47 protein-coding genes, 1 other RNA gene and 1 pseudogene (2 of these 49 cut by a window edge) are annotated in these 57671 nt (G+C 43.9%); 26 read left to right on the top strand and 23 right to left on the bottom strand.

Annotation, left to right across the window (positions count from 1 at the left end; all coding sequences use genetic code 11):
• Together ACYFDN_RS07150 and ACYFDN_RS07145 are read left to right on the top strand one after the other, a co-directional pair.
• Positions 1 to 85 carry the 3' portion of a hypothetical protein gene (locus ACYFDN_RS07150; RefSeq protein WP_483510564.1) on the top strand. 263 nt of this gene lie to the left of the window's left edge, so only the last 85 of its 348 coding nucleotides appear in the window; its start codon lies off the left edge, out of view; it ends in the stop codon at positions 83 to 85.
• A gap of 24 nt (positions 86 to 109) precedes the next feature.
• Positions 110 to 463, top strand: a complete 354-nt coding sequence (locus ACYFDN_RS07145; RefSeq protein WP_483510562.1) for a hypothetical protein — start codon at positions 110 to 112, stop codon at positions 461 to 463.
• 214 nt (positions 464 to 677) lie between these two features.
• Here the strand turns inward: ACYFDN_RS07145 and ACYFDN_RS07140 are convergent, their stop codons facing one another.
• Complete coding sequence (locus ACYFDN_RS07140; protein ID WP_483510560.1) at positions 678 to 1964, bottom strand: DEAD/DEAH box helicase; 1287 nt, start codon at positions 1962 to 1964, stop codon at positions 678 to 680.
• Between the two features lie 282 nt (positions 1965 to 2246).
• Here ACYFDN_RS07140 and dgt point away from each other — a divergent pair, with 282 nt between their 5' ends.
• Both dgt and ACYFDN_RS07130 read left to right on the top strand, forming a co-directional pair.
• On the top strand, positions 2247 to 3758 hold the full coding sequence (gene dgt / locus ACYFDN_RS07135; RefSeq protein ID WP_483510558.1) for a dGTPase: 1512 nt from the start codon (positions 2247 to 2249) through the stop codon (positions 3756 to 3758).
• A gap of 279 nt (positions 3759 to 4037) precedes the next feature.
• Entirely contained in the window at positions 4038 to 6977 is a 2940-nt protein-coding gene (locus tag ACYFDN_RS07130; protein WP_483510556.1) for a COR domain-containing protein, read from the top strand.
• A gap of 220 nt (positions 6978 to 7197) precedes the next feature.
• Here ACYFDN_RS07130 and ACYFDN_RS07125 read toward each other — a convergent pair.
• The 4 genes and pseudogenes from ACYFDN_RS07125 to gcvT all read right to left on the bottom strand — a co-directional run.
• A pseudogene (locus tag ACYFDN_RS07125) lies at positions 7198 to 7317 on the bottom strand (IS91 family transposase); the annotation flags it as partial.
• Between the two features lie 168 nt (positions 7318 to 7485).
• Positions 7486 to 10371: an aminomethyl-transferring glycine dehydrogenase gene (gcvP, locus tag ACYFDN_RS07120; RefSeq protein ID WP_483510554.1), complete on the bottom strand. Its 2886-nt coding sequence runs from the start codon at positions 10369 to 10371 to the stop codon at positions 7486 to 7488.
• 111 nt (positions 10372 to 10482) lie between these two features.
• The gene (gcvH, locus tag ACYFDN_RS07115; RefSeq protein ID WP_220720420.1) at positions 10483 to 10875 is read right to left on the bottom strand and encodes a glycine cleavage system protein GcvH; all 393 of its coding nucleotides are present in this window, start codon (positions 10873 to 10875) and stop codon (positions 10483 to 10485) included.
• Positions 10876 to 10953: 78 nt separating this feature from the next.
• Positions 10954 to 12045, bottom strand: coding sequence for a glycine cleavage system aminomethyltransferase GcvT (gcvT, locus tag ACYFDN_RS07110; RefSeq protein WP_483510552.1), 1092 nt, complete (start codon positions 12043 to 12045; stop codon positions 10954 to 10956).
• A 718-nt stretch (positions 12046 to 12763) separates the two neighbouring features.
• Here gcvT and ACYFDN_RS07105 point away from each other — a divergent pair.
• Both ACYFDN_RS07105 and ACYFDN_RS07100 read left to right on the top strand, forming a co-directional pair.
• Positions 12764 to 13492, top strand: coding sequence for a hypothetical protein (locus ACYFDN_RS07105; RefSeq protein WP_483510550.1), 729 nt, complete (start codon positions 12764 to 12766; stop codon positions 13490 to 13492).
• Positions 13492 to 13992 carry a GNAT family N-acetyltransferase gene (locus tag ACYFDN_RS07100; RefSeq protein ID WP_040307508.1) on the top strand — a complete coding sequence of 167 codons (501 nt, stop codon included), beginning with the start codon at positions 13492 to 13494 and terminating at the stop codon, positions 13990 to 13992. Before ACYFDN_RS07105 ends, ACYFDN_RS07100 begins: the two co-directional genes overlap by 1 nt.
• Before the next feature lie 182 nt (positions 13993 to 14174).
• Here ACYFDN_RS07100 and ACYFDN_RS07095 read toward each other — a convergent pair whose 3' ends face one another.
• The 5 genes from ACYFDN_RS07095 to ACYFDN_RS07075 form a co-directional block, all read right to left on the bottom strand.
• Positions 14175 to 15383 (bottom strand): FAD-dependent monooxygenase, encoded by a 1209-nt coding sequence (locus ACYFDN_RS07095; protein WP_483510548.1) that lies wholly within the window; start codon positions 15381 to 15383, stop codon positions 14175 to 14177.
• 19 nt (positions 15384 to 15402) lie between these two features.
• Positions 15403 to 16623, bottom strand: a complete 1221-nt coding sequence (gene ubiH / locus ACYFDN_RS07090) for a 2-octaprenyl-6-methoxyphenyl hydroxylase (protein WP_483510546.1) — start codon at positions 16621 to 16623, stop codon at positions 15403 to 15405.
• Position 16624: 1 nt separating this feature from the next.
• Positions 16625 to 17920 (bottom strand): Xaa-Pro aminopeptidase, encoded by a 1296-nt coding sequence (gene pepP / locus ACYFDN_RS07085; protein WP_483510544.1) that lies wholly within the window; start codon positions 17918 to 17920, stop codon positions 16625 to 16627.
• 24 nt (positions 17921 to 17944) lie between these two features.
• Entirely contained in the window at positions 17945 to 18511 is a 567-nt protein-coding gene (locus ACYFDN_RS07080) for a UPF0149 family protein (RefSeq protein WP_016403173.1), read from the bottom strand.
• 92 nt (positions 18512 to 18603) lie between these two features.
• The gene (locus tag ACYFDN_RS07075) at positions 18604 to 19209 is read right to left on the bottom strand and encodes a hypothetical protein (RefSeq protein WP_338622175.1); all 606 of its coding nucleotides are present in this window, start codon (positions 19207 to 19209) and stop codon (positions 18604 to 18606) included.
• Between the two features lie 269 nt (positions 19210 to 19478).
• Between ACYFDN_RS07075 and zapA the strand changes: the two genes are divergently transcribed.
• The 5 genes from zapA to ACYFDN_RS07050 all read left to right on the top strand — a co-directional run bounded on the left by zapA (position 19479) and on the right by ACYFDN_RS07050 (position 23596).
• Entirely contained in the window at positions 19479 to 19793 is a 315-nt protein-coding gene (gene zapA, locus ACYFDN_RS07070) for a cell division protein ZapA (protein ID WP_152780319.1), read from the top strand.
• 47 nt (positions 19794 to 19840) lie between these two features.
• Positions 19841 to 20021, top strand: a non-coding RNA gene (gene ssrS / locus ACYFDN_RS07065) — 6S RNA.
• A 637-nt stretch (positions 20022 to 20658) separates the two neighbouring features.
• The gene (locus ACYFDN_RS07060; protein WP_483510542.1) at positions 20659 to 21840 is read left to right on the top strand and encodes a hypothetical protein; all 1182 of its coding nucleotides are present in this window, start codon (positions 20659 to 20661) and stop codon (positions 21838 to 21840) included.
• Positions 21837 to 22859 (top strand): sensor histidine kinase, encoded by a 1023-nt coding sequence (locus ACYFDN_RS07055; protein ID WP_483510540.1) that lies wholly within the window; start codon positions 21837 to 21839, stop codon positions 22857 to 22859. The genes ACYFDN_RS07060 and ACYFDN_RS07055 overlap by 4 nt, the downstream gene beginning before the upstream one ends.
• On the top strand, positions 22847 to 23596 hold the full coding sequence (locus ACYFDN_RS07050) for a LytR/AlgR family response regulator transcription factor (protein WP_483510538.1): 750 nt from the start codon (positions 22847 to 22849) through the stop codon (positions 23594 to 23596). Before ACYFDN_RS07055 ends, ACYFDN_RS07050 begins: the two co-directional genes overlap by 13 nt.
• A 71-nt stretch (positions 23597 to 23667) precedes the next feature.
• Here the strand turns inward: ACYFDN_RS07050 and ACYFDN_RS07045 are convergent, their stop codons facing one another.
• Both ACYFDN_RS07045 and ACYFDN_RS07040 read right to left on the bottom strand, forming a co-directional pair.
• Positions 23668 to 25371 (bottom strand): solute:sodium symporter family transporter, encoded by a 1704-nt coding sequence (locus tag ACYFDN_RS07045; RefSeq protein ID WP_016403182.1) that lies wholly within the window; start codon positions 25369 to 25371, stop codon positions 23668 to 23670.
• A 68-nt stretch (positions 25372 to 25439) separates the two neighbouring features.
• Positions 25440 to 27542: an alpha-galactosidase gene (locus tag ACYFDN_RS07040; protein WP_016403183.1), complete on the bottom strand. Its 2103-nt coding sequence runs from the start codon at positions 27540 to 27542 to the stop codon at positions 25440 to 25442.
• Between the two features lie 265 nt (positions 27543 to 27807).
• On the opposite strand from ACYFDN_RS07040, the gene ACYFDN_RS07035 reads away from it, so the two are divergent.
• Positions 27808 to 28866, top strand: coding sequence for a LacI family DNA-binding transcriptional regulator (locus ACYFDN_RS07035; protein ID WP_483510536.1), 1059 nt, complete (start codon positions 27808 to 27810; stop codon positions 28864 to 28866).
• A 14-nt stretch (positions 28867 to 28880) separates the two neighbouring features.
• Here the strand turns inward: ACYFDN_RS07035 and ACYFDN_RS07030 are convergent, their stop codons facing one another.
• Positions 28881 to 29201: an NIPSNAP family protein gene (locus ACYFDN_RS07030; protein WP_338622181.1), complete on the bottom strand. Its 321-nt coding sequence runs from the start codon at positions 29199 to 29201 to the stop codon at positions 28881 to 28883.
• Between the two features lie 217 nt (positions 29202 to 29418).
• On the opposite strand from ACYFDN_RS07030, the gene ACYFDN_RS07025 reads away from it, so the two are divergent.
• Complete coding sequence (locus tag ACYFDN_RS07025) at positions 29419 to 30222, top strand: PEP-CTERM sorting domain-containing protein (RefSeq protein WP_483510535.1); 804 nt, start codon at positions 29419 to 29421, stop codon at positions 30220 to 30222.
• 401 nt (positions 30223 to 30623) lie between these two features.
• On the opposite strand, the gene ACYFDN_RS07020 is transcribed toward ACYFDN_RS07025, so the two are convergent.
• The gene (locus ACYFDN_RS07020; protein WP_483510533.1) at positions 30624 to 31280 is read right to left on the bottom strand and encodes a cupin domain-containing protein; all 657 of its coding nucleotides are present in this window, start codon (positions 31278 to 31280) and stop codon (positions 30624 to 30626) included.
• Positions 31281 to 31441: 161 nt separating this feature from the next.
• On the opposite strand from ACYFDN_RS07020, the gene ACYFDN_RS07015 reads away from it, so the two are divergent.
• Positions 31442 to 31906 (top strand): OsmC family protein, encoded by a 465-nt coding sequence (locus tag ACYFDN_RS07015; protein WP_483510532.1) that lies wholly within the window; start codon positions 31442 to 31444, stop codon positions 31904 to 31906.
• A 66-nt stretch (positions 31907 to 31972) separates the two neighbouring features.
• Here ACYFDN_RS07015 and ACYFDN_RS07010 read toward each other — a convergent pair whose 3' ends face one another.
• Positions 31973 to 32710: a PEP-CTERM sorting domain-containing protein gene (locus tag ACYFDN_RS07010; protein WP_483510530.1), complete on the bottom strand. Its 738-nt coding sequence runs from the start codon at positions 32708 to 32710 to the stop codon at positions 31973 to 31975.
• A gap of 500 nt (positions 32711 to 33210) precedes the next feature.
• Between ACYFDN_RS07010 and ACYFDN_RS07005 the strand changes: the two genes are divergently transcribed.
• The 9 genes from ACYFDN_RS07005 (at position 33211) to ACYFDN_RS06965 (ending at position 42674) form a co-directional block, all read left to right on the top strand.
• Entirely contained in the window at positions 33211 to 33840 is a 630-nt protein-coding gene (locus tag ACYFDN_RS07005; RefSeq protein ID WP_483510528.1) for a hypothetical protein, read from the top strand.
• Between the two features lie 9 nt (positions 33841 to 33849).
• Positions 33850 to 34536 carry an ABC transporter ATP-binding protein gene (locus tag ACYFDN_RS07000; RefSeq protein ID WP_483510527.1) on the top strand — a complete coding sequence of 229 codons (687 nt, stop codon included), beginning with the start codon at positions 33850 to 33852 and terminating at the stop codon, positions 34534 to 34536.
• On the top strand, positions 34524 to 35738 hold the full coding sequence (locus ACYFDN_RS06995) for an ABC transporter permease (RefSeq protein WP_483510526.1): 1215 nt from the start codon (positions 34524 to 34526) through the stop codon (positions 35736 to 35738). Before ACYFDN_RS07000 ends, ACYFDN_RS06995 begins: the two co-directional genes overlap by 13 nt.
• Positions 35731 to 36474 (top strand): outer membrane lipoprotein-sorting protein, encoded by a 744-nt coding sequence (locus ACYFDN_RS06990; protein ID WP_483510524.1) that lies wholly within the window; start codon positions 35731 to 35733, stop codon positions 36472 to 36474. Before ACYFDN_RS06995 ends, ACYFDN_RS06990 begins: the two co-directional genes overlap by 8 nt.
• Positions 36475 to 36675: 201 nt before the next feature.
• Positions 36676 to 37395, top strand: a complete 720-nt coding sequence (locus ACYFDN_RS06985) for a YebC/PmpR family DNA-binding transcriptional regulator (RefSeq protein WP_016403196.1) — start codon at positions 36676 to 36678, stop codon at positions 37393 to 37395.
• Between the two features lie 158 nt (positions 37396 to 37553).
• Positions 37554 to 38138, top strand: coding sequence for a 5-formyltetrahydrofolate cyclo-ligase (locus ACYFDN_RS06980; protein WP_483510522.1), 585 nt, complete (start codon positions 37554 to 37556; stop codon positions 38136 to 38138).
• A 136-nt stretch (positions 38139 to 38274) separates the two neighbouring features.
• On the top strand, positions 38275 to 38928 hold the full coding sequence (rpiA, locus tag ACYFDN_RS06975; protein WP_016403199.1) for a ribose-5-phosphate isomerase RpiA: 654 nt from the start codon (positions 38275 to 38277) through the stop codon (positions 38926 to 38928).
• Positions 38929 to 39183: 255 nt separating this feature from the next.
• Complete coding sequence (gene serA / locus ACYFDN_RS06970; protein ID WP_483510520.1) at positions 39184 to 40413, top strand: phosphoglycerate dehydrogenase; 1230 nt, start codon at positions 39184 to 39186, stop codon at positions 40411 to 40413.
• 314 nt (positions 40414 to 40727) lie between these two features.
• Positions 40728 to 42674: a hypothetical protein gene (locus ACYFDN_RS06965; protein ID WP_483510519.1), complete on the top strand. Its 1947-nt coding sequence runs from the start codon at positions 40728 to 40730 to the stop codon at positions 42672 to 42674.
• A gap of 64 nt (positions 42675 to 42738) precedes the next feature.
• Here the strand turns inward: ACYFDN_RS06965 and ACYFDN_RS06960 are convergent, their stop codons facing one another.
• The gene (locus ACYFDN_RS06960) at positions 42739 to 43029 is read right to left on the bottom strand and encodes a putative quinol monooxygenase (RefSeq protein WP_221076101.1); all 291 of its coding nucleotides are present in this window, start codon (positions 43027 to 43029) and stop codon (positions 42739 to 42741) included.
• Between the two features lie 133 nt (positions 43030 to 43162).
• Here ACYFDN_RS06960 and ACYFDN_RS06955 point away from each other — a divergent pair, with 133 nt between their 5' ends.
• The 3 genes from ACYFDN_RS06955 to ACYFDN_RS06945 all read left to right on the top strand — a co-directional run bounded on the left by ACYFDN_RS06955 (position 43163) and on the right by ACYFDN_RS06945 (position 45450).
• Positions 43163 to 44098, top strand: a complete 936-nt coding sequence (locus ACYFDN_RS06955) for a LysR family transcriptional regulator (RefSeq protein WP_483510517.1) — start codon at positions 43163 to 43165, stop codon at positions 44096 to 44098.
• Between the two features lie 96 nt (positions 44099 to 44194).
• On the top strand, positions 44195 to 44473 hold the full coding sequence (locus tag ACYFDN_RS06950) for a SemiSWEET transporter (protein WP_040307515.1): 279 nt from the start codon (positions 44195 to 44197) through the stop codon (positions 44471 to 44473).
• Positions 44474 to 44598: 125 nt separating this feature from the next.
• Complete coding sequence (locus ACYFDN_RS06945) at positions 44599 to 45450, top strand: hypothetical protein (RefSeq protein ID WP_483510515.1); 852 nt, start codon at positions 44599 to 44601, stop codon at positions 45448 to 45450.
• Positions 45451 to 45874: 424 nt separating this feature from the next.
• Here ACYFDN_RS06945 and ACYFDN_RS06940 read toward each other — a convergent pair whose 3' ends face one another.
• The 7 genes from ACYFDN_RS06940 to ACYFDN_RS06910 form a co-directional block, all read right to left on the bottom strand.
• Positions 45875 to 48148: a beta-galactosidase gene (locus ACYFDN_RS06940; protein ID WP_483510514.1), complete on the bottom strand. Its 2274-nt coding sequence runs from the start codon at positions 48146 to 48148 to the stop codon at positions 45875 to 45877.
• Between the two features lie 483 nt (positions 48149 to 48631).
• Entirely contained in the window at positions 48632 to 49093 is a 462-nt protein-coding gene (locus ACYFDN_RS06935) for a NanQ anomerase/TabA/YiaL family protein (RefSeq protein ID WP_483510513.1), read from the bottom strand.
• Between the two features lie 30 nt (positions 49094 to 49123).
• A complete protein-coding gene (locus tag ACYFDN_RS06930) occupies positions 49124 to 50602 on the bottom strand; it encodes a methyl-accepting chemotaxis protein (protein WP_483510511.1) in 1479 nt (492 codons plus the stop codon).
• Positions 50603 to 50620: 18 nt separating this feature from the next.
• A complete protein-coding gene (locus ACYFDN_RS06925; protein ID WP_483510510.1) occupies positions 50621 to 51472 on the bottom strand; it encodes a diguanylate cyclase in 852 nt (283 codons plus the stop codon).
• A 34-nt stretch (positions 51473 to 51506) separates the two neighbouring features.
• Positions 51507 to 51908: a hypothetical protein gene (locus tag ACYFDN_RS06920; RefSeq protein ID WP_016403209.1), complete on the bottom strand. Its 402-nt coding sequence runs from the start codon at positions 51906 to 51908 to the stop codon at positions 51507 to 51509.
• Positions 51909 to 51972: 64 nt separating this feature from the next.
• Positions 51973 to 54960 carry a beta-agarase gene (locus tag ACYFDN_RS06915; protein WP_483510508.1) on the bottom strand — a complete coding sequence of 996 codons (2988 nt, stop codon included), beginning with the start codon at positions 54958 to 54960 and terminating at the stop codon, positions 51973 to 51975.
• Between the two features lie 74 nt (positions 54961 to 55034).
• Positions 55035 to 57671, bottom strand: the 3' portion of a protein-coding gene (locus ACYFDN_RS06910) for a beta-galactosidase (RefSeq protein ID WP_152780377.1). The gene runs 219 nt beyond the window's last position; 2637 of the gene's 2856 nt are visible here — the last part of the coding sequence; its start codon lies beyond the right edge, outside the window; the stop codon is at positions 55035 to 55037.

The following is a 57671-nucleotide window of genomic DNA, read 5'->3' as shown; positions in this document are numbered from 1 at the left end:
AGATATTAAACTGGCTTGGTACTACAATATATCTTCTGTGATATTTTTCATTTCTATTTTTTCTATATATTTTTTAATAGGATAGTAGAGCACGTCAAAGCTCTATGAAATGATTAGCCTAGTGGAAGTGCTTAATAGTATCGTGGCAGTGGGACTACCAATCACTTTTCTAACCTTCTCGATATCGCTCCTCTTATTTGGTCGCATATCGCTAAAACACTTCGATAAGCAGATAAAAAAAGTGCATGGTGACATACCAGAATGGGATAAAGGCTTTGGTACCCGTTTACCCATGTATGCCTTAACCGTAGTAAGTAAGCGAGTTGGCAACATACAACTTTACGACGAAAAACTAGTACAACGTTCAATAAGAACTATAGACAAAGTGTTAGCTGTTATTCTTTTAACCTCATCAGTCGCCATATTATTCATTGGCCTAACCCATTACCTCATGTTTGGCTAACTTTATTCGAATCAAAGAAATAGCTAACCGAAATAATAGGTTAGCTATTCCCTTCTTCTATACAGACTATCTCGAACACCGTTTCCGCAGTGAGTTCTCAAATTGGGTAAAAAAAAGTGGACCACAAAAAAGTTCAAAACGAATAACGTTATCTTTAATGGTTGATCAAATTGCTTTCACCTAAGTCCCTAACCTAACAACAGCTATATTCCACTTACTTTGTCCGCTTGTTACTTTTAGCACTTCTGCCTGAGCTTTTCCCACTGCGGCTTCCTCGCCCTTTCGATTTACCTTTGTAATCCGCAACAGGGTTTGGCTCAAAATTGCCATACACATCGTCGTCATCGCTAGGCGGTTCTGGCTGTTTTTGAGTAGGAGCAAAGCGCGGGATAACATCCAATGTAAACTGGCGGCCAATCAGTCGTTCTATTGCCTTTAGCTGTTTAGACTCATCTTCACTAAACAATGAAATCGCCAAGCCAGAGGCTCCAGCACGCCCGGTGCGGCCAATACGATGCACGTAGTCCTCTGCAACATAAGGTAAATCAACATTAATCACACATGGCAGTTGGCTAACATCAATGCCTCGCGAAGCGATATCGGTAGCCACCAGCACTTTTATGCTGCCACCTTTAAAGCCCTCTAAGGCATTGGTTCGCGCATGTTGGGTGCGGTTTGCATGAATAGAAGCAGCCGTAATCCCCACATTCGCTAACTGAGAGACCAAAGCATCGGCACCGCGTTTAGTGCGACTAAACACCAGCACTTGCGGCCATTTATGCTTTTTAAGCAGGTGGATTAACAAGGCGTTTTTACGTGCTTTATCTACCGGATGAATACGTTGTTTAACCGTATCAACGGTGCGATTTACTGCGGTTACTTCAATAAGCTTGGGGTTATTAAGCATGCCCCTGGCTAGTGCCTTAATCGCTTGAGAAAAGGTGGCAGAGAACAGTAAAGTTTGGCGCTGTTTAGGCAGTAAGCTTTGAATACTGCGAATATCGTCGATAAAGCCTAAATCCAACATCCGGTCTGCTTCATCAAGCACTAAAATCTCAAGCTGCTCAAACTTAACAGCCTGTTGTTTATAAAGATCAAGCAATCTACCCGGCGTCGCCACCAGCACGTCTACTCCATCTCGCAGCTGAGCGATTTGCGGCTCAATCCTCACCCCACCAAATACCGCAGCAGTACAAATGTTCATATTGCTGCTGTAGTTTTTAACACTTTCGGCAACTTGTGCAGCCAGCTCTCGAGTTGGGGTAATCACTAATGCCCGCACCGCTAAGGCCTGCGGCTTGTTCCCACCCGCTAACAGCTGCACCATTGGCAAGGTAAAAGCGGCCGTTTTACCGGTTCCAGTTTGTGCTGCCGCCATTACATCACGCTGGCTTAACACAGCTGGAATCGCTTCAAGCTGTATAGATGATGGCGTGGCATAACCCTGCTCTGCAACGGCTTTTAGCAAAGCATCACACAAACCTAACGCACTAAACGACATAAACAAGCCTTATAAAACAAGGTGCTTTAATAAAAGCACTGTAATACTGGGAGTAAATACTCACCAGCTAAGCGGCTTAGTGTAACCGCCAAGGCCGTAAATACCACGCTAAAACCGTCGCCTTTATCGCAAGTAAATATAAAAACATCACTCCCACTGTTATCAACGCCAGCCACTTCTCAGTAATGATCCAACCTACTATTTTCAAAAACCTCATTAATTGATTTTCTATTGATAATACAGCAGTATAAATACTCTAATTGATAGAGAGCGGTTTAGAGTATGACAGTAAATTTCGCTAGCAAAATTCTCGGTACTAGGCCCTACCCAGCTAAGCCAGATCTTAATGCCGACCTAAAGAAATTTGAGAGCGATCGAGGCCGCATTATTAACAGCGCAGCGGTTCGGCGATTGCAGCAAAAGACCCAAGTTTTCCCCTTAGAGCGCAACGCCGCAGTGCGCAGTCGCCTTACTCACTCTTTAGAAGTACAGCAAGTGGGTCGCTATATTTCTCAGCTCATTTGCGAAGCCTTAGTTGATGAACAAAACAGCTACCAACTTAAAGGCTTAGAGCGCCAGTTAGAAAGCATTGTTGAAATGTCCTGTTTAATGCACGACATAGGCAACCCGCCTTTTGGTCACTTTGGCGAAGAAGCCTTAATTGATTGGCTAAGTGAAAACCTCAACCACCTCTACCAAAGCTCTCAAGCAACAGAACTAGATGAAGACCAGAACGAAAAACCGAAACAAAATCTGCCAAAAGCGATTCATCGAGATTTAGTCAGCTTCGAGGGCAACGCTCAAGGCATAAGGCTTATTCACTCCTTATTAAAGCTAAACCTCACCTACTCGCAAGCCTCTGGCATACTCAAATACACTCGCTGTGGAACAGAAGCCAAGCCAGATAAAAGCGCACCGTTTAGTTACTTAAAAAAGAAAGTGGGTTATTACCTTAGCGAGCAAAACTACATTCAAGACATTCGCTACAGCCTAAATATAGAGCAATACTGCCGCTCGCCGTTTTCTTACATTATGGAAGCGGCGGATGATGTGTCTTACGGCATTGCCGATTTAGAAGACGCCATAGAAAAAGGCGTGCTGAGCATTAAAGAACTAAAGCACGCCCTATTAGACACTTTTGCCAAGCTAAGCAGTGAACATGGCTGCAGCAAACCAAAAGAAATGGACACCATTCTCGACTTTGCTCACCAAAGTAAAAAACCACAGCTAAGTGATGAAGAAAGAGACGCAATGTTTTTTGTTTACCTGCGCGTAGCAGTAAACCAACGCTTACCTGAACATGCCAAAAACCAGTTTATAGAAAACTTAGAAGCGGTTTATCAAGGCAACTTAAACCGCGCACTTATCGAAGATGGCAGCGTAAACCACCTGATTGTAGAAACCTTTAAAAGTGTTGCGCTAGAGCGTTGCTTTTGCCACCCAGAGGTAGAAGCCCGCGAGCTACAAGGCTACCAAATTATCTCTGGCTTAATGGCCTGTTACCAACCGCTACTTGCGCTAAGCCAAGGCCAGTTTGAATACTTAGTAGATAACACAAAACCCAAAGAAAAAAGCTCTGCTTATATACAGCGCCTATTCAAAAAGCTGCCATCTAAGCATTTGGCGGCCTATCAAAAGGCTATGAGCGAAGCACCAGTAAGTGATGCGTTTGGCAGTGAGCAATGCCGCGAGTTTTACTACCGCACACGGCTGATTATTGACTATATCAGCGGCATGACCGATCAATACGCCTACGACGAGTTTAGAGCGTTTAATGTGATAAGTGATTTTTAGATAAGGGAGTTAAAGGGAGCAGATATTTAAAGTTACTCTGACTCCTTTTATTTCCTTTATAACATAACCTAAAGAACAGGGCGTCCCACGAGACCCGGGATCTAAAGGGCTGATGTTTAAAGGGCATAGAATATTAACGCATTTTTCAGTTGGCGCTTAAAAAGAGCAAACGTAGTCTGTGATAACTTGGAGCTCTTTAAATAACTGTACTAAATAAAAAGACTTTATTATCATCGCAGCAATTTAAATTAAAACTTACACAATTACAAAAGGATTTCCATGAATGACATTGAGCTTCCATTAAATGGAGAACACCGAAATTTCAATAAGCCTAACGAAGTCACTTCACCTGAAATTAAAAAATTACATAAAATAGCCAAAAAATTTAATCTTGAGATAGAAGAAAGTGATGAAATTGACACCAGGTTTGAGCAGAATGAAATTTCATACGTCATAAATACAGATGGAGATTTAGTCTCATTAAAAATCTTTATGATCGACACTGAAACCAGCACCTCATTTTTAAATAATCTTGAGCTTAAAAACCTATCACACTTATATATGAGAGGTTTCACCATTGACTCAATATGTGAATTAAATAAATTCAAAAAATTAAAGAAACTGGAATTTGAAAGTTGCATTTTTTTAGAGTCGAAAGAGAAGCTTACAACAACTTGCCTTGAGTATCTAAGTGTAATTGAAACCAACCTGACCAATTTATCCTTTATAGAAAATCTGGAAAAGATTGAGAGAGTGCTCTGTTGTCACTCTCCTATATCTTGTTTTAAATGGCTAGAAAAATTATCAAACATAGTAGAATTAAATATAGGAGGCTCTGATTTAAAAACTTTAAATCAATTACCTACCCTACCCAACCTTAAGCAACTAGTATTCTGGACAACACAAGTAAAAAATCTTAAAGGCATTGATAGATTTCAGAAACTAGAGCGTGTTTATTTCACAAACAACAATATAATCAGTCTAATAGAGTTAACATGTTTATCTAATCTTAAAGTCATCTACGCTAGAGATTGCAAAATAACTCAAATCCCCCTAGAAGTACTATTATTAAACTTACCTATTTGTCTTAACGGTATAGATGATGACACGGGTAATGGTATTTATTTGGAAGATAACCCCCTTCATTTCCCTCCGATTGAAATCATTTCAAGGGGTAATGAATCGATGCAAAGTTATTATAACTCTTTGCAAGGTGAAACAGGAAAGCTCAACGAAGCTAAGTTAATCTTAGTTGGCGAAGGGGCTGCTGGTAAAACATCTTTAATAAAACGTTTTATAGATGATGAATATGACGAAAACGAAAATAAGACAGATGGTATTTCTATTCGCCCATGGGTAATCTCTTCAAATGATAAGACTAAAGAGACAATAAAAGTGCACTGTTGGGATTTCGGTGGGCAAGAAATAATGAGAGCCACTCATCAGTTGTTTTTATCTGAACGCTGTTTATATCTAGTAGTTTTAAACATTCGAAAAGATGATAATCCAGAACATTGGATAAAACAAGTAATGGCAGTAAGTAGCAAATCACCTATCTTAATAATTTTGAATAAATCTGATCAACAGTTTGATGATAATTTGACTCGCCAAGTATTGTTAGAAAAGTATCCTAATATTTGTGGCTTTCACAAAGTTAGCTGTAAAAGTAATTACGGCATTAAAAAACTAAAAGAAGAGTTAATTAAACAAATATCTAAGCTAGAAATGAGAAATTTTATACTAGCCCAAAATTGGTTGAAAGTAAGACAGGATATTGAACAGATAAAAACAAACTCAGATCACATTCAGTTTCAAAAGTTCATAGAAATTTGTGAAAAAAATGGGATTTCTAACCCTGATTCACAAAGCGTGTTGCTGACATTGTTAAATGACCTAGGTCAAGTAATTCATTTTAAAGGATTAGAAGAGCTTAACACACAAGTTTTGAACCCTACATGGATTACAGAAGGTATTTATACTCTAATCAATTCAGATACCCTTGCTAAACAGCACGGTATTATTTCTAAACAAGAAGCCGAATCGCTACTTAGATCAGAGTTTGATTGTGGAAGATATAAAGGAAAGTCAGCATTTTTAATGAAGGTAATGGAACAATTCGAATTGTGTTACAAAATTCATGTAGTTGGTCCTTCTAAAGACCCAAAATACTTAATCCCCGATTTATTACCTACAGAGTTAAAACCAAACCCTAAATTAAATAGTGGAATAAATTTTATATATAAGTATCAAGGTTATTTACCACCCGAGTTAATGGCGAGATTCATCGTTAAAACCCACCAGTTGCAAACGCCTAAAAATAGTTGGCGTTACGGAGTACTGCTTCAAAGTGAAGAGTTTGATAGTCAAGCAATAGTTACATTAGATAGGGAGGAAAAAGAAATACGAATAAAGGTAGAAAGTGGAGAGCAACGAGGCTTCCTAGCGGTAATTAGAAATTACTTTTTCGAAATCCACAAATCTTACAAGACTAAAAACATTGGATTAGAGGAGTATTTAGTTCTTACATGCGAACATTCTTTGAGACAAAGCTATATAGCTTATAGTCGCCTTGTTAAGCTTGAAAAGCGGATACTGCAAAACAAAGATAATGATATTCAATACGATGATAAATTAGATGTCGAGTATTCAGTTTCAAGCCTTTTAGATGGTGTAGAGTCAGCTGAGAGTAGGCATAAAAAATATAAGTATTCAAATGGAGGAGGAGAAACAATTGTGAATAATCATATTAACATGACAGCAAGCCCGACGATAAGCCAGTCTGTAGCTCAGGATAACCAACAGCAAAATAGCCAAGAAGTTTCTATTAGTATTCAAATACAGACTTTTGCTAGCCAATTAAAAAATTGGGGAGAAGAACTTATAGAGGATTTAGGTGATTCAAGTGAAATTAAAGAGAGTCCTGAACTAGTTAAATTATTACCGCGTGCAACCAAAGAGCTGCATCGAGCAAATGATGCAATTGAAGGAATACAATCTGTAAAAGATACAAAGCAAGCGATTAGCTCAATTGACAAATTCGTTAAAATTCAAAGTTTTATTCAAGACTGTATAACAGGAAGTAACAAATTTGGAAAACTCATACAAAAAGCAGGAGAAGGAGTTGGTAAACTTCAACATTTAGGTAAGGAGTATAACAAAATTGCTAATAAGTTTGGGTTTCAGGTAGTACCTACAGTTTTACTAGGCGAGCCTGACTAAGACAGGGGGATAGTGCTAAGCCTCTACCTATTATACGTGGTGCTAAATTGTTATTATGTTTTCATTTTCGTCCTCACGTTAAGCCCTGCCACTCTCCTTATTTTATTTGCCTTTCGGCTAGCTCGTTCGGCTAATACCTGTGCTATACATAGGATGTTGGCAGTAGCCGAGTTACGCTGTTGTTGTCGGTTTGGAACGCGTTAAGGTTAACGCGTTCCGGCACTCGAAGTACTAACTGAATACGCCGCAATACCCGTTTAGCGTTCCCACGTACCAAGCTATAATCTCTCACTCGCTGTAAGCCCTTGGGCAATACAGGCTGCAAGATAAGCTTTAAGAACGTTAAGGTATAAAAGGGGGCAGAGTCTGAGGGCTCCCCACTAATAATAAATAGAAGGGGTCAGAGTAACTTTAAATTCAACTGCTTAAGTTCTATAACTATTCGAACAAAAAAGCGAAGCACCAATGCTTCGCTTTCTATCATAACACACTGAAAAGGTTTCAATTTTTACTCTTGATACGCTTCCATTGGAAGGCAAGCACAGAATAAATTTCTATCCCCATATACATCATCAATGCGGTTTACTGTAGGCCAGAATTTGTTTTGCTTAACTGCGTCACATGGGAACACGGCTAGCTCTCGGCTGTAGTTGTGAGTCCACTGAGCATCGGTAATATCATCTAGAGTGTGCGGGGCAAATACTAGCGGGTTGTCTTGCAAGGTCCACTCGCCGGTTTCTACTTTGGCGATCTCGGCACGTATCGATAACATGGCATCAATAAAGCGGTCGATTTCGGCTAGTGATTCCGACTCGGTAGGCTCAACCATTAAGGTGCCCGCTACTGGAAAGCTCATGGTTGGCGCGTGGAAGCCGTAGTCATTTAAGCGCTTGGCTACGTCCATTTCGGTAATGCCGGTGGCCTCTTTAAGTGGGCGCATATCAATAATACATTCGTGCGCAACGCGGCCATTTTGTCCGCTATACAAAATAGGGAAGCCTTGGCTTAAACGGCTGGCTAAGTAGTTGGCGTTGAGAATGGCAATCTCTGATGATTGGCGCAGCCCTTGGTTACCCAACATGGCAACGTACATCCAACTAATAGGCAAAATAGACGCGCTGCCATAAGGCGCAGCCGATACCGCGGCATTGGCGTGGCTAGCTTTACCGTTACTTACTACGCTGTGGCCTGCCACAAACGGTGCCAAATGGGCTTTAACGCCAATTGGCCCCATGCCTGGGCCACCGCCACCGTGTGGAATAGCAAAGGTTTTATGCAGGTTTAAGTGGCTTACGTCTGAGCCAATAAAGCCCGGTGAAGTAATGCCTACTTGGGCGTTCATGTTGGCGCCGTCCATGTACACTTGGCCGCCGTTGTCATGAACAATGTCGCAAATCTCTTTAATGGTTTCTTCGTATACGCCGTGAGTACTTGGGTAGGTAATCATTACACATGACAACTGCTCGGCTAGCTCTTCGGCTTTGCTGCGCATGTCGTCCATGTCTACGTTGCCCTCTTTATCACAGGCCACTACCACTACTTTTAAGTTAGCCATTTGTGCAGAAGCTGGGTTAGTACCGTGCGCCGAGCTAGGAATTAAACAAATGTTACGGTGATGGTCGCCGCGGCTAGCATGGTATTTTTGAATAGCTAACAGGCCTGCGTATTCACCTTGCGCGCCCGAGTTTGGCTGCATACAAATTGAATCGTAACCGGTAATGTTTACTAGCCAATCTTCTAGCTGGCTAATCATAGCGTGGTAACCCTGCGCTTGGTCACTTGGGCAGAAGGGGTGCATGCTCGAAAACTCTGGCCAAGTTACTGGAATCATCTCAGCGGTAGCGTTTAGCTTCATGGTGCATGAGCCTAGCGAGATCATCGAGTGGTTTAGCGCTAAGTCTTTACCTTCTAACTTGCGAATGTAACGCAGTACGTCGGTTTCGCTGCGGTAGCGGTTAAATACTTCGTGCTCCAAAATTGGCGTATCACGTAAAAGCGTTTCTGGAATGCAGGTTTCGCCTTTCACAATGTCATCTAAACGCGCGGCATCTAAGCCGTGATCTTCGCCTAGTAATACGGTGAATAAGTCATTTACGTCGCTTGCAGTGGTGGTTTCATCTAGGCTAAGCGCTACGCTGCCGTCTAAATCCATACGCAAGTTAATACCTAATGCTTCACTGCGTGCTTTGATCGCGTCTTTATCGCTTACTTTAATGCTTAGGGTATCAAAGTATTGGGCGTGCTCTGGGCTTAGGCCTTTGGCCTCTAGGCCGTGAGCAAGAATAGCGGTTAAGCGGTGAATACGCTGGGCAATAGTGCGCAGGCCGTCTGGGCCATGAAATACTGCATAAAACGAAGCCATGTTGGCTAGCAATACTTGGGCAGTACAAATGTTTGAATTAGCTTTTTCGCGGCGAATATGTTGCTCGCGGGTTTGCAGTGCCATACGCAATGCAGGTTTGCCACGGCGATCTTTAGATACACCAATAATACGACCCGGTAGCGAGCGTTTGTAAGCGTCACGGGTTGCAAAAAATGCGGCATGTGGGCCGCCGTAACCCATTGGTACACCAAAACGTTGGGCACAGCCTAGTACAACATCGGCACCCATCGCTCCCGGCGATTTAAGCATCACCAAAGCCATAATATCGGCCGCTACAGCCACAATGCCTTTGTTGCTATGCACTTGTTCAATTAGCTCGCTTAGATCGCGCACTCGGCCAGTAGTGCCGGGGTATTGCAGCAGCGCGCCAAACACATTGTGCTCAACCACGCTTTCGGCTGGGCCTACTTCTACGTCGAAGCCAAAGAAATCGGCACGCTCTTTTACTACGTCAATGGTTTGTGGGTGAACATCGTCGGCAATAAAGTACAGGTTACATTTTTTATTTTTAGACACACGCTTAGCAAGCGCCATGGCCTCGGCTGCGGCGGTAGCTTCATCCAATAACGAAGCACTAGCTAGCTCTAAGCCAGTTAAATCTAGGGTTAACTGTTGGAAGTTAAGCAGTGCTTCTAAGCGGCCTTGGGCAATCTCTGGCTGGTAAGGCGTGTAGGCGGTGTACCAACCAGGGTTTTCAAATACATTACGTAAAATAACGTGCGGTACATGGGTATTGTGGTAGCCCATACCAATGTAGCTACGGTAAACCTTGTTTTGCTTAGCTAGCTTACGTAATGCAGCAAGCGCTTGTTGCTCGGTAAGGCTATCGCCAATACTTAGGTCTTGGTTTAAACGAATTTGCTGAGGCACCGTTTGCTCAATAAGTTGCTCTACAGAGCTTAAGCCAAGCTGTTTAAGCATGGTGTTAACTTCGGCTTGATCGGGGCCAATATGGCGGCGAATAAAGTCTTGGTTTTGCTCTAGTTCGGTTAACGGCAAAGACGGGTTCATTAAACTATTCCTGTATTACTGAAACAAAATGCGTTGCGTTTAGTCGGGTTTATTATTGTGTTACAGATAAAAAAAGCGCCCCGACTAGCGGAGCGCATTTTTGATCAAAGCTTATTCATCTTCTTCGATTGTGGCGGCGTAATCTTCGGCCGAGAGTAAGTTCTCTAGCTCGCTTTCGTCGCTCACTTTAACTTTAAACATCCAACCGTCGCCGTAAGCATCGCTGTTTACTTGCTCGGGTGAATCTTCTAGTTCTTCATTAATCTCTACTACTTCGCCGCTTAGTGGCGCGTAGATGTCTGAGGCGGCTTTAACTGACTCCGCCACTGCGCAGTCATCGCCTGCGTCAATCTCGTCGCCTACGTCTGGTAAGTCAATAAACACCATGTCGCCAAGTAGCTCTTGCGCGTGCTCACTAATGCCAACGGTGTATACGCCATCGCCTTCTGAACGTACCCATTCGTGAGTACTGGCATAACGCAGTTCGGCAGGGATATTAGCCATAATTCCTTTCCTCTATAAGTTCTTACTTAAGGTTTTAATTTAAAGTTAAATCTACAAACAAAATTCGATTATTGGGGCTTACACTTTGGCGCCATTACGCACAAATACAGGTTTTACTACTTTCACTTTAACCTGTTTTTTGCGCATTTCCACTAAGGCTTCTTCTACGTCGCAATTGGCGATACGAGCCAGCGCAATACTTTGACCCAAAGTAGGCGAGAAAGTGCCACTAGTTACTATGCCAGGTAAGGCTTCACCATATTCATTCACAACGGTAACCGCTTGGCCTGCACGCATTACGCCTTTGCTTTCCATGACTAAACCGACTAGTTTGTCGGTGCCTTCGGCTTTTTGCTCCTCAAGTGCTTTACGACCAATAAAGTCGCGCTCTTGTGGTTCCCATGCAATGGTCCAGCCCATGTTTGCCGCTAGCGGTGAAACGCCCTCATCCATGTCTTGACCATATAAATTCATGCCAGCTTCTAAACGCAAGGTATCGCGCGCGCCTAAGCCACAAGGTTGTACACCTTGCGCTTCTAGCGCTTTCCAAAGCGCTACCGCTTTATCTTGAGGAACGACAATTTCGTAGCCTTGCTCGCCGGTATAACCAGTGGTCGCAATAAATAAGTCGCCAGCTTGTACACCAAAGAATGGCTTCATGCCTTCTATCGCGAGGTTTTGGTCGTTGTCTAATACTGCAGAAGTCAGCTTTTTAGCCTGTGGGCCTTGTACCGCTATCATCGCTAGCTCTGGGCGCTCGGTAATGCTTACTGCGAAATCGCTGGCTTGTTGGTTGATCCACGCTAGATCTTTTTCACGCGTAGCCGAGTTCACCACTAAGCGGTAATCGGTTTTGCTAAAGTAATAGGTAATAAGGTCGTCAATCACGCCGCCTTCATGGTTTAACATGCCGCCGTAAAGCGCTTTACCTTTAACGGTAAGTTTGGCTACGTCGTTAGCTAATAGTGTGCGAAGGAAGGCTTGGGCTTGTTCGCCCTGCACATCAACAATGGTCATGTGGGAGACATCAAACATGCCAGCGGCTTGGCGAACAGCGTGGTGCTCTTCTATTTGTGAGCCGTAGTTAATCGGCATTTCCCAGCCGTGAAAATCCACTAACTTTGCGCCTGCGTCGAGGTGCGCTTGATGAAGTACCGTTTGCTGTGTCATGTGCTGATCCCTTTATTATGAGGACGCGAAGGATAAACTCCCCCTGCCAATGCTGAACAATTATAGCGAGATGTGCGCAACAAGAAAGCACCAATCACAAGCTGAGCTAATCTATAAGCTGCACAATTTGCTTACATCCCTTCAACAGCGTGGTGACAAGCTTTAGCTTAAAACGTCCAAAAATAGTAAAAAACACCATAAAACTAAGCCAAACATTAGTTATTCACTAATTATTGCTAGCTTGTGCAAATTTAACCACAATTTAAAAGGCTGACTCAAAATCACCAACCATTAGTTAAACTAATCCACAAGAAAAAACTTAATAAAAATAAATCACCTGTTTGGGCGCATCCAGTTAGCCATTTTGTGGATGTAAATCCCTCCAATAACGAATCAGCGATTTCGCTTAGCTTAGTACAAGCTAGCTTTACGACACGAAGAGCCTAGCCAAATATAGACACAGCCCGAATTAAGTATTTACTGCTCTCCAAAGTAGTAAACGTTAGCGTTGTAAGCACTAAATAATAGCAATTCAAAGCAATAAATAGATATTAAAGAAAACTCAGCTGGTTATTCATGAAAGCCAAGCTTTTATGTGACATCTGTAATAACTAAAAATAACCACCAAAAAAACATCAGCTTTTACTGATTAAGATCAATAATAATAAACATATTTATCATCTAACCTGTAAGTGAATGAATTATGAAGGGATCTCAAATGAATTCACTTAATGAGTTAAAAGGTAAGCTACGATTAATATTCAAATCACCTAACTTAAACATTTCCTTAAAATACAGTCTTGCAAAAAATGAAGGACCTTTTTTTAGCGAGTTCACACGATCATTTTATAAAGAAGTAACAAGACGACATCCTAAAATGCCAATATTTGGCCGAATGACCCGTGGAGTAGCGGTTTGTACGTTGGGTGCCGACTACGATTCATATTTTAAGTCTCTAGAAAGTTCAGCTCGAAGAAACGTAAGAAAAGCGTTGCGCATGGGTTATGTATTCGAACCTATCATTTACAATGACTACCTTGATGAGATTTACGAAATCCGCTGCTCGACTAGCGTTCGCCAAGGGGCAATGGACGCAGAAATGTTGAATAACAAGCCAAAGCCTAACACTGATAAAAAATCTAAGAGTGGCACCCATAACTATCCATACTTTGGAGTATTTGATAGCAACAGAAAACTAGTCGCTTATGCGGGCTGTATAGTCGCCGGAGAACTTCTTGAGCTTTCACATTTTTTTGGGCACAAAGATTACCAAAAAGATGGAATCGTCCCCTTACTTATTACCGAAATTGCCAGAAAAAGCATTGAGGGCTACTCAGGTGTTAAATACTTCGTTTACGGTTCATATGTAAACTCTTCTGAAACATTAGCTCGATTCAAAAAGAAACTGATGTTTAAGCCTTACCATGTGCATTGGAAATTACACTGATGAAGCAGTTTGTTTATTCACTCGACTTTAATGAAGTTCTTCCTTGTGAAAAGAAAGATCATTCTTCTAAAAGCAAGATGGTGATTATTGATAGTTTCACCTCATTTATTAGAAATATAAGCATGCTGAGCGACCATTTTGGCTCAGGAAGAGCACTCTTAAAGCTTCTGTTAAAAATCTCGTTGAAGAGAAGTTCAATGTATTGCTCTGGAACTAAGAAAACACTTTATAGCCACGGATTCATTACTTATGGCCGCTGCAAGCATTACCCAGTAGAACTCTCCGACGCAGTTATTGGTCCTGTGTTTACTAACAAAAACATGCGTGGACAAGGACTAGCAACCCGAGCTCTCGTTTTTGCAACGCAACACATACAAGCTAGGAACAAATCTAAAAGGATTATTATCGACACTAGTGAAAACAACTACGGGATGCAGATAGCAATAAAAAGAGCAGGATTCAATGGACCGATAATGGAGTTTCAACGTGACGAATGTTAAGCAGCAGTAGCTTAATTTCAAGCCTGACAGAAAAATAGTTACGCGTTGGCAATCTATGCGCTGATGCTCCCGCAGAGTGTTCATCAATGAGTACAACAACTCAATGTCCTCATCGGGCACCACTCTCAATAAGCTTAACCACTAAAAGCGCCGGCACTTAGCTTAAGTGTCAACGCTAAAACTTAGGCTTTTAAACTAGCTCGCTTCGGTAAGTCACCTTCTAAACCCAAGGCGCGGCGCATCGCTTGTTGCTTGAGCGGTTCGGCCTTATCCACCAAACTCATGCCTACTCCACGCAGTAACTTAAGTGCTGGGTTGGCGTTGCCAAATAAGCGTTTAAAAAACTCCATTGAGGCGATCATTTGGCTGGCTTCGCTTTTACGCCAACGCTCAAAGTGGCGCAGATTGGCGTAGTCGTTAATGCTCTTGCCTGCTTGTTGCATTGCAATTAGCTCTTGCGCTAGCGCGGCAGCATCCATTAATCCTAGATTTACACCCTGCCCAGCTAAGGGGTGAATGGTGTGGGCGGCATCGCCAATAAGGGCAAAACCTTTACCGGCAAAATCGCGTGCGTAACGCATCCGCAGCGGGAAGCCGGCACACTCTCCTACTCGTTCACACAAACCTAAGCGATTATCAAAAACCATGGTAAGTTGCTTATTAAACTCAGCCTCGCTCATGGCTTGCAGCTCTGCGGCTCTGTCGGGGGAAACCGACCAAACAATCGAACAGGTATTAACATCACTTAATGGTAGAAAAGCTAAAGGCCCTTCAGGGGTAAATATTTGACGGGCACAATCTTGATGCGGTTCCGCAGTTTTAATGGTGGCCACAATAGCAGTGTGCTGGTAATCCCAATAGGTAAGAGGAATATCTAGTTGCTGGCGCAACCAAGAATTTGCGCCATCTGCTGCCACCAGCAGTTTAGAGCTTAAGCCTTGGCCATTGGCAAAACTTAACCATGATTCACTATCGCCGCGGTGCAATTTGTCTACAGCCTGCTCAATAATAGTAACATTGCTCTGCTGGCTAACTTGCTGCCATAAGGCATGGCGAATAATGTCGTTTTCTACAATGTGACCAATGTTTGGCACCATCATCTTTTCTGCTTGAAAACGAATTTTAGCAAAGCTGTCGTGCTCCCAAACTTGCATGTCGTTATAAGGCGCAACTCGCTGCTCTACTATGCTTTGCCATACTCCTAGCGATTGTAAAAACTGTTGAGAAGACAAACTAAGAGCACTCACTCGCAAGCTGTATTCGCTCAGCTCTGGCGGCTGTGAGGGTTTGGGTTCAACAATAGCGATACGTAATGGGCTGTCGGCCAGTGCGCTGGCTAAGGCCAAACCTACCATTCCACCACCAATAATTGTTAAATCAACCGCTTGCATTTGCCTGTCCTAGTGCTTGTTAAGAGAGATATAAACCTAAGCTTTGTTTCGCTAGCAGCGATTTAAAGCGAGGTGAAAGTTGCATAGCCATAAGGCCAAGATTACGCGGAACCACCGAGGTTTTGTCGTTACTGGCAAACAAACTAGCCAGCGTAGATGTCATAGAGATAGTGCGAGCATTATCTTGCTCACGCGCTTGTTGGTATGCATCTAATAGGCTGTGCGCGCCTAGATCTCCGCCGCAGCTCCACTGCTGTTGAATCAGTTCCGCTAGGGCTGCCACATCGCGCAGCCCTAAATTAAAGCCCTGTCCGGCAATAGGATGCAGCGCATGGGCAGCATTGCCTAGTACCAATAAACGGTGACTAAATAAGCGTGGATAGTGGCGCAGTACCAGTGGGTAAGCAACACGTTTGCCTACTCCAATAAATCGCCCAGCACGGTAACCAAAAGCGCGCTGTAGCTCCGCTAAAAACTCGCTTTCACTGGCCGCTTGTAAGCGCTGAGCATCTTCGCCAGTAAGTGACCAAACCACCGACCAACGATTGTCGATCATGGGTAATAGCGCTAATGGTCCATCTTCGGTAAAGCGTTCAAAGGCGCGACCAGCAAGATCTTGCTCGGCCTGTACATTGGCAATTAAGGCGAACTTGCCAAAATCATGTTGCTGTTGATTGCCAATTTGTTTGCCCACTAAAGACTCGGCACCATCTGCGCCAACTAACAAGCTGGCGCTAATGGTTTGCTGCTTATCTAGCTCTACGAAAACTTGCTCAGACTGCTGCTCAATCTTGTTTACCTTGTTAGGACAAAACAGCTGCACCTGTTGGCGTTGGCTAAGTAGTGTGTGAAACTCTCGACCAGCGTGTTCTAGCTCTATCACTTGCCCTAGAGCATCAAGCTGATACTCCTGAGCATCTAAGGTGGTATACCCGCAATGGCCACGATCTGAAACATGAATATGCTCTATGGCGCAGGTGTGTGGCGCTAAGTATTGCCACAAGTTTTGCTGTTTAAGCCACTGCTCTGAGCCAGCCGATAAAGCAATCGCTCGACCATCAAAGCCTGGGTGCTGGCCAAAATTTAGCTCGGCGGCCTCGATAACCGCAATGCGTAATGGCTGCTCAGTGCGGCCATTACTTAAGGCCAAGGCGAGGCTTGCGCCTGCCATGCCCGCACCCACAATGGCAATATCAAAGTGCTGATACTGCTCTTGGTCTTGGATTTGGGCCTTGCTCATACTAGCCATTTGCCATTAACGCTTCTATTTCGGCAATAGATTTAGGCACATCGCTGGTAAGAATTTCACGACCTTCGCTGGTTATCACCACATCGTCTTCAATACGAATACCTATGCCTTGATAAGCCGCTGGTACCTCGGCATCAGCAGGAATATACAGGCCAGGTTCAATGGTGATGGCCATGCCTTCTACCAATGGTCGAGTGCGCTTAACATCGTAATAGTCACCCACATCGTGTACGTCTAGGCCAATCCAATGTCCTAAGCCGTGCATGTAATATTCTTTGTAAGCTTCTTCTTCAATAAGTGTGGCTACATCACCTTGCATAATGCCTAAATCAACCAAGCCACTTACCATAATGTTAAGCACTACTTGGTTAACCTCATAAATCGACACGCCCGGCTTTAACATATCTAAAGCGGCTAACTGGGCGTCTAAAACCACCTTGTAAAGCTTGGCTTGCTCTGGGCTAAACTTGCCGTTTACCGGGAAGGTGCGGGTAATGTCTCCGGCATACATTTGGTATTCGGCGCCTGCGTCAATCAACACTAAATCGCCATCTTGCATCACGCTTTCGTTCTCGGTGTAATGCAGAATACAGGCGTTGTCGCCAGCACCAACAATGGTGCCGTAAGCGGGTGCGCGCGAGCCAGCCATTAAAAATTCGTGATGAATTTCGGCTTCTAACTGGTATTCCCACATGCCTACTTTACAACTGCGCATAGCACGCACATGACCAGCGGCAGAAATCTCACCCGCTTTGCGCATTAGTGCTACTTCGTCGGCAGATTTTATCAAGCGCATTTCATCAACAATTGGTCGCCAATCTTCGATTTGCTTAGGCGCTTTAAAGCCTTGGCGCAAACCATTGCGTAGGCATTCGATGGCAGCAAAAATTTGTTGATCGTAAGCCGGGTAACGCCCTTGTGCTAAATACACCTTATCTAAACCATCTAGCTCAAGATGTAAGTGCTCACCTAGCTCTTCTATGGCGTGGGCTTTATCCATGCCTAAACTAGAAACAGCCTGTTCTTGACCTAAACGGCGGCCTTGCCAAATTTCGGCAAGCTTATCTTTACGGCGATTAAACAACACGGTGCGAGTTTCGCCAGCGTGTTTGATCAGCAATAACAATGCGCTGGGCTCGTTAAACCCAGAGAAGTAATAAAAGTCGCTGTCTTGGCGAAAGGGAAACTCAGTATCGCGGCTGCGCGTTTGTTCTTCGGCAGCACAGAAAATCGCAACACTGTTGTCTGACATGGCAGCAAATAACTGCTGACGACGTTGTAAAAACACAGCAACTCCTTGGCTTATGAGTGTTTAATGCAATGTAGGTTGTTGTTGGTCGCTATCACTGGCAGTTAGGTGAGCAAAGATAGTTATAGCGCCAATACGCACGTACTCCACTACTTGGAAAAGTGCTTGTTCGTTTTCTTCTTCGTCATCATCTAAATCGGAAGATAATTGGCTAATTTCGGTAAAGTCTTTAACCAGTTCTTGTACATCTTCCGAGAGTTTATTCAGGTCGTTTTGCACTACCCCAAACCCCACCAAAAAGCTTTGCACCCATTGGGCTAAAGCTTCGGTGCGCTCTTCAACCACTACTTCGTCATCGGGCAGCATTAATTGAAAACCTAACAAGCTGTCGCTCATACCACTGTGGGTAGCTTCCATTACAATTTTTAGCTGCTTTTTAATCTCAACAGGTAGGCCTTGGCCATCGTTAATCAGCGCATTAATCTGGCTCATCCAGTCGCCATCACTGGGTAAACCCGCTGCCAGTAGGCCGCTTAACAGACCATGAACTTCGGCAGGGCTTACCAATATTTTTGAACCTATGAGTAGTTCACCCAGATCTTCGTAATCTGGATATGCAATTTTAGTCACATTAAATACCTAGCTACTTTTAGTTGGCTAATCCTAACACTGCTTAAGGGTAGCAGCCATTTTTAAACCTATATTTAGTGGCAGTTTAAGGGCTATTTCTGCTGAGCTTCTTTCAGCTGTTGGCGGCGCAAGCGCACTCGCTCAATATATTGATCGCGAAACAGTTTAATTAAGGTGCTTTCTTGCTGGCGAATAAATCGCGCCGACATGTGAGTGGCCTTGGTAAATTGCAGGCATAGTTGTGGGTAAGGATCGCGCTTGTTTTCAATCTTGCGAATAATTCTCGCCTCGAACTGATGCTCGTAACCTTCGGTACTGTAAAGCAGGCTTAAGTCTTCGAATTCGTCTTGGAGATCTTTAGGCAGGTAGTCAACAATTTTGCTTAGGTCTTTATGAAAAATGATCCGCCCCACCAATATTTTACTGGATATAGGCAAAGGCTCCGCTGAAGATCGCCATTGGATACGGCAACCACCTTCAGATACATCCAATACAGGGAAAACATGATCACCTAAGTACATCATCGGCATGAACTGCGCAGCGTAAGCGTCTTTCACTTCTGATTTTTTGCGGCCTTGAGGGTCAACATTGGCAATTTTAGTGTTAACCATTTTTATGAGGAGCTGAATCAAACGCACTGGGTAAACAATGCGATAAAATCTGCGACGTTCATCGGCAAAACTGCCTGCTTGCGCCATGAAGCTTTGTATCCTGTTACCTAAAAAACTTTGTAAACTGGCGTTAGCGTTAACGCTCAAATAATTATAGTTGGCTATGGTGGACAAATCGTTAGTGATATTCAAGCAAACAAACTGGGTTTTATGAGACCGATAACGCAGATTTGTTTAGCTTTACAGCAAACTGCTCGTTATTGCCGCAGCTTGCACCAAGCCGCAGCAACAATGGTTGCAAGTTAACGCGCTGCGCTATATATTCAGTCGATAATAGAGTTTAGCTAAGGCGAATCATGACGCAGGGCGTAGACATAATATTGTTAGGCAAGAACTACCGAGTAGCTTGCCCGGTAGGTGAAGAAGATAAACTTCGCCAAGCCGCCGACGAATTATCTCAACGTTTAGAAGCGCTCAAAGAAAAGAGCAGCGTTAATAGTACCGAGCACTTAGCCATTATGGTTGGTTTGCACCTCTCTTACGAGCTGCATAACGAACAAGCAAAAAATCAGAATTATGCTGATAACATGAATCAGCGCATAGTAGAGCTACAAAACACCATTGAACGCGCCTTGCTAGAGCAGAGCCAACCAGTGGGTAATGTTGAATAGAGTACTCGCAGGGTATTCGAAGTTTTACTACAGTGTATAAAGAGTTTAGTTTCCTGGGGTGTTCGCCAGTTGGTGATGTCCCTGAGCCGATAATTGTATCTTAAGGGTAATTTTTCCCTGCTATTGAGCATGCTCAGCCCGACTGAGAAGCCTACGGTAGGGTCTTGTTTCCCGCCTTGAACCTCATGGTTCAAGGGCTAAAATCAACAGCGGCACTCTGGGTACTTCTTTCTTCCTCTAATGGTTTCCCCCTTCATAAGAACCTCATGGCTCAAAGGCTAAAAACAACACATCAGTCAGTTACTTCTTTCCTTTAAAGACACGATTTCCCTTTCCATAAGAACCTCATAGCTCAAGGGCTATAATCAACAGCGGTATTCTGGGTACTTATTTCCCAAAAAACCGACCCACAAATAGTAATCACACACTCGATAGCCAAGACTGTGCTTTTCAATCCCATCATCTTCGCCGAGTAGCGCAAATGAACAAGGGAGCAGAGTTGAAGTCTGTTTGAGCGTAGCGAGTTACTTCGACTCCCTTGTGAATGCGCAACGGAGGATCTAAGAAGATGCAGGGCGAGTTTTCTTTTTGCTTAGCTAAGCTTTGCTCGTTGAAGCTTAATGACGTCGCCGCAGGCGAAAGCCTTTACTCTATAGTTAACACATAAAGGAGCAAAACCTATTTAGTGCACCCAAACAGTTCATATTCCAATTACCCCACATAAAACCTCAGTAACTCCCGCATCCATTTATCGCTAGTTAAAACACTTTATCAACTTAGCTAACCGTTTATCGCATTCAAACCAGTTCCCTTAGCCACTCTCGTAAGCTAATGCTCAAAGGACACGTTTTAACTAGGAAAAGTTTTGGCTCAATTTCGTTTTATTTGGCTGCTATTGTTTACCAGTACCTTTAGCCAAGCAGCTTGGCAACAGCAATGGCATTTAGAACTAGATAGCGGTTTTGCTAGCGCTTCAAATAGCCCGGTGTTCGACAGTGAAGACCAATGGTTTGGCGATGCAGCCCTGCGCTGGTTTCCTCAATATGGCAATGTACAAGGGCAGCTAGTTGCTTTAAGCCAAGCCAAACAAAAACAAGACAACCAGCATGACTTAATTGTGGCCGAGCTATTCTGGAAAACCGAGTTAGCCGAACGAGACTTGTTAGTTGGTAAACAACGCATCGACTTAGGCGTAAGTTATGGTTTTCGCCCTTTAGATATGTTCCTGCCTTATCGGCGTAACCCGGTAGCCATCCAAGTAGAAGAAGGGGTGGGCGTATTAAGCCTTAGCCAGTTTAGTGGCAATGGCGAATATGCTTTATTTTATACCGACTCTTACCTAGCAACCGAATCAGAAGGTCTACAGCAACGCGGCCTAGGTTTACGTTGGTACCAACTTAATAACGATAGCGAATGGCAGGCAGTAAGTTATTACGATAATAAACGCGCGCTTAACCTAGGTGGAACTTGGGTCACCACCTTTGGCGATGCTTGGGAAGTACATGCCGAGAGCCGTTACCAGCAGCATTATCAGCGCAGTGTTAGCCAACTAAACAGCAGCAACATTGGTCAAGTATCACCAGTAATCGAACAAGAATTTAATCATGGCTTTCAAGCCTTAATAGGTATGACCTGGGCAAATTTAAATGGTGATAACCTTATCCTAGAATATTGGTTTGATAACCGCGCGCTAAACCAAACACAATGGCAACACGTCGCCGATATTAGTTATTACTTACAGCAACAAAGTGGCGACATTAGCAACTTACGTTTTTCCCAAGGTGAAGTGTTTAATGGTCAAAATTTGCTGCAACACAATGTAATGCTGCATTGGCATCGTGACATAGAAGACTGGCAACCGGCGTTTGATTTAATGCTAGCGCCAGAAGACGGTGGCGTGATCGCAACAGCAAGGCTGGATTACGAATTTAGCCAAGGATGGACGCTTGGCGCAAGGCTGCGCTATCTTGGTGGAGCGAGTGATGCGGTATATAGCTTATTACCGGAAAATAAAGTTGGCTTAATAAAACTCGAGGGACTCTTTTGAACAATAAATGCCTTTTATCAGTGTGGCGCTCGTTGGCAATTTGCGCGCTGTTTTCCTTCCCCATTGCCTACCTCACCAATGCAATTTGGGGCGGTCCCTATTGGATGCATTTTGTTATTGCCTTAGGTTTTGGCACAGTAGGCACTTGCACCACCATGTTAATTGATACCATGTTTCCAAAGATGAGTAGCTTTTGGGCATTTGTACTGAGCGCCCCACTCACCTTAAGCATTGGCAGCGCCCATACTTGGTATTGGATAAGCCCTTATTACGATGACTTTGATTGGCCCTTAATGCTTAAAGTAGTGATTATTGGCTTATTTTTCTGTGCCGTTATTTACTACTACTTTTTTAGCCGCGAGCAAAACCTAAGCATGGCTTCGGCGCTGCAACAAGCAGAGTTAGAAAAGCTAAAAGCGGAGCAAGCACTTACCTACAGCCAACTAAAGTTACTGCAAAGCCAAATTGAGCCGCACTTTTTGTTTAATACTCTAGCTAATTTAAAAGCACTCATCGCAGTAGAGCCCAAACAAGCAGAAATTCTGTTAGATAAATTCACCGAGCTATTAAGAGTTACCCTTAAAAAAAGCCGCCAAGAGAGCATTCGCCTAGAAGATGAGGTAGCAGGTATTAGTGCTTATTTAGCGATTCAGCAAATTCGCTTAGGTGAGCGTTTGCAGTATTCAGTAACGCTTACTTCGCAAGAGCTTAACCAGCGCCAATTGCCACCCATGTTATTGCAGCCTTTAGTTGAAAATGCGGTTTTTCACGGCATTGAACCCAAGGCTGAAGGCGGCCATGTAAATGTGCGCATTAATGTGGCCGAGCAGCGCTGGAAAATAACTATCGAAGATAACGGCATTGGCTTTAAGCAAGCCGCCAAACAAGGCCATGGTTTGGCCTTGAGCAACATCCAAAAACGGCTAGCGAGCTTATTTCCCAATCAAGCTAGTTTACATATTCAAGCTTTAGAAACCGGCGGCACCTTGGCCAAATTGGAGTTTCCATGCGAGCAATAATTGTTGATGACGAACCCTTACTGCGTTTTCATTTAGACAAAATGCTGGGGGAATGTTGGCCAGAGTTAGAGATTGTTGATAAGGCCGGTGACGGCCCAAGCGCCTTAGCCGCTGCTGAGCAACTGGCCGCCGACGTGGTATTTCTGGATATTCGTATGCCCGGCATGACCGGTATTGAAGTGGCACAAAAGCTCAACCAGCTAGCTAAACCACCACATATTGTATTCACCACTGCCTTTGATGAATATGCGATTCAAGCTTTTGAACAACAAGCCGTTGATTATTTGCTTAAACCCATTGATGAGCAGCGCTTATTGCAAACCTGCCAACGTATTCAGCAGCGCCAAACAAGTACTGATGCAAGTCCCAGCTACGACCTTCAAGCATTAGTGCAAGCACTAGACGAAAAGCCCGAATACTTGCAATGGATAAGAGCCAGTAAAGGAGAAGCGGTAGAGCTTATTGCCATCGATCACATTTTGGCCTTTGTGGCGGAAGACAAGTACACCACGGTGCGCAGCCAGCAAGGTGACTACGTTATTCGAACGCCACTTAAAGAGTTGCTAGGCCAAATTGAACCGGGCTTGTTTTGGCAGATTCATCGCTCAACCTTAGTTCGAGTTAACGCCATTAAAAGGGTGAACAAAAACATGCTTGGCAAGCTCACCGTAGCACTAGCAGACAATAGCGAATACCCGGTAAGCCGCAGTGCTAATCATTTATTTAAAGCGATGTAAGCCTTAACGATTAGCCTTGCCCTAGGCATAAAAAAGCCCAGCGCTAAGGCTGGGCAACAGCCTGCTAAGAATTAGCTTGCTTCAGCTTCTGGCTGAAGTTGTTTACGTTTAAGGTGTCTGAAGAAAATACCCACCAGCATAATCAAACCACAGAATCCGTAAGTTTGCAGCAATGTAGGATCATCTGACATTAAGCCGATATCTGAGAACATGATGAACGCGCCCAATACCATGTAAAGCACAATGGCCGATGCTTCAAAACGAAACTCCCAAGGTGTTACATCCATGTCTTTGTTAATAGGCATAACGTAGTCTTGTTCGCGTGGTTTAAAGGCACCAATTACAAACATTAAGATGGTACAAACCACAAACAAGATGGCTAACTGGTGTAGGAAGTGCAAAGGCGTTTCAAACACTAACTGCATCGCAGCGTAAGACGATACAAACACCACCAAGGCTACTTTGGCAGCGATAGCTGGAACACGCTTAGAAATGTAGCCAACAAATACAATGGTAAAAATTGGTACACTAAAGAATCCCGCAACCATTTGTAAGTATTGGAATAAACCTTCTGGCGCAAACATAATAAATGGTGCAATACACACTGCAATTATGGCAATCAACACACCAAATACACGGCCCTTAGCCACCAACTCTTGGTCTGATTTACCGTGACCAAACAAAGGCTTGTATACATTAAGGGCAAACAAGGTGGTTGAGCTGTTTAACACTCCGTTAAAGGTACTAAGAATGGCACCAAACATTACCGCCACAAAAAAGCCCACTAGTGGTTTTGGTAATACTTCGTTTACTAAGCGGGTATACATTGTATCTGGGTTACCTGCATCTGCACCGAACATATGAAAGGCAATAATCCCGGGAATAATTAAGAACAATGGTGAAATAACTTTAATACCACCGGCTAAAATTACCCCTTTTTGTCCTTCTTTAAGGTTTTTAGCCCCTAAAGCACGTTGGATAATAGATTGGTCGGTTCCCCAGTAGTACAAGTTTACTAACAGCAAACCGGTAAACAGGGTTGAGAATGGTAGTGGATCAGTTGAGGTGCCCACCGACTGCAGCTTCTCTGGAGCAACCGTAACAATTTGATGTAAGCCATCACTAAAGCTACCGCCACCTAACACCATTAGGCCAAATACCGGAATCATTAAGCCGCCAATTATTAAGCCTACACCGTTAATGGTATCGGCAATCACTACCGCTTTTAAGCCACCGTAAATGGCATAAAAGAAGCCTAAAACACCAATAGTGGCAGAAATAATCGCAATAGCCGCAAACTCAGACACACCCAGTAAAGTTTGAATATCGAAGATTTCACCTAACACCACCGCGCCGGCGTACAAAGTAGTAGGCAGAATGTTAATCACGTACTGGCATAGGAACAGCAAGGTGACAAACTTCTTCACCGATAAGTCATAACGGCTTTCTAAAAAGTCTGGAATGGTGGTAATACCTTGCTTTAGATAGCGAGGCACTAACAGCAAGGCAATAATAATCAGGGTAACACCCGAGGCCACTTCCCAGCCCATTACACTCATATTGTGCGTGTAAGACTGCGCACTCATACCCACAAAACTGGTGGCACTTAAGTTAGTTAAAATTAACGAGCTGGCAATTAAGCCACCGGTTAAGCTGCGGCCACCCAAAAAGTAGCCATCTTGGGAATCGTGCTTGTTTTTCTTAACTTTGTTGTAGGTAAATACCCCCACAAAGCCAGTAAACAGCAGGAACGATAAGAACACTGTTATAGACATGGTTAATCCTTCAAAAAGTTGGCGAGCGGCAATCACTGACCACTCGGTTGATACTAAAAACTCAATAACTAAATTCGTTTCAGGTGCACCATTAGCGCTGACTCGGGGTCGAGGATCGGCAGGGTTAAGCCAATTTCACGCAGGTTATCGCCACTCAAGGTGAGGGTTTTATCTAACCAACTTGGGCGCTGTTTCATTAACTGGAAACTGGTCTCTGGCATTTCTACCAACTTCACTTGGTAGCTTGCTCCCGGCTCTACACAGCTAATGCGCAGAGGTGCAGGTAAGGCGTAATCTGGCATCGCTAACTGGCATACCGTGATCAACATTTCGTCGTCACTTTGCACGCCATTAATGTGTTGGCGATGATCCGAAGCATTTAAGCGAAAGCTTCGGCCACTGTGTAACAACTGACGATATTCTTTGTGCAGCGCAATGTAGTGAGCAAAGGCTTGTTTTTCTTCGCTAGCCACTTTAACTGGGTCTAGCTCTACACCCATGTGTCCGCTTAATGCCGTCATGCCACGCATGTTAATGTGATGGCAACGACGGGTTGTATGGCTCTCGTCTGGGCCGATGTGTGCGCCCATCACCTCTGGCGGGAAGAAATAGCTCATGCCACGCTGAATGGTTTGGCGCTCTAATGCATCATTACAATCTGAGGCCCAAAAGCGATGAGTACGTTTTAGAATTTCAAAATCAATGCGGCCACCGCCTGATGAGCAAGACTCGATTTCAACCTTAGGGTGTGTTGCTAGTAATTTGTCTAGCAAGGCATATAGCGCTTTAGTTTGGCCATTAACCGCTGGTCGTCCAACATGCCCTGGCTGTACTAATTCGCGGTTCATATCCCACTTTAAGTACGCGATGTTATAGCGAGTAAGCAGCTCACTTAAACGCTCAAACAAGTAATCAAAACAATCTTGGTTTTGCAGGTTAAGAACGTACTGCCAACGGCCAGAAGGCTGATGATAGCCTTTAAGCTCTAGCACCCACTCTGGATGTTCGCGGAATAGGATAGAGTCTTTACTGATCATCTCAGGCTCAACCCAAAGACCAAACTCCATGCCTTGTTGATTTACATGCTCAATAACCGGCTCTAGGCCATTGGGGTATTTTTTCTCATCTAAATACCAATCACCTAAGGCACTGCGCTCGCCACTGCGACCGACAAACCAACCATCGTCGATAATGAAACGCTCCACCCCCATTTCCGCGGCTTCGCTGGCCATTTTCATGATGTATTCAGGATCGTGCTCAAAATAAATCCCTTCCCAAGTATTTAGGTGCACGGGGCGAGGTTTATTCTCAGGGAACTTAATAATGTTGGCGCGAACATAGCGGTGGAAGCGATCCGAAATACCATTTAAACCGGTATTGCTAGCACAGGCATACAACCAAGGCGTGCTGTAACTTTGCATGTAATCTAAACGTACTTCGCCAGCTAACAATAACTCACCAGCTTGCACAAAACGTCGGCCATCACTTTTTACATCAGCACGTAACTGATGGTTACCACTCCACCCTAAGTGGAAGCCCCACACCTGACCATTTTGCTGGTCGAAGTTATTGCTACCGGCAAACAAGCCAGGGAAGTTTTCATGCGAAGTACGGCCACGACGGTTCTCTTGCATAAACCCACCATGGGAGAACGCCTGACGGTGCGTTTGGAACTCGCGGCTCCAGCGTCCATGAAAAGTCATCAACTCGTTGGCGTGATGTGGTAAGGGTAAAGTGGCGGAAAGCTTAGTGAGATAGTACTTGGTGTGTTCCAAGTTGGTTACGCTAATGCGCTTTTTCACCACATCACTGTCGTAATCAAGCTCTATTTCAATCTTAAGCTCTAAGTGCGCAACATCATCTCGTAAAGTGAATACAGCACAGCCTTCACTTGAATAATGTTCCGTGGTGGTAAAAACCGGCGCCCAGTCGTAACCATTGCGATGCCCTTCTATTCCGGGGGCATTAAAGTGGCCACTGCCCAGTTCTGGGCAAAGGCTTAAGGGCACATCCACATCTAAACGGGCTTGTGAAATTGGCCGCTCTGTCGATAGCAGAATATCTTCATCTATCTGCTCTATTTTATTGCCCCAATGCAAAATTTCTGGCACTCGCGCCAGCTTAATAATGAGGCTGCAATTTTTGCTACAAAGGTGAACAATCTGACTCATAACAACATCCAAGTGTTTGCGTAAACATTTAGCCGAAATATGCGCCTATTTGGTGTATAAGGCTATTTAATCGCCAGCACAATGTGATCGAGATCGACAGGGAAAACGTTTACTTGTGACATTGATCGAGTTATGTTTTCGAAAACACAGTAACTACTGTAGCGCTAAATCGCGTTTTATTGGCTCAACTAAGATTTCCCTTAAACTGGGTGTTACAATTTGCTTGCTAAAGCGAAACAGTGAACTAAACACAAGGGATTTGCAGGTGAGCGTTACATTTAAACAGGTTGCCGAGTTGGCGGGCGTATCTACACAAACGGTTTCTCGGGTAACCAACGGTGCCAGTAATGTTGCCCAAGAAACACGTGACAAAGTAAATGCCGCTATCGACAAACTTGGTTACGTGCCTAACAAGGGAGCGCAGCTATTAAGTGGCGCTAAATCTAAGGTTATTGGCCTAATTACCCTTGATGTATCGCTGCATGGCATTTCGATTATTGCCAACAACATTCGTATTCAAGCCCAATTGCATGGCTACGGCACCTCGTTTGCGGTGGTGGATGAACACGCCTACCAAAAGATCGTAACAGCAACTCGAGAGTTAAAATCACAACGTATTGAATACATTATTGTGAACCTGCCTCTCACTAAAGAAGAAGCCGAGCAATTGGTAGAGCTGTTCACTGATCTGCATTTTGTCTTTATCGATGTTCCTAATAACAGCCAAGTTAACTCGGTGAGTGCAGCACATCATCAAGGAGCCAGTGAAGCTGCTCAGTTAATGCTTAAGCAGCAACGCCAACGTTTGTTGCTCATTACAGGCCCTCACGATTCAACTGCATCAACGCTGCGTTTACAGGGCTGGCTTAGCCAAATTAAGCACTTTGAGGCTACTGTGGTTGCTCAACTTGAGGGAGACTGGCTGGCCAGCAGTGGCTATCAACTTACTCGTGAAGCATTAAGCAATGGCGCGATTATCGACGGCGTATTAGTTGCGAGTGACCAGATGGCCTTAGGTGTATTACGCGCCCTGCACGAGCATAGCCTAGCAGTGCCGCAACAGGTTGCGGTAATTGGTTTTGATGACAGCGCCGATAGTGCTTATTTCTACCCTCCGCTTACCACCATTAAGCAAAACTTTGCGGCAATATCGGCCCAGGCGGTAGACATGTTGTTTAACGATTCGGCCAGCGAGCCGCCCTTTAAAGCCTCTGTAGCAACCCAGTTAATTGAGCGAGCGAGCACTCAAACCTTAGACTCGAAAACTTACAATAAGGCAAAAATAGAGCAGCTGCTACAGCAAGTTAAAAATGCATTGCCTTAGCAAGTACAGCTAATCTAGTTTGCGCTAAAAGCCGCTTGCAGCGTGCGTACTTTTACGCTGCTCTCTTCAATTAAACTAAACACCTTGGGACGTACTTCGTTAATCCACCATTGATCGTAGAGCTGGCTACAAATCTCTTGGCGACTTTGCTCATCTTTAAACTGCCTCAACCAAACAAACCATTCATCGCCATTGTCGTCACAATATAGGTAGCTATTAATGACATCCACTCCCTTACTTCGTTGGTAGGGCAATATTTCCTTTTCCATCAAATTAAGCCATTGAGCGGTTTTTCCAGGTTTAATTTGGTACTCACGTAATTCAATCACATTCATTTTAGATCCTTTCTCCCTAGGTCAATTCGCTTAAACAAATCGCTGTCGGCTTTTTTTACATTATATAAGTCTTTGATACATCAATTAAAAATCAATATCCATATTTTTTATAAGGTTATATTGATAGGTCTATTTTTTGCTTAACAACAAATAAGTCAGCAATTATTGTAAAACGGAAAAGCTGATTACTATCATCAACTTATAATGGAAATGTAAAATGAAGATACTCCCTTCTTGCTGCTGGGCCTTGGTGCTCGCGGCTAGCATAAACGTAGCCCATGCGGTGCCCTTCTACTTAAATTTAGGTGGTACTAGCACAGCCAAGGCAGACTATTTAACCACTAACATTCATGCTACTTCGGCTCTGCAAAATGGCAACTGTACAGGTGGCTTTTGCAGCCCAGATGTCAACTCAAGCTTTACTGAGTCTGGCAACGGCAATGCTACAGGATTATACCGAAATCCTAATACCCCACTCTATAACGCTGGCTTAAATAATAACTGGGCCATGACCTTTGACTACAACGATTTAAGCGGCGGGTTTACCGATACGGGTGGCGTTAGCTTCGACCAGGGTGGCAACATCAATATTAACTTCACTAGCGTTTTAGGTTACGACCAAAACAGTGGAGAGATTATTTATGGTGACAGCATTAAAGTGGCGCAGCTAGTTGTTAACTCGGGCAGCGCGGTAATGGGTGATGTATCGCTAACCGGGTCTTTTGACTACAGCTGGTACGATGCAGCCATAGACGATGCGCTAGCTGAAGACTTTTTATCTACCGATTACGGCAGCTTATTTGAGTTATGGGAAAACGGAGATAACCTAGTGTGGCAGCTTAACTTTAACATCACCGACAATATGAATACTCCTTACCTTGGTGATGAAGATGAAGCCTTTCGCGATACCATTCTTAACGGTCAATTTGCCATTGTATCGGTTTCAGAGCCTGGAACCTTGGCTTTATTTGGCATCGGCCTTATCGCCCTAGGTTTACGACGCCAACACAAAAAAATCTAATCCTTTAGATCTTGTTATAGGCAGGTGTAGGTTTTTTTACGCACCTGTTTTTTTTGCTTATCGCAATTGAACGCGACTTTGTTGTTAATCACTAAGATAAACAAAAACAAAATAATCGCTGCTTTTGTAAGCTAAATCACATATTGTAATACAATAATATACTATTTTGGTCGCTCAGTCATATAGCAGCTTGTTTGACTCTTTAAACAAATCTAATTGGGTCAAAGCCTTATCCACATAGGTATAGAAGCCGGTGATTACACCCAAGTTAGCTTTTACAAATGAGTACGCGATCAGTAAACAGTTTTGTAGGGGCGGTGCCCGCCCGACTCTCCTCATTGGGCGCCGCTCTTACTTCTTTCTCGCTAAGTTCTGATTCATCCCTCTGCCTACGATTGTGCTTAACTATCTACCGGTAAGTGACCCGTTTTCACCAAGATAATCGTTTCCTGCTCAACAAAAGGGTGATGCTGACTCATATGAGGGCTGCGCAGCCAAGTGAGTTTAGGATAACTACCATGTTCGTCTTTAAACTCTCCCGACAAAACTAAAATTTCTTCCCCACCAAAATGACGATGCGGTTGGAAAATCTCACCGGCTGGCCACTTAACCAATGCAACATGTTCATGCTCAAACTCATGCAAAGGCATTACTTCCAAGCCCCCAATGCCCGGCAACCAAGGTGTTTGCTTAGTATTAACTCTTACCTGAGTAAGGTCGCGCGCATCAAACTGATTAAGTTTCACAAATATCACGCAGCCTTGTTTGCTAAAAGGGCTATGTTTGCTGTCTGGCGGATTACGAATATACGTACCCGCTGGGTAATCGCCATGCTCATCAGAAAACACGCCTTCTAATACCAAGATTTCTTCACCTTGTGGATGTGGATGCTCAGGGAAAAAAGACTCTGGCTGATACTGCACAATGCTGGTTACATGGCCAGATTCTTTGGCTTCTCGCTCTAGCGGTTTACGCAATACCCCAGCAGAGGGGCTAGCTAGCCAATCCATTTGTTCGGTATCGATCGCCAAGGCTTGGTCAAAATTCATGTTGAGCATAATGGTTCCTAAAAAACGCTGTTAACCATTAGAGTTGCTTGCTTGGCAATAAATTTCAAGCCCATGCCCTTAAGCTTGAATTTGTCATTGCCAAGCACTAACGACTGCAGCATGCTAAGGCCGTGTTGTTTTAACTTTGCTAACTCACCACAGGAATGCTTATGTCTGAATACTTCGCCATTGTAGAGTGGCAACGCCAAACCGATGAAGCTTATACCGACAACCATTACAGCCGAGGCCACCATTGGCACTTTGATGGCGGCCAAACTGTTGCAGCCTCGTCGTCACCGCATGTGGTGCCGCTGCCTTACTCGGTAGAAGCAAACGTTGACCCAGAAGAGGCCTTTGTTGCCTCACTGTCTAGCTGCCATATGTTATTTTTCTTATCTATCGCGGCGAAAAACCGTTTGGTAGTGGATAGCTATGAAGACAAAGCGGTAGGAATAATGGCCTTAAATGAGCAAGGAAAAATGGCCATGACAGAGGTAAAGCTCAACCCTAAAGTGATTTTTTCAGGGCAAGAGGTGAGCCTAGCTAAGCTTGAGAAAATGCATCATCAAGCCCACCAGCAGTGTTTTATTGCTAACTCGGTGACCACTAAAGTAACAACCAATATTGTGGTTTAGTGCTAAACCAGCCAATAAAAAAAGCCTTGGTGAGACCAAGGCTTTAATGAATAAGTAACTAGCTTGTTATTTGCTAAGTCTTTTTCTTGAAACACCAAATCCAAGCATCGCAAACATAGCTAACAAAATAGTACTCGGCTCAGAAACCTGCGTTACCGGTAAAGTGCTCTCTACAATGAAAGTAAGTTTATAATCGATACCTTCTACACATTCAGGGCTATAACCTGGAAAATTAACCACATAGGTTTGTGCACAGGTGTGGCCTTGATCAAGCAGGCTACTCAAGTAAATACCTTCAGCAACATCTAAACTTGGTGCATCAAAACTTTTGCCATTTAAACCCAAAACCCCATCTTCTAGTTCAGGAATGGTAAAAATCTCTGGCGTTGTAGAACTCTCTTCAAGGAACCAAGTTGGCGCAGTAGCACCAAATGTACTTTGTTGGCGATAATCAGGTGAAATAGGTGTGCCGAAGGTCCAATTAATACCAAGTAAGTTGGTTCCCCAATCGATACTGGCTCCCACTAAACGCATACCTGCAGTGATGCCAATATTGAAAACATCTCCGCTGTCCAGCGGGCTGTAAATTGAACCATAAAAGGCGTTCTCACCTTCCACTAAATTGAAAAGTGCAACATCATCGACCCCACCAATGGTGTCAAAATCACCAGCAGGCAAACCACCTTCTGCAACTACATCTGCCTCATCAAAAGACCCATTGTAATCAACAACTATCACTCCAGCGTGGGCGTTTCCTAACACCAGTAATAAGCTTAATACCAATGAATGACGTAGATTCAGCATGTTTAATTCCTTTTTAGGATGTAGCAAGTAATTTCCTACATATCACTAAACACGGATGCACTTGTCATACCAAAACACTAATATCTTTTAAAACAAGTAGTTAATAAATAATAAGTGATTCAAAAAAAATATTTGTATAAATAGCTGACATTAAAGCAGTGTTTATAATCTGTAAATTCTAAGATTTTATATTTATTCAGCTTTTAAATGGTGAACTCATCAAGCAGCGCATTTTTCACAGGTAAACAACGCTACCACTCCAAATAACCATTCAACCTCAGCAATGGCAGCGCTAAGGATTAACTTATAAGGTTTTAATGACAATCCAATGCTAGCCGCAATTTACAGAAAAGCGTCGCCATCGATAACGGTACTCTCAATCCATTCATCCTTCGCTATCGGCATTTAGTCCGGCGGTTTTGCCTTTTATCGCATCATGCAGCCGTAAGGGAATATCAATCGTAATCTTGCTCATGTACTCACACTGACAAGGATTGATCATGAAAAAGCTTACTTTAGCCAGCCTACTACTTGTTTGCTCTTATTCAGCAAGCGCTAGCATTAACGAGCAACAACTTGCCTCTTACTTTCAAGCAGCCCAAGGCGACTACTCGCAGCTAGATTCACTGTATAAAGAGCTACAACTCGTCCATCAGCAGCAACCTTCAGACCCTTGGACTTTGTTTTATCTGGGTGGAACCGAGACTTTAAAAGGTGACGATGCTTGGATGCCTTGGACCAAAATGCGCTACACCGAAGATGGCTTAGCACGCATGGATAAAGCCTTAAATATGATTGGAGAAGAGCAATGGCAGCAGCAATATCGCTACCTTCCTCAAGCGATATATATGCAGGCAACGGCCGCAGTAACCTTTACCAGCGTGCCAGACTTTTTTAATTACCAAGACCAAGGCATGCAGCTCTTTAAGCAAGTACTTAATGACCAGCGCTTTTTGCAATCTCCTGCGCAAGCCACTTCTTGGGTGTACCGCTTTGCTGTAGAGGCGGCCTTAAACAATCAGCAACCGGCACTGGCTCAACAATGGTTTAACCAACTACAGCAAAGCGGTGTAAATGATGATTACAGCCAGCTAACCGCGCAGCTAATGGCTAAGCAAAACAAGAGCTAAGGATAGAATATGTTGCAATTTAAAGGCTTAAGTAAGTTTTACCAAACCGGCCAAGTAAGTCAGCAGGCGTTAAGCAATGTTAATGAACATATTCGAGCTGGTGAAATGATTGCCCTTTGCGGCCCATCAGGCTCAGGCAAAAGCACCTTACTTAATATTTGTGGATTGTTAGATCTTAACTACCAAGGCAAGCTGTATTTTGATGGGGTAAAACTGGATAAAGACCCTCAGCACTGTATGCAGCTACGGCGGCAACAGCTGGGCTTTGTATTCCAACGCTTTAATTTAGTGCCAGTAATGAGCGCTTACGAAAATGTAGAGTACCCGCTAATGCTAAATAAAGTGCCTAGCCAACAACGCAAGCAGCGCATTATGCAAATTTTAGATGCAGTAGGCATGGCCGATTTTGCACAAGCTAAACCCGACCGTTTGTCGGGGGGCCAACAACAACGCATTGCTGTGGCACGAGCTTTGATTCACCAACCTCGCTTGGTCATTGCCGATGAACCAACAGCTAGCCTCGACAGCCACACCGCCCACCAAGTTGTAGAGCTGATGAAGGCTATTGGCAAGAGCCACAACACCACCTTTGTGATCGCCACTCACGATAACCGTATGAGTGAACACTGTGATCGACAAATAGAACTATTAGACGGACAAGTATTATCCAAGGAGGTTAGCGCATGCGTCGCCTAAAACATGCATTACGTAATGTGCAGCGTAATCGCCGCCGCAGCATTATGTCGGTACTTATTATCGCCATTGCGGTAATGGCCTTGGTCACCTCTGGCGGATTTGGTTTGTTTACCTATCAATCTCTCGCCGAGGCCGCCGCACGCGACACTGGCCATTTAACCTTGTCTAGCCCAGAGTATTTTAACCAGCAAGAAGATACTCCCCTGCAATATGGCTTAGCTAACTGGCAACAACAACGCCAAGACTTAATGACATTAAATGGGATAAAAGCGGTGCAACCGCGCATCGAATTTAGCGGCCTAATTAGCAACGGCGATAAATCGGCAATTTTTGTTGGTCAAGGCGTATTGCCCAGCGAGTTCACCCAGAAAGGGCCCTTTTTAGACCTAAAGGCTGGTCAACTACTCACCGAGCAAAGTGACCAAGACTTGCCACAAATTCTGCTAGGCGACGAGTTAGCTCGCAATATGAAGGTACAACCCGGTGATTGGCTAACGCTGCTTAGCACCACCACAGAGGGTGCGCTAAATGCCTTCGACTTTACCGTGCAAGGCATTGTTTCTACTGGTGTTCCAGAGATGGACAAACGCCTAGTGTATATCTCATTAAGTGATAGCCAAGCCCTGCTCGCCACCGATAAGGTGAGCCTAATGTCGGTATTCGCATTTGCCAATCAAGATGTTAGCCAGCTCAAACAACAGGTTGAGCAACAGCAACCAAGTTTGTTGGTAACGCCATGGTGGGAACAGGCCTTCTTCTATGAAGCGGTAAAAGGCTTGTACAACCGCATCTTTGGAGTGATGGGCTTTATTATGGCGCTAGTGGTGTTTGTGTCGTTATTTAATACCTTGAGCATGTCGGTCACTGAGCGAACCCGAGAAATAGGCACCCTATCAGCCTTGGGCACTGCCAATTCTGAACAGCTAATTGGCTTTGTATTAGAAGCTGTAGTTCTGGCCTTAATTGGCAGCCTAATAGGCGTGCTACTTAGTGGCTCGGTATCATTAACGCTGCTATTTGCTGATATTCAAATGCCTCCTCCACCGGGGCGCAGCGTAGGCTACCCACTACATATTACTTTCTCATTCTTATTGGCTGCCATCGTCTCTTTAGGCGTGGTGTGTATATGCGCATTGGCGTCTGCCATTGCTGCTAACAAAGGCTTAAAAAAGCCCATTACCGAGGCACTTATTTATGTTTAGTCTATTTAAACTATGGTTATTAGGTAGCTTGTTTAGCATTGGTTTAGTGCATGCGAATGAAGAAGTTAGCCTGCGCTTGCTTGAAGCCGACAGTTACCGCTTACAAAGCGCATCGGCCAAAGTAGTCACCGAGGTGAGTCAATTTGATAAACAACAGCTAAAAAAGAAACACCGTTACAATGTGTATATTCGCCCAGAGCGTGAATCATTAGTGGTATTTAAAGCACAATCGGAGCTGGGGCAAAAAATGCTTATGTTAGGTGACAACTACTGGCTGCTTATGCCAAATAGCCGCAGGCCAATTCGCATTACCCCCATGCAAAAGCTATTGGGAGAAGCCTCGGTAGGCGACATTTCCACCCTCACTTGGAGCGAAGATTACCAAGGCGAATTGGGTGAAATTAGTGAGTTAGATGGGGTAACGGCTCTGCACTTACAGCTACAGGCTAAAACCAGTGGTGCCAGCTATCAAAAAATAGACTTGTGGGTAGATCACCGCAGCAATTTTCCAATAAAAGCCGATCTTTACTTAAAGTCTGGCAAACTGGCAAAACAAGCTTACTTTGAGCAAGGCCAGCGAGATGGGCGAACCGTAGTTAAAACCATGACACTGGTTGATAGCATCCAAACCAATAAAAGCACGGTGATTGATTACGAGTCGGTGCAAGCGCATAGCCTTGCCGACAAATACTATAACCCTGCCTATTTAAGTAAGCAGTCTTTAGAGCAGCTTTAAATATGCTACAAACAGCTATTTAGCCGCAAAAGGCTATCAAGCACCTAGGTAATCGTGAGGATTTAACAGTTAAATACCTCACGATTTAACTAAATTAACCGCATTATTGATCGAGAACCCGCGCCAACCCTTGTTCCTTGTATTTCAGCTGGTAAAATCCTTTCCCAGAATTTTTAAGCATCGAACAAAAAGAGCATCCCTATGGGCAGAAGTTTTGAAGTACGTAAGGCCTCAATGGCCAAAACCGCTGGTGCAAAAACCAAGGTTTATTCTAAATACAGTAAAGAAATCTACGTTATCGCTAAAAATGGCGGTGCCGACCTAGAAGCTAACTTGCAATTACGCAGTGTTGTAGACCGCGCTAAAAAAGATCAAGTTCCTAGTCACGTAATCGATAAAGCTATCGACAAAGCCAAAGGCGGCGCTGGCGAAGACTACGTTCCAGCACGTTACGAAGGTTACGGCCCAGGCGGCTGTATGGTAATTGTTGACTGCTTAACCGATAACAACAGCCGTACCTTTACCGACGTTCGCCAAGCCTTTGTAAAAACCAAATCTAAAATTGGTAACCAAGGCAGCGTGGCGCATATGTTCGACCACCAAGCTATTTTTGCCTTTAAAGGTGACGACGAAGACGCCATTCTAGAAATCCTATTAATGGACGACGTGGAAGTTACCGATGTAGAAAGTGAAGACGGAATGATTACCGTATTTGCTCCACATACTGAATACTTCAAAGTTAAGACTTCATTAACCCAAGCCTTACCTGAGTTAGAGTTTGAACTAGAAGAAATTAGCTTTATTCCGCAAAACTACACCACCATTAGCGGTGATGACGTAGCGATGTTCGAGAAATTTCAAGCCATGCTTGATGACTGTGACGACGTGCAAAACGTGTATCACAACGTAGAGCAAGAATAACTCTACTGGTTTTTACCAAGCCTGTTCATCAGGCTTGGTGACCTTTACTTCCTCTTCTCGGTATCGACTCAATTTTGGCTTAATGTTTTGCAGCGCCTTGCTTGATTGCCAATATAGATACACACTAAAAGTCTAATTTGTCAGTTAAGTCTGTTTATATGCCCCAGCTAGATCCTCGCCAGCAATTACGCAAACAGATACGCCTACAACGTAGCGCCTTAAGCCCTTTGCAACAACTAGAGGCTAGTCAAGCCATTCTTGAGTACTTGCAGGACGATCCCGAGCTTATTTCTATGCAACGGGTAGCACTCTATTTAGCCTTTGACGGCGAACTTGATTTGAGCCTGTTAATCAATTGGCTATGGCAACAAGGCAAACAGGTTTATGTGCCCTTAGTTGACCCCACTAAAAATGGCGAAATGTGCTTTCATCGTTACCAAGCCAGCAGCCCCTTACAAGCCAATAGATTTGGCATTGGCGAACCCATCTTCGATGCCAAACAGGTAATTGACCCTCAGCAACTAGATTTAATATTAGCCCCCTTGGTAGCCTTTGACTCGCAGGGTAACCGCCTAGGCATGGGCGGCGGCTACTACGATCGCTTGCTGGCACAAATTAGTGGAGATAAACCTTTAGTTATTGGCCTCGCTCACGATTGCCAGCAAATAAACGAAGTGCCGCTTCAAGCATGGGATCAACCACTTAAACGGATTATTACTCCTAGCAGATATTGGTGCTGGTAATAACTAAAACAGTAATAATAAAAGCGCCGAAAAAAGCGCCAAACGAGCATGGCGTTAACGCCAGCGCTTGGTTATAATCCGCGCCAAACAAGCGGGCTTCTGTTGCCCTCCCCCTCACTTTGCTCGGAGCACTGTAATGACACAAGATGAAATGAAAAAAGCCGCTGGCTGGGCCGCATTGGAATATGTTCAAGAAGACACCATTGTTGGCGTAGGCACAGGCTCTACCGTGAACCATTTCATTGACGCCTTAGCGACCATGAAAGACAGCATTAAAGGGGCGGTTTCAAGCTCTGAAGCGTCTACCGAAAAGCTACTTGCTTATGGCATTGAAGTGTTTGATTTAAACAGTGTGAGTGACTTGTCGGTTTACGTAGACGGTGCCGATGAAATCAACGAACAAAACCACATGATCAAGGGCGGTGGTGCAGCTCTAACTCGTGAAAAGATTATTGCCGCGGTTGCCGACCAATTTATCTGTATCGTAGACAATACCAAAGAAGTGCCAGTATTAGGCAACTTCCCTCTTCCGGTTGAAGTGATTCCAATGGCCCGTAGCTATGTAGCACGCGAGCTGGTTAAGCTTGGCGGCGACCCAGTTTACCGTGAAGGTGTAGTAACCGATAACGGTAACGTGATCTTAGATGTTCACAACATGAAGATTGTAGATCCAGTGAAAATGGAACGCGACATTAACGCAATTGTGGGTGTAGTAACTAATGGCCTATTTGCAGCTCGCGGCGCAAATGAAGTGATCATTGGCACCCCAGAAGGCGCTAAAAAACGCTAATCAAGTAAGACCTTAAAAAAAAAGAGTGCATTGCGCGCTCTTTTTTTTGTGAAATATTCCAACACCCCATAAATAATCTCGATCAAGCACTAAACCAAACCCTCGCTGCAACATTAAAAACCACAAACTAATCATCGCATAGAATAATAATCACATCATGAATAAAATTTGATGTAATAAAATTACATTCCCTAAGTGCTGCTTTTTTGCTAAATTTAGCCGCTCGAGCGGTAACATGGGTATTAGGAAGCAAACATGGCAAAGTTTTCGTTAGGCAAGGAAAAAATCAAAGTATTGTTGTTAGAGGGTTTACACCCTAGCTCACTGCAATCTTTCCAATCTGCGGGTTATGAAAATGTAGAAATGATCAAAACCTCGCTAGCAGAAGAAGAACTGATTGAAAAAATTAAAGACGTTCACTTCATTGGTATTCGCTCCCGTACAGACCTAAACGAACGTGTGCTAGCAGCAGCAAACAAGCTTGTTGCAATTGGTTGTTTCTGTATTGGTACTAACCAAGTTGACCTTAAAGCTGCCCAGCAAAAAGGTATTCCAGTATTCAACGCACCGTTCTCTAATACTCGTAGCGTAGCTGAACTAGTATTAGGTGAAATTATTTTACTACTGCGTGGCATTCCAGAGAAAAACGCCAAAGCACATCGCGGCGAATGGATAAAATCGGCCGACAACTCTTATGAAGCACGGGGTAAAAAGCTAGGCATTATCGGCTACGGCCATATTGGTACTCAGCTGGGTATTTTGGCTGAAACCCTAGGCATGCAAGTTTACTACTACGATATAGAAAACAAGCTATCTTTGGGTAACGCCACCCAAATCGCCGACCTTGACCAACTACTAGCAATAAGTGACGTGGTAAGCCTTCACGTACCAGAAACCGCACAAACCAAGTACATGTTTGGTGAAGCGCAGTTTGCCGCTATGAAGCAAGGTTCAATTCTGATTAACGCCTCTCGCGGTACGGTAGTTGAGATTGAATCTTTGGTATCAGTATTAGAAAGCAAAAAGCTTGCTGGTGCGGCGATTGATGTATTCCCAACTGAGCCAAAATCAAACAAAGAAGAGTTTGTGTCTAACTTACGTGGCTTCGACAACGTAATTCTTAGCCCACACGTTGGTGGTTCAACCCAAGAAGCACAAGAAAATATCGGTATTGAAGTAGCGTCTAAACTGGCTAAATACTCTGACAATGGTTCAACCTTGTCGGCAGTTAACTTCCCAGAAGTCGCACTACCAGAGCACACTGGCACTAGCCGTTTGTTGCACATTCACCACAACCAACCGGGTGTGCTTACCAAAATCAACTTGGCCTTTGCCGAAGACTCAATCAACATTGCAGCGCAGTACTTACAAACCAATGACAGCATTGGCTATGTAGTGATTGATGTAGAAACAGCGCAAGCCGAACAAGCGATTACTAAGCTTAAAGAAATTGACGGCACTATTCGCGCCCGTATTCTTCACTAAGCTTTATTGCCTGTATAGAAAAAGCCAGTCATTCGACTGGCTTTTTTGTTGGCTGCATTCATCGACAAATTCTGCTTAAAAAACTGATACGATTACACTCGGATCATATCTTCCTTTTACACCAGCCTCAGCAGTCGGTGACTTAAATTATTGCAAAATATCACATAGGCATAATTTCCATATACCACTTTTGAGATAAAGGTCTATTTACTCTACATATCCCCCAAACAGGTGATTGATTCTTACATAATCAACAATAAAATCATTGATATTCAAAGAAAAATTAATTTAGAACTTTTAGAAATGGAGCTTCAATGATGTTTAGAAGGACATGCCTGTATATTTTGATTGGTGGATTGACCGCTTGTGGAGGCGGAGGAGAAGATGGAAGTAATCCTTTAGATGGCGGAGTTGACGACGGAAACAAAGCTGGTTTTAGCGAAGAAAACTTCGTTGTAGCTGCAAACAGTCTAGAAATACTAGAACAACCAATGGCTCTAAATAACTTTGTTATTAGTATTTTACATCACCTTGATGCTAAGTCTGGAACCGCGGTCGATGAATGCTTATTTAACAGCTCAGGAACTGGAGATTATCAAGCTGTACTCAATGAAGATGCTTTAGAAATTAACCTTACTTCATGTGACATAGAAGGTTTAGGGCAAGTGACAGGAACGATAAACGTCGCCTTTAGCTCACTAGAGAAGGCCAATAACTACTTAACTTTTAACGCCATTCTTAACGCTCCCCAGCTATCGTATTCCTATGAAGGTCAAGCTTTCAGCCTTGGCTTTGATGCCTCGATTAGTCAATCACTAATATCAAGTCATCAAGTTAAGCAATCATTATCCTTGATCGGCAACGAAGCAATTAGTTTCAATGATGTACCTTTCTACTTTAAAGACAGCAATCTCACTAAACAGCTAGATTATACAACTGGAGATTACTCTCTGACCTTCTCAGCTAGATTCTCCTTACCCAGTGCATTTGAAGGTGAAATGGATCTTTCAACCTCTCACCCAATAGCCGGTAAAATTAACCATTACCCCGAAAGTGGCCGCTTTGTCGTATCAGGTGGCTTTGGGGACTTTATCGCAATAAGTCCATATCACCTTGATGCCTCTATGGCTGAAGTTGAACTCCAAGTCAGTGGGCAAAATGAAACCGTAGAAGTTATGTGGCAAGATGTAATGTCTGGATCAGCGGTGGCGTTTCCAGCACGGCAAGGTATAGATACAGGAGAGTGGGGCAATCCTGGCTTTACTGGCGATGCTGGACATTGGCACTATGAAAACCAGTCACCTAAGGTACATTACCCTAATGGTAATAGTTTACAGCCAACGGTTCGTTTCTTAGTGATGCCTGCTCCTGCCGCTGAAGACCTAAATAACGTTGAAATATTTAATAGCTACGAATCGGTTCTTGTTCCTAATGAGCACTATCAAATCTCAGCTGATGGACCGTGGGTAACTATCGATTTTATCAACAATTTACCGGTTGATCGTTCGTTCATGACTACGCTCTACGCAGAAGATGGCAATCACTTTGTTTCATACTCATTCAACACTAATAAAGCGTTTGATGTAATAGTGACCACCGATCAGTTTATTTCCGTAGACCAAGACTTCATATTAAGTCCTACGTCTAGCAGTCATCCAGATACCAACTACTCTATTGATTGGACTCTTATTGATGGCGACAAAGACATTACTGTAACAAGGTTAGATTCAACTCGAGCACAAATTACGCCAAGCGAGATGACCGAAGGGCGCAATTACACTTTTTTAGCCAGTATTACCGACCCTTATTCCAGAGTTTCCACACAAACGGTTACTCTAAGCACTGAGCCAAGCAATGGCGAACGCTCATACTTAGAGCTAATATTAGGCCCAAACTACTACACTTCGCCAAGTCAAACTCTGCTATTTCTTTCTGAATCATCTGGGTCTATCTCTGAGGAGTTGCTATCTATTCAAGGAGAGCAAAACAACCTTTGGTTTTCTGTCAACCCATTTATAGACGGAGCCGCTGATTCACGAGAAAATGGAGCTAACATACATCTTTCGGTCGGTGGCCAATCGTGGACATATCACTGCTACGATAAGTCAATTCAAGTATCTGTATTAGAGAATGAAACAGTCGATTTAGGTATCAACGAAGAAGGCCAATTAGCTCAATATCAAAAGTTAGCTCTAGACTTTGAGCTGGAATGTGATGGAGCTTATTTATCAGGCAAGCTTCGAAATCGCTCAAGCATGTAAACAAAAAGGCTGCTAGATCACTATCTAGCAGCCTTCACATACAGCTTAAACTTACTGTTTCACACTAAGCAATTTGCGTCATCTCATTCAACGTAAACTCTGCTACTGCGCCTTCGGTTGCCGCCATGTACTCTGCTAAGTGAGTATTGCCCATGTGAGTTTGCCATAGTTCACGTGACTCCCAGTTTTCGTAAAACACAAAGTGCGCTGGGTTTTCGTTGTCTTGATGTAAATCGTAGTTAATGCAGCCTTCTTCGGCACGAGTGATATCTATCAGCTTAAGCAGTTCTGCTTTTACTAACTCAATTTTGTCTGCATTTGCTTTAATGTTTGCAACGATAGTTAACTTGGCCATTTGGCTATCCTCTAAATAAGTAAATTGCGGGTTCGCTTTAACGGGTTAAATAGTAGCCTTTTGCATACAGCTCAATAAACAGGGTAATATTTGAATCATTATCAAAAATAAATAGACAATAAAAGGTGCCGTTATGCTACTGGAAGATTTACAGGTAATTTTAAAGGTAGCAGAATGCCGCAGTATTACAGCCGCTGCAGCCAAGCTAGATATGCGTTCTGCCACGGCTAGTGCCGCACTAAAGCGCGTAGAAAGCCAACTAGGTGCGGAGCTATTTATTCGAACAACCAGACACCTGCGTTTATCTGCCGCGGGTGAGCGTTATGTTCCGCAATGCGAACAAGCGCTGCAAATGCTTGAACAAGCCAAGCAAAATATGAAACACGACTTGGATGTGATTGACGGTGAGCTACGAATCGCTCTTTCATCTGATCTGGGAAGAAATGTAATCAGCCCCTGGCTAGATGAGTTTATGTCGCACTACCCCGCGCTAAACCTACGCAGCAGCATTAGCGACAGCAACATCGACTTTTATCGTGATTCAGTAGATATGGCTTTGCGCTATGGTTCACCCAGCGATGCCAGTGTTTACGGCTTCAAAATATGTAACGCTCCACGGCTATTGTGCGCCAGCCCAGAATATCTATTAAAACATGGGACGCCCAAGCACCCTAAAGAGCTAAGCAAACACAACGGCTTGCTCTATCAGCTGCACGACATTGTTCATGATGTTTGGCGCTTTAGTGATGAGCAACAAAGCTACAAGATTAAAATGACGAGCAATCGAGCAGCAAACGATGGCGATTTAGTAAGGCGCTGGTGTGTAGCCGGTCATGGGCTGGCGGTTAAATCTAGCTTAGATATGGCTTCTGATATCTTCGCCGGTAACTTAGTGAGCGTGATGCACGATTACCAACCCACTCCTACCGAGTTATGGCTTATTTGCCCCAGCCGCCAATCAATTACTCCAGCGATGCGTTTGTTACGGGACAACTTGCGGGAGAATACCCAGCAACTACTCAAAAAGCTGGTTAGTCAAAACATCCTAGAAGCGAGCGTGCTTAACTAAGTGATGAGTGCAGGGTTTAATCGGTTTCATTATTTACAAGGTTAACCAAAAAGGTATAATCCACCCGAATTGGTTTACCAATAAAATGGAGTTTAGATGACAGCCCTTACGGTTCTTGGATTAATAGCAGCTAGCTGTACCACTTTGTCTTTTGTCCCGCAGGTAATTCACATTATTAAGACCAAGAATGTTGCTGGCATTTCATTAACCATGTATTCCATATTAACGACTGGCGTAGGTCTGTGGATGATTTACGGTTTCTTAATACAAGATCTATCGGTTTTTTTAGCCAATATTATTACCTTTATCCTCGCCTCCTGGGTGCTGATTCTCACCATTATTCAGCGTATTAAATCATCTAAAAACAAGGCTTAATCGCTCCTAAAACCGCTGTTCCTAATAGCGACTGTGAAGCGGTCTACACTTTAAGTTGTTATCTTACGCTACAGTAAGTAACTGCCAAATTAGTTAAGGCCGCCCTAAACAAATAAGGAGCAATAGTGAGATCGTGGATACTCAGCATTTTATGCCTGTATAGCTTTTCTTCTCTCGCCGCTATAGAAGTGTCGATTATTGGTGACCAAGGCACCTTCTCAAATTACCAGCAATTGCTTGAGCTAAAAGGCGGCAACCCAGCCCAAATCAGTGATTATCAGTCACCCTATTCAGACCGCGCAACCGTAAGCTTGCTGCTGTTAACTCAAGCCCTTAGCTATAGTGATTTGCAGTATTCGATCACCTTTGTGACCTCGCCGAATACTGGCCGCAGTCTTCGAGAGTTGAAACAAGGCAATGTGGCGGTATATCAAGCCGACATCTGGGAGAGTGACTTTGATGATAGTACCTACAAATCGGTGGCTATTATCCCTAAGAATACCTTTGAAAAAGGCTTTTATGTAAACCAAGGTTCTCCCCTGCTCAGCCAAAGCTTAACTCATGAACAGCTCAGAGAATTACCCATCAGTGTGGGAAGTACTTGGTATCAAGACATAGCCCAGTTGCAGCGTAGTGGCTTTAACAACATAGATAAACTCAACAGAAATCAGTCATTGTTTGGCATGTTAAGTAAGGGCCGAATTAACGTTGCCTTTTTAGAGTTCCCAAATACCCCAGACCTAGCCATTCAAGATAGTTATGGCAGCTTTTACCCGATCCCGAATATGAAAATAGAATTTCAAGAAAGCCGTCATTTTATGGTGTCGAAACAGCACCCACACGGCGCTGAAATTGCTCAAGCCATTGATCAAGGCTTAGCTGAGTTCATTCGCTTAGGTTTAGTTGAAAAAGCCATTCAGCAATCAGGAGTTAAACAGCAGCGGGTTAGCCACTGGCAATCATTAAGCGCCCCTTAGTTGAAGCATACTTAAGCCACCAGCATCATACTAAACAGACATCACACAGCTCTATGTAACTAAGCGATTAAGCCATCAGTTTGTAAGGCTATCATTAGCCAAGAGTAATGAGTTACAAGCTGATTGTTGAAGTTTAGTAACGAGAGTAGGAAGGACAAAAAAACACCAGAAGCCGATCTTGCACTTCTGGTGTTATAGCCACACGGGATTATTTAACAAACGGATTCATTAAGGTGTGGCTACAATTCTTATATCACCTGGCGCAAAGCCAATCATTACATCAACATGCTTACCGCTGGTCGTATTAACCAAGATAAACAGGAAGTAGCAATAGACTTTCCCAGTAGATAAACCACGTATTGGTATATCAATAAAAAGGAGACCGAAGCCCCCTTTCTTGGTTAAGGTTAAACGTCAAAGCACACTACTTTTTCGCCTTATTAAAACGGCGCTGATACATGCCGCCATTCACCCGCTTAGCAGCGTCTACCATTGGCTGATATGGCACATCGGTTATGCCCACAAAACCCACATTGTAGTTTTCACCGTCAAATGAGCGCCCAGTAATCGGTGAATCAATGTATTGGAACCAATGTGCGCCGACAAAATATGGGTTATCGATTACTGAGTTTAAGTAATCTTCAAACATCTCGCCGCGCTCGGTTTGGTCATTAGCCGTCACCAAACCTGCGTGGAAGAAACCTTCTTTAACGCCAATATGAAACTCACCAATAATGCTTGGCATGTCTACTTCAGCCAAAAACTTCCAAGGTTCTGGATGTAGCCCTTCTTTGTAGTAGTTGTAACTTACAACATCCACATGTTTTGCTGCGGCTCTTACCACCTCTGGATTACAGCCCCAATCAGCAAATCGAGCCCCCAAATACAAGTGATTAGGTAATTGAGCCTTAAGCGACTCGTTTACCACTTTGAAGTATTCGCTGGCGTACAACTCTAATAACATAGAGTAGTCACTAAGCTGTGCTTCGTTATGGGCTAAATCACTAACGCCACCAGTTACTGCTTGCCAAGAGTCGATGTTCGTCCCCCAAGCTTGGTTAAGCTGTTCTACAGTGCCGTACTTGTCTTTTAAGGCTTGAGTGAATACCGCCTTAGTTGGGCTTTCCTCATCGCTGCGACCTAAAGTATGAATCGCAATACCATAGTGGCCATTAATGGTGCCCATTCGGCCCCAGCTTTTCTCATTATCAATGAAAATACCCACACACCATGGTGACCCCTGCATTTCGGCTTTAACTTGGCTTACCGTTGCTTCGGCGCGCTCTCTAAATACCGGGTCGAAAGGATCAGGCAGTGGCGCCCAAAAGTCATCGCCACTAGTCACTGTTTTAAAGTCTCCAATAATCCAGCCATTGGCGAAATAAGGAATTTTGTCGTTACTGTAAAACTCTGGAGCAGTCCAATTACCTAAACAAGAAAAACCCCAGTTAAGCATGCGGTCCATGGTAACTTCACGCCACTTGCCCATGTAATCGGCGCCATCTTGACCGTACTTGCGCTGTAGATTTGCCGAGTAAAAACTAAAGATCTCGCCGCGATCCACTGGCCCTTCAAACAATTCTCGCATATAGCTGTAATGCTCAGCTAAGGGGTCGTCGTAGCTAGGTAACCAATCAAAAAAGTCTCGGCGAGTTTGGTTGGCAACATAGGCTGAATCAAAGGCTTCTTGGCTAATTTCGAGCTTTTCTTTAGAGTCTTCTGGGGTAACATCGTCATCGCTACGCGCAGCCACTTTTGAGTGGTCGTAATCAATACCGGTAATGGTAAATGAGTTTGCTAGGCGAATAATGTCGAGGCCGGTAGCAAAGTATGGGTAACCATCGGGGTCAACTAATGACCATTTACCGTCGATTTTTTCGGTACGGAAAAAGCCGGTTGCCTCTAGCTGTGGACCTCCAGTGTAACCACTAAAGCGCGAACGCTGGGGCATAGCACCTTGCTCTAAGGCTTTAAGCTCTTTGGCTGTAACCGCCAATAACTCTTCTTCAGAATGTACTTTTTCCGCGGTTTCTACTAAAGCGTTTTGACCAAACTTATCTAAACAACCTTTAAGAAAATCGGGATTACATTCCGGGGTAAAAATCACTCTAAAGTTATCTAACACCAACTGATGATCAATCAAAGTACCGTGAATGCTTAATTCAATTTTGGCAACGGCACTTAAATCGATGTTCATCTCACCCCACATCCACGTTGCATAGTGAAATGGCGTATCCCAGGCTGCAGGGTTAGAGCGAAAACCCGATTCATAGTTAAGCCCACCCTTTAAAAACTCACCTTTAAGCTCGTTTAAATAAGTTTTGCAAGAGCCACCGGCTACGTTAATGCTGCGGCTATGCATTTGCCCTTGTTTGTCGAAGATATTGATGAAAATCTGTGTTGAACGACGACCTAAGTTTGTGACGTCAAATGCAAAACTAAAGTTAGGAAGCGCACTCCAATCAAAAGGCTGCTCAGGCTCGATAAAAATTGAGGTGTAAAAGTTTTCTTTGCTATGTGTAGTAACTTTTAAGGCTTGCGAACCAGTAGTAATGCCGTTGCCTTCACTTACCAGTTCTGCGTCCACGTTGCTAAAACTAAAAGCCTTAGGAATTTGCTCAGCAAAATCATAAATCAAAATTGATTGCTCATGCTCAGATATAGTTTTAGCTGAGTCAGCCCTTAAGCGCGTTTCCATTATGTATCCTCAAATGATGAGCGTCCTGATAGCCATGGCAGAGTCTAGGCAATATAACTAAGCCATAGAGAAAACTTAACTAACAAACCTTAAGTATTAAACTTTCTAGCTGCCAAGCGACGCGTTAAAACAGAAAAATATCTAAGGGTAATAATGACTTCAGCCAAACAAATGTCAACCAATCTAAATTATTGGAAAACCAATTTTTACAAACTTGTGAACCATGCCTCGTGTTAGTCACGCTGAAATGTAAACGAAGTGCCAAGCCTTAATGCTTTAACCCTAAGTCAATAGAGGTATCACTATGGGTATCGACTAGCATAACAGTCAATATTGCTGGGATTGTTAATGGTGAAGTAAACAACAGCGCACAGGCTAACTGGCATTGATCAAGGAATATTAGTAGTGCTGGGTGAAAGGCTAATAAGCGAGTAACAGCAAAAAAAGAATCCACTTAGCCTTGGCTAAGTGGATTTAGTGCACTTACAAAGCACTAACAGGGATCTTAACCACCGCTTTGCGCACTTGGCGAGGTTCGGCTACCGCGCAAAGAGGACGATGAACTTCGTCTGGGTAAAACACTGCAAAGTCACCTTTGCCAAGCTTAACCATTTGCTCATTGCTCGCTTGCTCAAAAAACGCCACATCATTTTCAAGTTCGGTTAAGGCTAAAGCTTCTTCAGCTAGTTCATGGGTATAGCCAATTTGCTCTTCGCCGTCTAACAGGATTTGAATATCTAAATGCTGTTTGTGAATTTCCGCTTTACGCTTAGCAAACTCTTCAGTTTCTGGCGACATTAGTAATACAAATACACCTTCACCAGAAAGCTCATATCTACCGTCTTCTTTCTCAGCAGCTAAAGCCATCGCTTCATCAATCCAGGTAACAAAGGATGGATTTACATATTTTACTAAAGAGAGCTTATTCACGTTTCCAAATAACATTGATTACTTCCTACTATTTAAATTTATTTGTCATACTTTAAAACGTTTGATATTTACTACAAGCTCATTGTTGTGTTCTTCGAGTGAGATCACTTGTCCGTTCACATTTTTTGCATTATTTGCAATAGAACTAGCCAGAGTATTTAAGGTGGTAACATTTTCAGCAATGGTCTGAGTAACGCTGTTTTGTTGTTTGGCAGCTACCGCAACGTGCGTGTTCATTTGGTTAATGTTCTCAATGTGCTCGCAGATATCTTGTAAGGCTTGTGAAATAGACCCCGCCGCATTGTCCACCTCTTTACTCGATTGCAAACTTGCCCCCATAGAGCTAGCCGCATTTGAGGCATTGTCTTGCAGCGCAGCAACAATAGATTCAATTTCTTGAGTAGACTCTTGGGTTTTCTGGGCCAGTGCTCTTACTTCATCGGCAACCACCGCAAACCCTCGCCCTTGCTCACCAGCTCGAGCTGCTTCAATTGCCGCGTTTAAGGCAAGTAGATTGGTTTGTTCAGCGATGTTACGAATAACTTCCACTACAGAGCCAATCGCTGAGCTTGAATCAATTAACTTATCGATGCGTGAAGAGGTATCGGTAATGCTTTGCGATAAACGGGTAATTAATTGGCTGTTTTCGCGCACCAACTCTACACCTAGCAAGGTTTGCTCGCGGGCTGTTTGCGACTTCTCGGCGGTTTGCTCAGCGTTTACAAACACCTCTTCAGCGGAGGCACTCATTTCTTGCAGTGAAGTAGCGGCCTGCTCCATCTGATCTTGTTGCGATAAAGAGTCACGCTGAGATTCGCTAGAGGATGAACTTAACGAATGAGACACCGAGCTTACCTGCTCACTCACCGAACGAATGCTATTAAGCAGGTGCGATAGGTTGTCCATCAGTAAGTTGAAGTTGCTACTAAGTACACCTATTTCGTTATCGTTGTTCACTGGAATACGTCGGGTAAGGTCCCCGTCACCAGTGGCAATTTGGTGCAAAGAGTTTGCCACGTCGTTGATTGGAATTACCACCAGCTTACGCACGTAGAAAAACACGGCCGCAACCACAACCGCTAATACCAATATAATGTTGAGCATTACATTGGTTATTTCGCTGTTTAGCGTGGCAATCACACTGCTATCATCAAATTGCAGCTTTAAGGTACCAATAAAGTCCTCGCCACGTTGCAGCTCAATTAGATTGAAGTCTTGCTTTTGATTGGCAACGCTTGCCTGAGAAATAGCTTTACCACGCTGGTCTACTACTTCCACTGCATTTAGGATTGGGGATTGAACCAGAGCATCTACAATAGCTTGCGCTTGTTCAAAATCATAAACAAACACGGCTTCTATTAATGATGCTTTGGCCATCTCGGTAATGGCTTGTTGCTCTACTAAGTAGCCTTCAGCCAATTTGCTTTTGGTATTTAAGTAGCTAACGCCACCGCCTAATAACAGGCCTAGCAAACCAAATAGCAGTAATATAATAATTAGGGATTTACTCAAACTTGCTTTCACGTTTAGTCTCGCTTATGTCTATCTTTCTTGAATGTCCAACCACAACTCTTCGCGGTGCAAAGGTGCGTCTGCGGGCAGTAAAGGATTATCTATTTTTATTATTCGGCGCTCGGTAAGGCGCGCTGTTTCAAAGGTTTTTGAGATAAGGGGAGATTGATAAAACAGCTGGTTATAGCTGCCATCAGCAATGGCGGTTTCTAAGCCATCGTTAATCGCATCATACAAGGCGCGATTCTTAGGATTAACGTAGAGGTACATGGCCATTGGGTAGACCAACAGAATGTCATCTTCTACGGCAAGGTTTACTTCCTTTTGGGTTTCTACCACTTCCCAGGCTTCGTGCACGGCTAATGGCAGGTAGTCAAAACGCCCGCCATCTACCATGTAGAATAAGCTTTGCGCTTTAACCGGTTTAACGACTTCTAGCCCGGCATTTTCTAGGATTTCGGTATCGCCCCAAAAACGGCCTAAGCCTGCTTTTAAGCGCTTTAACGAGGCTAAACTAGACACGCCTTCAAAGGCTGCTTGATTACTTTTTTCAATAACAAAAACGCGGTGGCCCAATAATCCTTTAAAAATAGGGATCTTGATGGCTTTAAGCTGTTGCTGCATCGAGTTTGACGCACCAGCCCAAATCACACTCACCTGATCTTGTTTTACTTCTTCAACTAATCGTGCCTCACTGTAATAGGTATCGATGGGTTGAATTTTTTGCGAATAGTTACTTTTTTCAAATGCTAATTTAATCAAATCAACGACTAAGCGGTCGCGTTCGCCCAAAACCATGGGCGTTGTTACCTGTGCTAGAACGCTATTAGATAAGGTTAAACTGCAAAACAAAAAGAAGCTGGCAATGGTTATTTTTTTCATACTTTTTCTCTTACCAAAACGCTATCAATTGCTGTTAAAAACCTTGGTGGAATACCACGCTATTTTTTAAGTTGATAATCTGCTTGAGTACCACATCTTCTGGGGCATCACGCTTGTATTCTTCACTGTTTTGATTTTCCATCACCAGGGTGAATACTTTGTATTCATGCAGGTTGGCGGCTTCAAGGTAAAAATCTAAGTCACTAGATTTAGAGAAGGAGTTAGTCACGGCGATGCTGTTAACGCCTTTTTCCATTAACTCAGCAACAGAGGCACGACAATACTCATCGGCATGCGGCTTAAGCTCTTCATTCCACTTGTTTTGGCCATATTGAGCGTAGTAATCCCAGCAGGACACCACGTCATTGGTGATGGTTTTTGCAAACTCGGTTTTACCGCTGCCAAATGGCCCGCGGACAATATATAGATACTTCATATTTCTTCCTGAAAATAAAAAGGCCGCCTCGCAATACAACTTAATTTACGAGGCGGCACAGTCCTTACACTTTACGACGTCTTAGTAAAAATACGCCGGCCAAACCTAGTAGCGATAACCAACCTGCGCTACCGCCACCGCCAGTTACGCCACCCGTTGGTGGTGTTGGTGGATCAATTGGTGGATCTACTGGCTCACCTGGATCTGGCGCTTCTGGACCAGAGTGGCTAACACCAATATTGGTACCGGTATACAACTCACCCGCTCTCGAAGCAGCTTCAGTAGCATTGCTTAAGCTAGAGCAGTCAGTGCCGTACATGCCACAGTTAAACTCACGCGCAGCATCTGTCATCAATGTATATGGCGTGTCAGTATTGCTAACAAAACCAACGTTGTAGTTTTCGCCATCCCATGCACGACCCGTTAATGGTGAATCGATGTATTGGAACCAATGCGCACCTACAAAGTTTTTATGGGCATTTACTGATTCGTAAAAGCTAACCATTTTGTCTGCACGATCTTGTTGCGAAGTGGCATTTACTACACCTTCTGCAAACGAACCGCTATCAAGCGCACCGAAGTGGAACTCACCAATAATTACTGGCTTATCAATGGCCTCGATTTGACTTAAGGCATCAGCATCCCAATCGGCAGCTGCAATGCTGTCTTTGTAGATGTTGTAACTCATTACATCAACAACAGCCGCAGCAGCACTTACTACATCAGGCGTACGTCCCCAGTCGGCAAAGCGAGAGCCCAAGTACAAGTGGTTTGGTAACTCAGCTTTTAATGCCGTGTTTACGGTGTTGAAGTATTGGAAAGCAAATTGCCAAGCAAGGAACTGCATATCAGCTTCCATGCCAGCCACATAAGCTAACTCTTGCGCTGGGCGCATCGCATCCCAAGACGCATAATCGGTTCCCCAGGCTGCGTTTAGGTCAGCAATACCACCGGTATAACGCTGGTTCTCTAGGAACCAAATAAAGCTATTTTTAGCAGGGCTAGTTGTTGCATCAGTGCCGTCGGTATTGAACACCGCTAGCGTTTGCGCATAACGAGAGCCTTCAACATCAGTGACATTGCCCCAGCTCATTTCGTTATCAACAAAAATACCCACTAAGTACTCTTCGTTGCCTTCAACCTGAGCTTTGATCTCTGCAGCCATTGTGGCGGCATTGGTAGCAAAGTTAGCATCCCACGGATCAGGAAGTGGTCCCCAGTAGCCGCTGCCAATTTGTTTAACGGGAAGACGATCGGCACCAGAGGTTGACCAACCATTTGCCACGTAAGGAACGTCACCGTTTGCATACAACGCTGGATCGGTCCAGTTACCTAAGGTGTTAAAGCCCCAGTCTTTCATGCGCTTAACAGTAATGTCTCGCCATACGTCTTCGCTAGCGTGGCGGGTAATTAAGTTATTAGCGTAAAAACTTACAGCTTGGCCTTGAGAAACAGGTCCACTATGCACAGGGCCATAGTTTTCATTTACATAATCACTTGGAATTTCTGTAAACATTGACTGGCGAAGTGCAGACTCAGATTCGGCGTCACTCGACACGCCGGTCATGGTGTAAGTATCTTGCAAACGAATGTTATCAACACCGGTTGAGAAGAACGCATTACCAGCAGGGTCGACCAATTGCCAGTTACCATCAGCGTCTTTACAAGCGTTAAACGAGGCAGGCGTAGCGAGCACACAGTCTGTAGCTGGCGACGAATCTGGGTTACCACCGTACATATTGCGATTGGTTAACTCACCCAAAACAGCCATTTCTGGATCACTTAACTTAGCTAATTCTTCTTTGCTGGCAACTTTACCTGCATAAGTGACTAAGTTGTTTTGCCCCATAGCATCAGCCATTTCTGCATAGGCTGATTCGTGGTTAAGGTCTTTAATCACACGCATGTTATCAAACACAAGTGTTTGGCTAGTCTCACCACTGGCTAATTCGCCAATGAAGTAACGAATAGCGGTAATTTGAGATTTGTCTAAAGCAACAAAATCACCCCAGCCATTTTGAGCGCTCATTGGGTCAGCTGGAATATCACGTAAACCTAAAGCTGACACACGCTCATCTTGAGTAAGCAATGAAGGATTGTCATTTAAGCTGGTGTAGATGGTTTTCGATTCGCCAGCTTTAACCAATACGCCGCGAGTCGCAGTTTCGCCCTGGCTATTTACATCTTCGATACGTGAGTACAACCAGATATTGCTATCGCTAGTATTTGAAACGTCAACGGCGACTGCGGTGTGTTCACCTAGTTCAGCCCAATTCCAAGTACCTGCAAACACTAAACCGTTCCAACCTGCAGTAAACTCGGCAGCCATTGCTGCAGCGCCTTTAGTCACAATCTCAGTAGTAGTTGAAACGTTTACCCCACCATCAGGTCGTAAGTAATCTGGAATGGTTTCAAAGTCTTCGATTTGCGCTAAGGTGGCTACAGGCGCGGTTTGTGTATTCACTGCACCATCACTTGGTGGCGGAGTGACTGTTTCGCCATCAACCATAATGTTGTCAAAGTACAACACTTGAGGATCGTTTTCAGAGAGCATGAACTGCACACCGATAACTTTATCTTTACTAAAGTTTTCGCCATGAGTTTGGAACTCGTTCCCGCCATTTAAGTTAAAGCTAAAGGTCTGCGTGGTATTAGCTGAAACCGTAAAGTAGTCCAATGAGGTTTGAGACTCATCTACCCAATCAGGAAGAATATCACTATCAATTAGCTTAATAGCAAAGGTAACATCAGTGTCGTTAGGGTTAACAACATCTACTGACATAACATCTTCAGCGCCCCAGTTCCAACTTCCCCAGTTCCAAACAACCATTGGTTTGAAAGCCGCGTCAAAAGACGCTTTAATGGATTGATTACCATCGGTAGCTTGTTCAGTTGAAACTTCAGAAGTGGCATCTCCAGACACTTCCAAAAATTCAGCATTGTTTTCAGAGCTGCTGTAGTCGGCTTCCTCAAAAGAGGTGACTAAGGTAGCAGCACTTAATGGCAATGCTAAGCTTGCAGCGATTGCTGCAGATAAAAATTTAATCTTCATATTTCCTGCCCATTCCTTGTACCTAGCAGATTGCACTCCCCACCTAACTGAGGAGTGCTAAATCGTTGTTGCGATTATTTTTTGTAACGAAGCATGTAAACGTCTTGGTTGAATTTCTTAGCGGCTTCAACCAGTGGAACGTATGGTGTATCAGTGATTGAAACAAAACCTACGTTGTAGTTTTCACCATCCCAAGCACGACCCGTTGTTGGAGAGTCAATGTATTGGAACCAGTGAGCACCTACGAAGTAAGGGTTGTCGGCAATACTGTTCATGTAGTTGGTGTATTTCTTAGCGCGATCTTGCTGGCTAGCTGCCGACACGATACCGCCGTGGAATAAGCCTGAGTCAGTTGAACCGAAGTGGAACTCACCAATAATGCTTGGCTTATCTAGCTCTGCTAACTTGCTCCAATCACCCTTTGAGTTAAGGTCTTCGGCGTACAAGTTGTAGCTCATCACGTCTACGTAAGGTGCTGCACCTTTGGCAATCTCTGGCGTAACACCCCAGTCTGCAAAGCGTGCGCCTAGATATAGGTGATTAGGCAGTACTTTCTTAAGCTCAGCACGAACCGTTGAGAAGTATTTTGCAGAAAGCATTTCTAGCATTTCGGCATAATCTTTCTTCATGTTCTTGCTCAAGCGAGAGCGGTGATCAAATGACTTCTCAAACTCTGCCCACGACGCAACTTTCACGCCCCAGCTAGTGTTTAGATCTTCAATGGCCCAGTACTTCTCTTTTAAGTGCTCGGTAAAGGCTGCTTTAGCCGGGCTCTTCTTCATGTCGTAGCTAAGCGCATTAACCACCAAACCGTAGTGGTTTGCGTCATTTTTGGTGTTACCCCAGCTAATCTCGTTGTCGACAAACACACCCATCATCCATGGATCGTTTTTGTCTACTTCTGTCATTAGCTTTTTAGTCATCGCTTTAACGCTGTTTACAAACTCTGGGTCAAACGGATCGTGAATAGGCCCCCAGTAGTCGTTACCAGTGCTAATGCGTGCGTGGTCTCCAAAAATCCAACCGTTTGCTACGTAAGCAACTTTTTTGTTGTCGTAGAACATTGGATCAGCCCAGTTACCTAGGGTTGTGAAGCCCCAATCAACCATGCGATCTATGGTGATGTCTTTCCACACTTTTTCAGCTTCTGAGAAAGTACCGCCATATTTACGTTGCAAGTTAGCACCATAGAAACTAAATACTTCGCCTTTCTTAAGTGCCCCTGAATGCACCCAGTTTGCGTAGTCATAGTTCTCGGCTAATACATCGTCATCTTCTGGTAACCAAGTAAACATTGAACGGCGAACTTCAGAAGCAACTTCTTTACCGCTACGTTTGTCTTTGTCGGCAAAGTCATGGCCAGTAATGGTTACTGTGTCGTCCATACGAATGTTGTCGACACCGGTTGCGAAGAACAAGTTGCCTTGTGGGTCTACTAACGACCACTTACCGTCTACTTTTTCAGTACGGAAGAAACCTGTGCCTTTCAGCTTAGGACCATCGGCCCAGCCACCATAAATGCTTCGACCTGGCATTTGGCTGGTTGATTTAAGCGACATTTTTGCCAGCTTACCCATGGTTTCTAGTTCTTCGTCTTCGCTAATTTTCTTCGGCCATTCAGAACCAGTAAACTGACCATATTGGTCAATCAAACCTTCATAACGGGTTGCATCTGCATCAATATTTGGAATAAGTCGAACACTCTTAATATTGAACTCTGCATCTTTAGTTGGGTTTTGCAGGTATAGCTGGAAAGATACAATGTTTGACGTATCTAAGCTCTTTTCACCCCAGCCATAACTAATCGCTTGCGCGTTGTAGGACTTTTTAGGTGGCTCGGCACGCATACCAGAAACGATTTGGCTGCCGGTTTGGCCTAGCGGTAAGTAAAAGGTACCGTCGTCACCAGGAGCTAGCGTTACGTAGCTAGACATACTGTCGACTACGCCATTTGCAGTGCCGCCCCAGTTTTCATTTTCTGCGTCATCCACGCGAACAAACAACTGTAAAGGCTCGTCTGTTTTACTTTCTAGATCAAACGCTAAACTAAAATCACCGTACTCGCTCCAATCCCAAGGTTGTGGCGCTTTAAAAGTGATATTAGGGTAGGCGTTAGTCGCCGCTAATTTAACAGCTAGCAAACCGCCCATGTCGGTTTTTAGCTCGGTTACCGTTGCTGCTGCACTGCGGTCAAAAGCAACAAAGGTAGGTTGGCCTTCATCAAAGCTAGTAATTGAAGCAACCGTTGGAATTGGACCACTTACCTTAACTTCTTGGCCTGAGGCTTCAATAAAGTCGCCGGTAGCATCCACTAAGTTAAAGTTATCGATAATGACTGTTTGTGCATCCATTGGACCTTGCACAAAGATTTGGAATTCTACAATGTTACGTAAGTTGATTTTCTCGCCACCCCAGTAGCCATCTAACTTACGTTTGGTGCCGTTAAATAACATCTCAACTGGCACTGTTTCGCCAGCGGGTACATTAACCGCGTAGTTTAATTGGTTGTCACCAGAGCCCATAACGCCCACGTTGTCAGCCAATTTTAGAATGATGTTTGCTGGGCTATCAGTTGGGTTGGTAATGTCTAGGCTTAAGCTGCCTTTCGCATTCCAGTTCCAAAAGCCAGAATCTGGGTGTACTTTAACATTTGGCCAGTACTTAAATTTGTTAGCCTCGGATACCGAATCAAAGTTTACTTTTAGCGCACT

The sequence above is a fragment of the Agarivorans sp. D1326 genome (assembly GCF_056958115.1).
This window is presented reverse-complemented; position numbering and strand designations above follow the sequence as displayed.

Bases quoted from the DNA above. Each gene is read 5' to 3' on its own strand.
- ACYFDN_RS06995 (WP_483510526.1), top strand. From the start codon at position 34,524: ATGCGTCGCCTAAAACATGCATTACGTAATGTGCAGCGTAATCGCCGC.
- ACYFDN_RS06940 (WP_483510514.1), bottom strand. From the start codon at position 48,148: ATGGAAACGCGCTTAAGGGCTGACTCAGCTAAAACTATATCTGAGCAT.
- gcvT (WP_483510552.1), bottom strand. From the start codon at position 12,045: ATGACACAGCAAACGGTACTTCATCAAGCGCACCTCGACGCAGGCGCA.
- ACYFDN_RS07075 (WP_338622175.1), bottom strand. From the start codon at position 19,209: ATGGCGCAAGCAGGCAGTTTTGCCGATGAACGTCGCAGATTTTATCGC.
- ACYFDN_RS07145 (WP_483510562.1), top strand. From the start codon at position 110: ATGATTAGCCTAGTGGAAGTGCTTAATAGTATCGTGGCAGTGGGACTA.
- ACYFDN_RS06915 (WP_483510508.1), bottom strand. From the start codon at position 54,960: ATGAAGATTAAATTTTTATCTGCAGCAATCGCTGCAAGCTTAGCATTG.
- ACYFDN_RS06935 (WP_483510513.1), bottom strand. From the start codon at position 49,093: ATGTTATTTGGAAACGTGAATAAGCTCTCTTTAGTAAAATATGTAAAT.
- ACYFDN_RS07100 (WP_040307508.1), top strand. From the start codon at position 13,492: ATGAAGCAGTTTGTTTATTCACTCGACTTTAATGAAGTTCTTCCTTGT.
- zapA (WP_152780319.1), top strand. From the start codon at position 19,479: ATGACGCAGGGCGTAGACATAATATTGTTAGGCAAGAACTACCGAGTA.
- ACYFDN_RS07000 (WP_483510527.1), top strand. From the start codon at position 33,850: ATGTTGCAATTTAAAGGCTTAAGTAAGTTTTACCAAACCGGCCAAGTA.
- ACYFDN_RS06920 (WP_016403209.1), bottom strand. From the start codon at position 51,908: ATGAAGTATCTATATATTGTCCGCGGGCCATTTGGCAGCGGTAAAACC.
- ubiH (WP_483510546.1), bottom strand. From the start codon at position 16,623: ATGAGCAAGGCCCAAATCCAAGACCAAGAGCAGTATCAGCACTTTGAT.
- ACYFDN_RS07095 (WP_483510548.1), bottom strand. From the start codon at position 15,383: ATGCAAGCGGTTGATTTAACAATTATTGGTGGTGGAATGGTAGGTTTG.
- ACYFDN_RS07020 (WP_483510533.1), bottom strand. From the start codon at position 31,280: ATGCTCAACATGAATTTTGACCAAGCCTTGGCGATCGATACCGAACAA.
- serA (WP_483510520.1), top strand. From the start codon at position 39,184: ATGGCAAAGTTTTCGTTAGGCAAGGAAAAAATCAAAGTATTGTTGTTA.
- ACYFDN_RS07015 (WP_483510532.1), top strand. From the start codon at position 31,442: ATGTCTGAATACTTCGCCATTGTAGAGTGGCAACGCCAAACCGATGAA.
- ACYFDN_RS06925 (WP_483510510.1), bottom strand. From the start codon at position 51,472: ATGAAAAAAATAACCATTGCCAGCTTCTTTTTGTTTTGCAGTTTAACC.
- ACYFDN_RS06990 (WP_483510524.1), top strand. From the start codon at position 35,731: ATGTTTAGTCTATTTAAACTATGGTTATTAGGTAGCTTGTTTAGCATT.
- ACYFDN_RS07040 (WP_016403183.1), bottom strand. From the start codon at position 27,542: ATGAGTCAGATTGTTCACCTTTGTAGCAAAAATTGCAGCCTCATTATT.
- ACYFDN_RS07050 (WP_483510538.1), top strand. From the start codon at position 22,847: ATGCGAGCAATAATTGTTGATGACGAACCCTTACTGCGTTTTCATTTA.
- ACYFDN_RS07030 (WP_338622181.1), bottom strand. From the start codon at position 29,201: ATGAATGTGATTGAATTACGTGAGTACCAAATTAAACCTGGAAAAACC.
- ACYFDN_RS07010 (WP_483510530.1), bottom strand. From the start codon at position 32,710: ATGCTGAATCTACGTCATTCATTGGTATTAAGCTTATTACTGGTGTTA.
- ACYFDN_RS07105 (WP_483510550.1), top strand. From the start codon at position 12,764: ATGAATTCACTTAATGAGTTAAAAGGTAAGCTACGATTAATATTCAAA.
- ACYFDN_RS06980 (WP_483510522.1), top strand. From the start codon at position 37,554: ATGCCCCAGCTAGATCCTCGCCAGCAATTACGCAAACAGATACGCCTA.
- ACYFDN_RS07045 (WP_016403182.1), bottom strand. From the start codon at position 25,371: ATGTCTATAACAGTGTTCTTATCGTTCCTGCTGTTTACTGGCTTTGTG.
- rpiA (WP_016403199.1), top strand. From the start codon at position 38,275: ATGACACAAGATGAAATGAAAAAAGCCGCTGGCTGGGCCGCATTGGAA.
- ACYFDN_RS06950 (WP_040307515.1), top strand. From the start codon at position 44,195: ATGACAGCCCTTACGGTTCTTGGATTAATAGCAGCTAGCTGTACCACT.
- ACYFDN_RS07140 (WP_483510560.1), bottom strand. From the start codon at position 1,964: ATGTCGTTTAGTGCGTTAGGTTTGTGTGATGCTTTGCTAAAAGCCGTT.
- gcvH (WP_220720420.1), bottom strand. From the start codon at position 10,875: ATGGCTAATATCCCTGCCGAACTGCGTTATGCCAGTACTCACGAATGG.
- gcvP (WP_483510554.1), bottom strand. From the start codon at position 10,371: ATGAACCCGTCTTTGCCGTTAACCGAACTAGAGCAAAACCAAGACTTT.
- ACYFDN_RS06965 (WP_483510519.1), top strand. From the start codon at position 40,728: ATGATGTTTAGAAGGACATGCCTGTATATTTTGATTGGTGGATTGACC.
- ACYFDN_RS07005 (WP_483510528.1), top strand. From the start codon at position 33,211: ATGAAAAAGCTTACTTTAGCCAGCCTACTACTTGTTTGCTCTTATTCA.
- ACYFDN_RS06960 (WP_221076101.1), bottom strand. From the start codon at position 43,029: ATGGCCAAGTTAACTATCGTTGCAAACATTAAAGCAAATGCAGACAAA.
- ACYFDN_RS06955 (WP_483510517.1), top strand. From the start codon at position 43,163: ATGCTACTGGAAGATTTACAGGTAATTTTAAAGGTAGCAGAATGCCGC.
- ACYFDN_RS07025 (WP_483510535.1), top strand. From the start codon at position 29,419: ATGAAGATACTCCCTTCTTGCTGCTGGGCCTTGGTGCTCGCGGCTAGC.
- ACYFDN_RS06985 (WP_016403196.1), top strand. From the start codon at position 36,676: ATGGGCAGAAGTTTTGAAGTACGTAAGGCCTCAATGGCCAAAACCGCT.
- dgt (WP_483510558.1), top strand. From the start codon at position 2,247: ATGACAGTAAATTTCGCTAGCAAAATTCTCGGTACTAGGCCCTACCCA.
- ACYFDN_RS07130 (WP_483510556.1), top strand. From the start codon at position 4,038: ATGAATGACATTGAGCTTCCATTAAATGGAGAACACCGAAATTTCAAT.